This is a genomic window from Parapedobacter tibetensis, from assembly GCF_024704835.1.
Classification (GTDB): domain Bacteria; phylum Bacteroidota; class Bacteroidia; order Sphingobacteriales; family Sphingobacteriaceae; genus Parapedobacter; species Parapedobacter tibetensis.
Genome location: NZ_JAMXBE010000015.1, coordinates 115344 through 173014 on the forward strand (window position 1 = coordinate 115344; position 57671 = coordinate 173014).

The following is a 57671-nucleotide window of genomic DNA, read 5'->3' on the forward strand; positions in this document are numbered from 1 at the left end:
ACTTTATAGCCAACGTAGGCCAACGTTTTACCGCTCACTGTTATGGGAATTCGGTGCCCGCATGGTGGGTTGCGCTGAAATATACTTCACGGCCAAAGCCCTCAGCTTGGGAATGACAATGGGCGAGGCGCTCATTGTCAGTTCGGCATCATCCCTGTTTGCTAATTTGGTTTTTTTCTTTCCCATGCAATTGGGCACACGGGAAGGGGGACTGGCCCTGGCCTTGAAAAGCATCGGGATGCCCATGAGCGCTGGCATCTTCATCGGCATCATTACGCGCATCCGTGAAATGGTATGGATAGCTATTGGGTTGGCCATGATGGGTCCCTCAAAGAAAAAAGGAAATCCCAAGCCGCTTACCTTGGAATTGGAAAATGGAATATAACCGCAAACGATTATGATAAAAGGACTTATTTTTGACTATGGAGGCACCCTGGATACCAATGGATGCCATTGGGCATCCATTTTTTGGGATATATACCAAAAGCACCATATCCAAGTAAATAAACGTCTCTACGCAAAGGCCTATGCCTACGGTGAAAAAGCGTTGGCTACCGCACCCATCATCAAACCAAACCACACGTTCTTGGATTTGCTCGTCCTCAAATTGGAACAGCAATTCGATTTCCTTGCAACCAATGGTATCGCCGTGGAGCACAAAAAGCTGGAAGAAATTGCAATAACATGTGAAGACATAGCCCGTAATACCACCCACATAGCCGAAGGAGTTTTAAACAAGTTATCAGTACACTATCCATTGGCCCTCGTGTCAAACTTTTACGGAAATCTCAATACGGTTTTGACGGATTTCGGCATTCGCCCCTATTTCAAGGGCATCATCGAATCGGCTGTTGTAGGCGTACGTAAACCTGATCCTGAAATCTATCATATGGGCGTGGAGCTATTAGGGTTAGCTGCGCATCAATGTGTTGTCATCGGCGATTCCTATACTAAAGACATGCTGCCCGCCAAGCGTGCTGGCTGCAAAACCATTTGGCTCAATGTGGAGGGATGGCAAGAATCCGGGATTGATGAATTTGAAATCGTGGATAAGGAGATTGACAGCCTTGATAAACTACATCGTGTACTCCAAAACTGGACTGAATAATATGGAACCTCTGAAATACGATATCTGCTGCATCGGACATGTGACCAAGGACCGGGTTATCACGCCAAATGCATCTGCGCATATGCCCGGTGGTACCGCCCATTATTTTTCGAATGCATTGGCGCAATTGGATGTGACCTTTTCATTGATTACTTCACTGGCAACGCATGACCGCTTTCTGCTTGATGATACAAGCCAACGGGTACCCTCAATTACGATTATACCGACTAAGCGTACACACTATTTCGAAAACCGCTATTCGGACAATCCCGACCACCGAACACAGCGTGTACTCAGCCAGAGCGATCCGTTTTATTTGAGCGCCCTACCCGATCTGGAAGCGTCGATATACCATTTCGGTCCTTTGCTTGCCCAAGACATCCCCGTCGATATGATAAAGGCCGCATCTGAAAAAGGAATCGTATCTTTGGATATTCAAGGATATCTCCGGGAAGTAAGGGCGGGCAAAGTCTACTATACCGACTGGAAGGATAAATACGATGTGTTGCCCTATATAGACATCCTTAAAGCCAACTATGAAGAGGCACGAATACTTACCGGTAGGAAGAAACTCAAGGACAGCATGAAGGCCCTTGCAGACTGGGGGGTAAAAGAAGCAATTATCACGTTGGGGAGTAACGGATCCATTATTTATTCCAACGGAATATACCATTGCATACCCGCCTACTCGCCCCAGAACGCCTTGGATGCCACCGGGTGTGGAGATACCTATATGGCGGGTTACCTGTACCAGAAGATCAAAGGAGCAAGCATCCAGGAAGCCGGAGTATTCGGAGCGGCTATGGCTACCCTGAAAATTGACCGATATGGTCCTTTTATCGGAAATGAGAACGATGTAAAGGCCGTAATCGGCAAGGCACAAACAATAGCACACTCCAGTCATGTATTGCTATGATGCGATTGATTTTTATACAGATATTTTTCAGTTTGCTGATATCACTCATGTGTTTTTCGGCGCAAGCGAGCACGGCTTACTTTCCGCTATCCTGCCTAAGTGATACGTTGGAACGCAATGCATTTCCAACACCCAAAGACATAAAAAACCTGTTATTTTATATCCAACGCGACCCCAATACCAATACCGTTTGCTACACGCTCAATGTCGATGAAAAAGGATACGTAAATAGCCCCAGTCCGGTCAATGCCTTTTGGATACGTTACCCAGAAGGAGGCCAACATAAATCGCTTAATTTTATCCAACGTACCTTTGCGTACGGAATAGAGGTGAAAACAAAATCATCGGACCAATACGAACTGCGTTCGGTGGCATACGACAAGATGGCGCTTTACCTAAGAAAAGACAAACAGGGCGATTACCACATATATACCCAAATCAATCATAAAGAATGCATACTTCATCGCATTTTCATCCGTATTGATGGAGGCTCGATGTGGTCGCCCAATGTGCTGTATATTGAGCTGAGCGGTACGGATACAACCACCGGAAAAGACAGTATAGAACGGATAAAAATTTCGTGAACCATGGCAAAGAAAAATTATGTTTCAAATTCCACGGAATCATCCAGGATGTTTGAGAATGATTTCCTGGAATCGCTCACTAAAGTACATTTCAGTATACCATTGCTCATCTATATCCCAGTAATTATCTACTTCTCGTGGAAATCACTTGGCCCCGGGGAAATGGACATCATCATATTCATCGGCTACTTTCTCTTAGGGCTTTTCATTTGGACGCTCTCAAAATACATCCTGCACCGGTTTGTGTTCCATTTCAAGCCGAAGGGGAAGATCATGGAACGGATTCATTTTATTTTTCACGGTGTACACCATGATTATCCGAAAGACCGGCTTAGACTAGTAATGCCTCCATCAGCTAGTATACCCATGGCAATCATCATCTACTTTTTTTTCCGATTGTTTTTTGACCCCAGCTCCTTGGGCGCCTTCTTCCCGGGCTTTATCATGGGGTATCTTTTTTATGACATGAATCATTATGCTATCCATCATGCCAATTTCAAAAGCGGTATTTGGAAAAAGATAAAGCAACACCACATGTTGCACTATTACTCCGAACCCGAAAAAGGATTTGGAGTAAGTTCTGCTTTATGGGATAAAGTATTCGGATCCGATTTTAAACAGCAAAAGAAAAAAACGAAACCGAATGTTGACTAAATTAACTTAAGAAATACTGACATGGAATCAGGGTATTCACTTCATCAAATTGAGCAATTACTGACAGAAAGCCTTCGCGAACACGAAATAGCGGTGATTAAATTGAGCAACAACGAACATACCCACCAGCCATTTGATGAATCCATCTGTAGCATTCTTGAACATAAATCAGATCTCTTCTTTATCGCGTTGGTGCTTGAAGGTGAAGCCACGTTGAACGTCAACTTTCAGCAATATACGTTTAGCAAAAATGACATGATTATTGCGCTATCCGATGCTGCCAAACGCTTGCGGTCTATCAAAAGTACAGCGGTTATCCAGTTGGTGGTATTCAATTCGGGACTACCGCTCAAACTCAACACTCCCGAATATTTTCTGGACTATGCCCAATATTATTTTTCATCTGAATTCAAACCCATCTGGAATCTCTCCCATGAGGAGGCCGACAACCTAAAAATGGTGATTAATCAATTACAGCGGTATATCACTGTTGCAAACAAGAAACTCTTCGGGAAGAATCTTTTAAACGGCATGTTCAACGTATTTCTATATGAACTGGGTTCCCTAGCCGCAAGTTATGCCCCGCCCCTGCTCGTCCAATCCTCACGCAAAAAGCAGCTGTTTCTCAATTTCTACCGGATGGCTAAAAAAAATTTCAAACAGTATCGCAAAATATCGTTTTACGCTGGGCGATTATTTGTCACGCCAAAATACTTGTCTGAGATTGTCAAAGAATATAGTGGAAATACAGCAGGACAGTTGATTGATTCCTTCGTGATAAGGGAAGCAAGGTCTTTATTGGCAATGCCGGATTTAACCATCTCTCAGGTTGCTGATATACTGCATTTCAGCGATTCATCTTTTTTTGGAAAGTATTTCAAACGGCATACAGGAGTATCTCCAAAAGGTTACCGGGAACAAAAAGGACAGATTACTTTATTAATACCTAATGATGAGTTATTAAGCTCCAAAGCCTGATAACGATGACAAATTCAAATTAGCCGAAGACGTAAGATGATGTGTAGGAATAATTAGCACGAAAGAAGCTGAAATTCACTGCAATAAAAATTATTTATCAATGAATTGTAATTTATTGGTCATTATTCTCGTCTACTTAAAATAATGTTGGTTGGGTGGTGGAAATATTCCATATATTTGACTTATTAAATTAAAAAGTCAAAGAGTCTGTTAGTTAGATTTAACAATTTGGCAGCTATGCAAACAAGAGGAATTTTATTGAATTACGAAGGCACCATTGACACGAATGGGCAACATTGGGGGGCCATACTTTGGCATAAGTTCCAAAAACACATCATCGGCCTGGACAAATCATTGTTCAACAGGGCATACGCCTATTCAGAGAACGTTTTAGCATCGGATGAAGTCATTAAACCTACCCATGTTTTCTTAGACGTGCTCGTCCATAAGATTACTCAACAATTCGATTATTTATCGGAGCAGGGATATAGCTTGGATTATGCGAAGGTGCATACCATTGCAAGGGAATGCAATAATTTGGCACTCCGTACATTAAGAAAAACTAAGAACATTTTGGAAAGCTTATCCAGCACGTTTCCCATCGTATTGGTATCCAATTTTTATGGCAACCTCAACGCTGTTCTTTCTGAATTTGGCATTAAACAGTATTTCGCTGATGTAGTGGAATCAGGTACCTCTAACATGAATTTCAATACGGAGATTTACGAAAAAGGGGTCAGCCGTTTAGGATATCCACCGGAAGAATGTGTGGCTGTTGGCGATTCATATAACAGGGATATTTTACCGTCAAAGGCAGTAGGTTGCAAGACCATCTGGCTCAATGTGATGGGCTGGGAAGAATGGGGGATTGATGAGCTGGAAATATCTGATGCCGAAATCGGGGATTTTAGCCAATTGCCTGGATTGCTGGAAAACTGGCAAGCACAGCCAACTGTTGTCAGTCTGTAAAAGGACCAATTCTAATAGGTACTTAAACTCAAAAACTCATTGACATCTGAGCAAAAATATGCATATTGGCGCGTCGAAACACGCCTAATATATGCAAGTAAAAAAATATTCCGGTGAACTGGTTGAATTTGACATAAACCGTTTAAAGGGCTCCCTATCCAAATCCGGTGCCTCATCCGATGTGGTGGATGACGTATGGGAAACGATGAAACCATTCCTCTACGAGGGGATGACCACCCGCGACCTCTATAAACTAGCTTTCCGGTTGCTGAAAAGAGAATCCAATTCTTTCGCTGCCCGTTATAGTTTGAAACGAGCACTCCGCGATCTCGGGCCCGCTGGCTATTTTTTCGAAAAATGGGTAGCCAAGCTTTTTGAGCACGTACATTACAATACCGTCACCAGTCAAATGCTTACAGGCAACTCTGTAACCCATGAAGTGGATGTAGTGGCGCAAAAAGATGATGAGTTATTATTAGTAGAATGCAAATTCCGGAATACGGAAGATGCCAAAATCACAGTTACCACACCTATGTATTTCTTATCGCGGGTGAATGATTTTGAAGGTCTCGAATTTACCTTTTTCGACAAGCGAATACATTTCACAGCTGGCTGGTTGGTCACCAACGCCTATATGACCACGGATTCCATCCGCTTTTCCCAGTATTATGGTATCAACCTCCTTGCTTGGAACTATCCCAGTGAAAGCAGCATCAAACGCCGTGTGGATAATGCAGGCCTATATCCCATCACCTGTCTTACCACTATTGTGAAAGCTGAGAAGGATAAACTCTTGGCTCAGGGATGCATATTGGTAAAAGATATTCTCGATGACAATACGCAATTGGATTCACTGGGTTGTGCTCCAAGGAAGAAAAAAAGAATTATACAAGAAGCAACTGAATTGGTTAATGACACAAGTAATAGAACAGCATGAGTAACGCATTTTACAATGAGGAAAGGAAGTTCCTAAATGGAGCACGTGCCCGATGGAAAGAATTCAAATACGTAGGTGGGGTGGTGATGCAATTCCTCAAAGGATTCAGAAACCTGCATTTCATTGGCCCGTGCGTTACCGTGTTTGGTTCGGCACGTTTCAAGGAAGACCATCCATATTATGAATTGGCCCGTGAAGTATCGGCTGAAATCGCCAAACTCGGTTTCACGGTCATGACTGGAGGCGGCCCGGGCATTATGGAGGCTGCCAACCGCGGAGCCAAGGAGGCCGGCGGACTATCCGTGGGATGCAACATCCTGCTTCCTCATGAACAAAAACATAACCCCTACCTCGACCGGTATGTCACGATGGAATACTTCTTCGTCCGTAAGGAACTCCTTCGTAAATACTCGTTTGCGTTTGTGGTACTACCGGGTGGTTTCGGAACATTGGATGAGTTTTTTGAAACGCTCACACTCATTCAGACAGGAAAAATCGACCGGTTTCCCATCGTGGTGATGGGTGTGGGGTACCATCAGGAAATCATTGCTCATGTACAGCGTATGATGGACGAGGAAACCATTAGTCCTGACGACATGGACCTTTTACTCTTTACCGATTCCGTGGAAGAAGTGATGGCCCATATCCGTAAACATGCCGAAGGCTCGCCCAGCGTCAAGCTCGAACCACCACGCAAAGCCAGCTGGCTATTAGGCGAACGGAAACTGAAAAGAGCATGACGATGGCTATCGTATAATCTCTTGCTGCTTCGCGGGAGTCTTCATATTACGTTCTTTATTCCAGCCCAAGGTTAAATTCTTTCCTCAACATATCGAGCGCTGGATTCTTTGCTGCCATGGCCTGATATTTCTCCTGCGCCGTGTACGGTTTGCGCGCAACGTCTTTGGCTAGTTGTATAGGTATAATATCTATGGAAAAATTACGGAGTTTCCTCCGTAATTCATTGAGGATATCGATCTTGGAAGTGCTCAACAAATCTTGCTGAATAGGATTCTCTACCACTACCCCAATCTGAAAATCTGGCAACAATTGAGGAGCATTGGCTGTCATCAGGGTAAACAGGTTGATTTTGTTTCCCGCTTTCAATTGATTGGCAAATGCATGCCATTCCCTTAGTAAATCATCGTGGCTAAACGGTTCACGTTCTTCTCCATTCAATAATTTGGGTTCGTCCGGTTCCGTATCTTCCTGCTTTTCATCAAAAATCTTATTCAAATCGGGAATGACATTGCCCAGTTTCACCTCACCCCATGAGCGGGTTTTGGGTTTATCCGCAGTTGTGAGCACTGGCGATGACACCGCTTCAATGGGCGCCGTTTCCCGCTCTTCATGTTTTATCGGATTGTTGATTATATGTTCACTAGGGGTTGCGGCAATTGCTACAATTGCCGATTCATTAGGCTTTTTTTTTTCCACCTGCCCCTGTACGGGCTCAGCGATTCCGTGTTTTGCCAATTGTACGGCAGCAGCAATGTGGCACATTTTCAGCAGCGCCAATTCCACTTGTAGACGTTGGTTCTTACTTGTGCGGTAGTTGATTTCACATTGGTTGGCGATATTGAGTGCCGAGAGCAGCAGACCAGCCGAAACCTCTTGCGATTGCTGCAGGTAACGTTGACGGATGGTGTCGCTCGTATCTAGCAATTTCAGCGTGGCTGGTTCTTTCGCCACCAACAAATCGCGGAAGTGTGCCCCTAGCCCGCCAATGAAATGGTTGCCATCAAACCCATGAGCCAACAGTTCATCAAGGATAAGCAAGGCCGATGCTGAATCTTCATTGATAATGGCGTCTGTAAGCCGGAAATAATAATCATAGTCAAGAATATTGAGGTTGTCGATAACCGCTTGGTAGTTTACCGCCTTATTGGAAAAACTCACGATCTGGTCAAACATGGACAGCGCATCGCGCAACCCTCCATCGGCTTTCTGCGCAATGATATGTAACCCATCGGCATCATGGGCCACCCCTTCTTTCGTAGCGATGGCAGCCAAGTGGCTAGCCATATCCGCTACCTTGATGCGGTTGAAATCAAAAATCTGACACCGAGAAAGGATGGTGGGCAGGATTTTATGCTTTTCTGTGGTCGCCAAGATGAATATCGCATAGGAAGGAGGTTCCTCAAGCGTCTTCAGGAATGCGTTGAACGCTTGCTGTGACAGCATGTGCACCTCATCGATGATGTATATCTTATACTTGCCAGTCTGGGGCGGTATGCGCACTTGATCAATCAGGTTACGGATATCGTCCACTGAATTATTAGACGCCGCATCCAGCTCATGGATGCTGAAGGAATTGCCATTTTGGAACGATTTGCAGCTGTCGCATTGCCCGCAGGCCTCTATATGATCCGTAAGATGCTCGCAATTGATGGTCTTGGCCAAAATACGGGCACAAGTGGTTTTCCCCACGCCACGGGGACCGCAGAACAAGAACGCCTGGGCAAGCTGCTTGTTTTTAATGGCGTTTTTGAGGGTAACGGTGATATGCTGCTGGCCAACCACCGTATCAAACGTGGCTGGGCGGTATTTACGAGCCGAAACGATAAAATTGTCCATCGGTACGAAGATAGGGATTTCATTCGTAAATCAATCGTTGCGCAGCGCAAACGCATTTAAAAAGTTTCAAGCAAAGCGGAATATAAGTCCTGCCCTTGAACGGAATTAGTGATCAATAATTTTTAGGAAGGTACAGGTTGTATTCACTGATTGTAACTCGAGGTATCACATTACTACATCTATAAAAATGAGTAGTGTTAAGTACGGTATGTATTCCTCATCGATTTTGAGGCGCAGGTATTTTAACGAGTTATGGATCTGTTTCTTTACGGTTTGATCGGAAATATGGAGCCGTTCGGCAATTTCTTTATAGGAAAGGTGTTCCTTGCGGCTCAGCACAAATACTTCCCTCATCCGTTCAGGAAGCTTCTCGATTTCGGCATCCAACAGGTTGGATAAATCCTTGGCACCTATCACTTGTTCGGAACTGGCAATCGCTTCCCCATAGAACTGGGTAAGCCTGTCCTCCACTTGAGCGCGCTTGAGATTCGCTCGGAACCGCTTAAACGCGAGATTGCGGGCCATGATAAACAGGTAAGCTTTAATAGACCTCACCCCTTCCAAACGACCTTGCAATTCCCAAAAAACCACAAACGTTTCTTGAACGATATCAGCAGTATCATCCGCATCAGGAAGGATACGAATGATATACTTGAAAATCGACTCCCAATATTCATCATATATATCGGAAAATACCGATTCATCACCAACTTTAAGCCGGTTTAAACGGATGCGGTCTTTTTCCTTAGCCATAGGGGTATTGTGTGGATATTAATTGGTTTTCCTTATGCAATAATACAAATTTTTGACCATCAAACAAAGAAGGTATAGTTGCTGTAGTGACCAGTAAAACAATTTGTAACATCAGAAGCGACCCGCATAACAAAGCGGGAATTGAAATTGAGGTTTGCGTTAAGTAAATTTCTAGTTGTTTTTCGGGAATTCTGATATTTAATTTTAAGTTTGCTTGCATAAAAAAAGTTTTATGCATGTTTACGGAATCAAAAATTGCAATACGGTAAAAAAGGCCCTAACATGGTTGGAGGAGAATAACGTTCCCTATACCTTCCATGATTTTAAGAAAGAAGGGGTAACTGTAGAAAAACTGCGGGCATGGGAAGATGAAACCGGGTGGGAACCCTTGGTAAACAAACGGGGTACTACATGGCGACAGCTTTCTCCTACGGAACAAAACGCCGTTAGGGATGCGGAATCGGCAAACAAGCTGATGCAGGTCAAAACCAGTGTGATTAAACGCCCAGTGATTGAAAGCTCCAACGGCATTATTTTGGGGTTTGATGAAGCAGAATACGAAACGAAATTGAAGTAATCACATAAACAACCGCCACAACGGGGCAGTATAGCCATTGCTGGATTGCCTTCTTCATTGAAATATGTTACTTAGTCCAAAAAAAACAAACAGATGAACAAATCAGCTTTATTAAGCATCATCAGCACTATGCTGCTAGCATGGGTAGCTCCATCGGATGTATGGTCGCAGGCCGTGGAAAGCAAATATGACTATATGGAAGCTTTCAGCCCATTCTTTTATCGCAACAATGGCAATGAATACCGTTCGGCAAGCGGCATGCCAGGTCCCAACTATTGGCAGAATGCGGTGGATTACAAAATTTCAGCAAAACTAAATGACCAATCCAACGAAATAACGGCCAGTGTCACCCTCGAATACACCAATAACAGCCCAGATGAATTGGATTTCATCTGGTTGCAACTCGACCAAAACATGTTTTCCCAAAAAGGCAGGGGACAGTTGATCGTGCCGCTTACCAAAAGTCGTTATGGCGATGCTCAATCGGATTTCGATGGTGGATATGATATCAAATCCGTCAAGTTAGGTGGTGGAAAAGATGCCGAACACGTCATTACTGACACACGGATGCAGGTGTTTTTACCCGAGCCTCTGAAGCCAAACGGGGGCAAAACAACCATTAGTATCGACTACGCCTACATCGTGCCTAGCCATGGGGCAGACCGAACCGGTGTATTGGAAACCCAAAATGGAAAGATTTTCGCCATTGCACAGTGGTTTCCCCGTATAGCGGTATATGATGATATCCTGGGCTGGAACGTACAGCCCTATACAGGTCCAGGCGAATTTTATCTCGAATTTGGTAATTATGAAGTGGACATTACCGCTCCGGCAAACCACATGGTGGTGATGGGGGGCGAATTGCTCAACCCGAAAGAGGTGTATACCGCCGAGCAGGTGAGGCGCTTGGAACAGGCCAAGAAAAGCGACAAAACCGTACTTATCCGTTCTGCCGAGGAAGTGACCCAATCCGACTCCCGCCCACAGCATAAAAAGGAGCTCACTTGGAAATTCAAACTCGAAAAAGCCCATGATGTGGCCTGGGCATCATCGCCAGCATTTATTGTCGATGGAGCCAAAATTAATTTGGCGAGTGGCAAGCCTTCATTGGCTCTTTCCGCTTATCCCATTGAAAGTCAAGGTGATAATGGCTGGGAGCGCTCTACAGAATACACCAAAGCATCCATCGAGTTTTATTCCAATAAGTTGATGGAATATCCCTACCCCGTAGCTGTGAATGTAGCAGCTAATATTGGAGGGATGGAATATCCTGCTATCGTATTCTGTGGGTACAAGGCCAAGGGAGCGGGGCTATGGGGGGTTACCGACCATGAATTTGGCCATATTTGGCTCCCAATGATCGTGGGCAGCAACGAACGGTTGCATGCCTGGATGGACGAAGGATTCAACACCTTCATCAACACCTTATCTTCGGAGGCCTTCAATGGTGGTGAGTATTACCGCCCTATGGGTGATGTCAACCGTTTGGCACAGGCATTGACACGTCCAGACCTGGAACCTGTGATGAGTACCCCTCAAAATATGCAGGAACGCAATATCGGCCTATTGGCCTACCTCAAACCCGGTTACGGCCTTATGCTCCTCCGCGATGAAATCATTGGCCCTGAACGTTTCGACCGCGCTTTTAAAGCCTATATTGACCGATGGGCGTATAAACACCCTACACCCGAAGACTTTTTCCGAACCATTGAGAACGTGGCAGGCGAGAACCTCAATTGGTTTTGGCGAGGGTGGTTCCAATACAATTGGCGGTTCGATCAAGCTATAGGCGGAGTGGTTTATGAAAATAGTGATCCTAGCAAGGGTGTATTGATCACCGTCCACAACCTTGAGAAGCTACCTATGCCCGTAGTACTGGATATCACCACGAAAAGCGGCGAAACTCATCGGGTAAAACTCCCCGTGGAGATATGGGAACGCAATATTTCATGGACGTTTAGATATCCATCTACCGAAGAGGTGGTCTCCGTACAACTGGATCCGGACAAAGTATATCCGGATCATAACCCAGCTAATAATCGGTGGGAGGCGCAGTAGCATGATGTTTAGCCCCGATCCATGTCACCATGGATCGGGGCTAAACATAAACAAACAATTATGGATAGAAAACCGTTATCTCAATAACATGCAATACTCAACACAAAAGCTACTTGTTACCACTTGGATTGCTATATTGCATGCGAGCGTAACGGCATTGCTGCTATCCGTGCAGACAGCGACCGCACAGGACACCTTATTGCAGGGATTGGTGCTCGAATTGGGAAGCGGGGAACCTATGCCATATGTGGAAATCACAAATCTGAATACCGGCACAACGGCGGAAAGCCTTGAAGATGGCAAATTCAGTATACCGGTCAGGAAAAACGAGCGGTTGCGGTTTGAGTATCCCGGATATCGCACGGATACCCTGGTAGTAATCAATTTCGATATTAAAAGGGTATACCTGACACCCGATGGCAGTACAATACAAATTGATGAGGTACAAATACAGGCCATGACCGATAGCCGGCTAGCTACGGAGCTAGAACGCGCACGGAAAGAAGGCCAAGTTGCCGAAGTCTCCCAACATCGTGGTGGATTACGTATTTCACCTTCCCGGCTGTTTGGTCAACAAGGTAGGCAGGCGCGACAGCGCTATCAACTGCTACTTGCCGAACAGGAAAGGCGAAAAATTGATGCTCGCTTTACTCCAGAATCCATTATGGCCATCACTCCATTGGAAGGTGAGGAATTGGAACTATACATGACGAAATACCGGCCTACCGTCGAGTTTCTCTCCACTGCCGATGAGGCTGATTTGCGCCTTTACATCATGGATACCTATGCCAAATTCAAGGAACTAACCCCCAAACAACGGGCCGATATAAAGGTTCCAGTACGGAATTAATGATGGTTATGGTGCTGCTTGGTTATCCCTAATCAACGATCAACGCGGAAAGACACTTTGCAAATCGCACCATAGGAGGTAATCTCACCGCTTTCCACATGCACCTTGAAATCCTTCACATAGACCGAATCGATGTTATCAACTGTTTTTGACACTTCTTTCACAGCAGCACGAACGGCATCATCGAAGCTCGTATCAGATGAGGCAATAACCTCGATTACTTTTACAATAGACATAATATAAACTTTTTTAACTAAAAATAGACAGTAGATTATTTATTTACTACAAATAATAATTCAAATAGTTTTTGAAAATTGTGAGAATCCGCTGCTTGATCCACATTGGATTGATAGAGAAAGGAATGAATAGCCAAACCATCAGCCTGTTGGCTGATGGTGCTGTGCGGAAGAGCAGATTGGCCGCGTCCCTCAGCCCCGCACACGACGGCCGCAGCCATCTGTGGGTGGGGGTCTCAACGAAATGGAAGTCAGCCACTGCGTGGCGTAGCTTTTGTTGTTTTATCGCTCGCACGAGCAAGCTCGGCTCGCTTTAAAACAACAAAAGCCCTTGCTTTCGCAAAGGCTTCCATTTCGTTGGTACGGAAGAGCAGATTCGAACTGCCACGCCCTTAGGGCGCCACCCCCTCAAGATGGTGCGTCTACCAATTTCGCCACTTCCGCAGGAGTTATAAGCGGCAAAAGTAACGTAAATTTTTTATTTCTCCATCAGAATAATTTATTCGTTTGTGTTCGTTTTTAGCAGCACTCATGAGCGCTACGCTGAGTTGCCTTTTATAAGCGATGAAAACCATCACACTAATGCAACCGTTTATCGATTAACGTTTGTATAATGCCATCCACCAAACCCACACGGGGTACGATGATTTGCCGCAAGTGTCCGTATTTCATCAACGTGAGGAAAATTTCACAGGCGGGGATAATCACATCTGCTCGGTCATTATTCAATTCCAGTACATTTATGCGATCCTTGAGTGAGAAGGAATTAAGGTATTCGTATAGGGATTTCAGCTTGGCATACGAAATGGGCTTATCCGCTTTGTCACTGGCAAGTCTAGAAAGTTTGTTGATATTGCCACCGGTACCAATGCCAGATACATTTTTGAACACCCGTGTATGGGCCTTTACCCATGTTTTCATCTCCTCCCAGGTTTCATCCTTGTCTTGATTATCTAAAATGCGGATGGTGCCGATATTAAATGAGGCAGAGGCCACCAACTTGGTATCAGCAAATACCGACAACTCGGTGCTTCCACCTCCAACATCGATGTATAAATACGCTTTCTTATTGCCAAGGTGTTGTTCGATATGGCTGTTGTAGATTATCTTGGCTTCCTTGCTCCCGTCTATAATTTTTAGATTAATACCAACTGCCTTAATTTCATCAACAATCGAATCCCCATTTTCAGCCTCGCGCATCGCGGATGTAGCACATGCCATGTATTCACTTACTTTGTATACATCCATCAGGTTGCGGAATGCTGACATGGTTTTCACCAAATCCAAGGCCTTATGCTTGGATATCCGGCGATTGATGAACGCATCGTCGCCAAGGCGCAATGGTACCCGTACGAAGGTGTTCTTTTTGAATGATATGATATCATTGTTTTGGATAATATCGGCTATCAGGAGCCTTACCGCGTTTGATCCGATGTCTATTGCTGCGTACCTCACGTTTGATTATGATTTATATTTCAAATAATTGTAAATGTCTTCTTGTGCACGGTGCCGGATCTTGCTCTTGGTCCCTATGTACCGGTTATTGTTCATTTGGTTTATCTCACGGGTCTTGGTATTATCCCTCAACTGGATATTGATGATGTCGCGGATTTCCTTTCTAATATCCACGTCATAAATGGGAAAGGCTACTTCTATCCTACGGTCGATGTTGCGCGTCATCAGGTCGGCAGATGACAAGTAAATCTTTTCCTCGCCCCCATTACCAAAAATCCATACACGGGCATGCTCCAGGTAACGGTCTACGATACTCCTCACAGTAATGTGTTCGCTAAACCCTTCTTGTCCGGGCACTAGGCAACACATACCGCGGATCATAAGCTGTATCGTTACGCCAGCATTGTTCGCCTCGTAGAGTTTCGCAATCATTTCTTCGTCTGAAAGGCTATTCATCTTCAAGATCATGTACCCCTTCCTTCCAGATTTTGTCACTTCAATTTCATCATCTATCAGCTGGTATAACAACTGGCGTGTTTCCAGTGGTGAGGTGATGATGGCTTTGTAACTGCGATGGAACGTTTGTTTTTCCAGTCCCTTGAACAGGCGTTTGATGTCTTTGGTGATTAGGGGATTGACTGTAAAAAGGCTATGATCGCAATAAATTTTGGCTGTTTTCTCATTGAAATTGCCTGTGGCTAGGTTGGCATAGTACATCAATCCGTTCTTCTCACGGCGTGTGACAAGGCAAATCTTAGCATGCACTTTATATTGCACTACGCCTATATTCACATTTACCCCGCCTTCTACCAGCCTATTGCGCCAATAAATATTAGCTTCTTCGTCGAAACGGGCTTTTAATTCAAGTAGGCAATTGACCCGCTTACCGTTTTGGGCGGCATTGATTAGTGCATTGATGACACTTGAGTTTTCGGCCAGCCGGTATAGGCAGATGTCTATTTCCTTAACCTTGGGGTCTATTGCAGCCTCCCGTAGGAAGTGAACGATGTAATCAAATGATTGGTAGGGTAGACTCACTAAGTAATCACGCTGTGTCATTTGGCTGAATATACTACGACCTAGATCCAAATTGTTGACACGCAATTGGGGCATGGGAGGATACTCCAATGATGATCCACCTACATTGGGGAAATCAATGAAATCCTTGAAATTGTGATACCGCCCGCCGGGAATGAGCGCATCCGAATCTAACCGCATCCACGATACTAAGTGATTGAGCGTATCCAAGGGGATATCGCTATCATAGAGCAACCGCATGGGCCTACCCTTATCACGGCGTTGCAAGCTTTGCATCAGCGCATCCACAAATTTCTCGCTGATGTCAGCATCGATATCCAACTCGGCATCGCGTGTAAGTTGTATGCTATAGGCCTCTACTGTGTCATATTCGAAAATGAAAAACAGGTCATCCAAGCAATACCGGATGATGTCGTCAAGCAAGATGATGAATTTCAAGCCATTGTTTTCGGGCAGTATTAAAAAACGGGAAATAATTTTGGTGGGAATTTCCACTAAAGCGAACTTAACTTTCTTTCGGAAAGTCAGCTTTACGATAAAATAAATGCGACGGTCTTTGAGTTCAGGGAAAGGCTTAAGGGAATCCTCGCCCTCCAGCATAATAGGAACCAGCGTTGGCAATACTTGCTTCCTAAAATATTCGCGTACGTATGTGCCACGTACAACATTTAACTGTTGATCATTGATGATGAAGATCTTTTGCGCTTCCAGCTCCTTAATGATTTCTTGTTCATAGAGATAATCAAACCGCCGTTCGAGCCTCACTACGATATTCTTGATTTCATTCAGGATTTTCCTCGGGTTGAACCCGAGCATGGTTTTAGTTTTGCTGTTGATGTCCACTAATCGGTTGAGCGTAGCTACCCTCACCCGATAAAATTCATCTAGGTTTGATGAAAAAATTGCCAAAAACCGAAGCCGTTCCACAAGGGGCACCGTCTTATCTGCGGCTTCTTGTAGCACACGCTCGTTGAAATACAACCAGCTTATCTCACGGTTTATAAGTGGGATTTTTCGCTTCACATCTGTAAACATTTAGCCGCTTTCCGTTAATAGGCCAATATTAACAATGCAAAGTTCTATTAGTGTTAATTACTTGTTAATTCACTGTTACCAAACATCGTATTGATAATGGGCTTAACTGGATTGGCGGCGTCTAGGGTATGCGGTATTCACGTAAACGCAAGATAATCAACCATTCCAAGCCGGCTGTTCAAGGATTTCCATTTGCCAAAGAATCTCCTCCTCCTTCACAGGAAATGATTCGCCCCTTCGTATTTGAGCGTATACAGCGTTGAAAAGATCGTTGTAATCACCTTTAAGTGCTTCGCGATAACGCATTTCGCGGTCGCCATTGGCCTTGATTAAGGTAATCAGTCCTTCCTTCCCCGGAGGTTCTATACCATATTCTGGATCTTTAGGCAAAATTCCTGCTTGCAACTGGTCTTCCTGCACATCCGCCCTTACTTTTTGGAAAGAACCTTTGATGCCATGCAAGACATAAGCAGGAAGCGGATTGGCTACCAGCAAACTCGCATAGATAAATACCGTCAACCCACTTTCATAAGTGAGGATCAAGGTGGAGAAATCATCCACTTCTGACCCCGGCCGATGAGCAGTAGCAATCTTGAGGCTCTTCTGGGGTTTGCCAAACAAACTAATCACTTGGTCAAGCAGGTGTGGGCCAAGGTCATATAGCACACCACTACCTGGTATTTTGGTTTCCTTGAAGGTCTTGTGACTTCTTTCCATGCGATAGCGGTCAAACCGTACATGCATTTCGATCAATTCGCCCAGTACTTCCCGGTCAATCACACGCTTGAGCAATTTAAAATCACTATCCCATCTACGATTCTGGAAAACCATCACATGCTTACCCATTTTCTTGCCCAAATCAAACAGCTTCTTGGCGTCCTTGCTGTTGGGTGCGAATGGTTTTTCGACCAAAATATGCTTGCCGGCTTTTAGTGCTTTTGTCGCATAGTCTACATGAGTATCGTTTGGTGTATTGACAATGACTAACTCAATCTTCTCGTCGTTTAACAGTTCATCTACCGAATCATAGCTGATGATGCCGGGATATCGCTTGTGCGCTCGCTTTTCGTGCCGTTCTACAATGGCATGCAACTCAAAGCGACTTTTTTGCTGGATGAAGGGGGCATGAAATACCCTTCCGGACATTCCGTATGATAAGATCCCTGTGGTTATATTTTTCTTGGGCATGGCCGTATCAATTTGTCAATGGTGTGCGCCGTGGTCTTCTTTCCCGCCAGTCAGGGCATATAATTCGTTGACCAAGGGTAATTTTTCTTTGGCGTATCTATTCAGTGATTTTACGGTATTGTGGTCAACACGGCTCAACTGTTCTAATATGATTTGTTGCTCATGTTGAACATGTGCGATGTAGCCTTCGCTATCAAAGCTTCCCAAGCTATCCGCGGCAAAATGATGGGGTACGGTAAATACTGGCATGCCAGGGTCGGGTAAAATCACGAGGGATTCTACTGCGAGATTTTCCAGTTCGGGAATAACCTCTTCATAGGTCTCGATGACCTTGGCAGCCACTTCCTTGGCTGCAGGAGAAGCTGGTGCAGATTGTACGTGTTTGGCTAAATGCGTCTCAAAGACTGCTTTTTCGTGTACCGTTTTGAAAAAGGTGAAGCCTTCGAAATCTATATTAGTGGCATTATTATAGAGTTTATCCCGTCCGTAGGGTTCTCCAAGATTCCTACAGGAACCGAACAAGGTGATAGCTGCAATGGCTGCAATAATAGAAGTCCTATTGGGTATCATATCGCATATTATTTTCATGCAACAAACTTAGACAAACTTGCTTTGATATGCAAGTTTGTTGGAAGCGAAGGAGCAAGACAACTTCAAGCCAAATTCCTGCCTGCATTGACCACCCCATAAACCGTACGGGTGACCAATTTAGAAAACACCTCGCGGTCTTTATCGTCTATTCCTTCCTTTTGTAATTGTTTGATCGCGTAGTGTTGAATAATCAGCAGAGGCAATACGATTTTCTCCCGGATGGCAATGGACTCACGTTCTACGGGATAGCTTTCCATGAGAACCTTGCTCCGGCTTAGTTTCAGTACGTATTCCTTCGTGCGTTCATACTCTTCACGCATCTGTTTCCAGAAACCACTGAAGTCCTCATCATTTTGGATATAGGATGTAAGGTCGAAATTCGATTTGGACATGGACATCATACAATTGTCTATGATTGTCTTAAACATACCCGATGTTTCATACAGTTGCTGTACCTGCTCCCACTTGCCTGTTTCTTCTGCTTGTTTGAGCGCGGAACCTACACCGTAGAAGCCAGGGATATTCTGCTTAAGCTGACTCCAAGCGGTAACAAAGCTGATGGCTCGCAAGTCTTCCAAACGCAGTTCCTTATCTGCATTCCGTTTTACTGGGCGGCTACTGATGTTAATCTGCGACAGGAATTTAAGAGGGCTGAACCGTTCGAGGTATTTGAGGAACAGCGGATCATGCCGCAATGCCAAAAATTTCTCATGACTGATATTGGCCATATATTCAATCAATTGCTTTTTTTCTGCCGATAACGTGTCACCATCTTTTTGCCCAAGATGCGAGGTGAGGCCTGCATGCAGCAATTGCTCGATATTGTAATGTGCCGTATCCAATGAACCATACTGGCTACTGATGGTCTGCCCTTGTATGGTCAGTTGGATATGGTCATTGGCAATTTCCGTACCCATGGAAGCATAGAAACGTTGTGTTTTGCCCCCGCCACGGGCAGGGGGGCCACCCCTACCGTCGAAAAATACCAAATCAACGTCATACCGGCGTGCAATGGCCGTAAGTTCAACCTTAGCTTTATAAATGGACCAATTGGCCATCAGGTATCCGCCATCTTTCGTGCTGTCAGAAAAACCAAGCATGATGGTTTGTTTGTTGCCCCGGCGCTTGAGATGTGCTGCATACTGGGAATGGGTATACAAGCTCTCCATGACATCCGCCGCTCGTGTGAGGTCGTCGACCGTTTCGAAGAGGGGTACAAAATCGATATGCAATGCTTGGGTTTGCCACCCACTCCATAAAAACAGTTCCATCAGCTCCAATATATCCGAAGCTTGCTGGCAATTACTGATGATAAACCGTTGGGCGGCACGCTCGCCACCTGATTGCTGAATTTCTTTAATTAGCCGGATTACGCCAAGTGTATCGGCAACCAACGCATGCGCATCCTCACCATATTGCAAATCGTCCTCCTTGAATTGCAATGCCTTTTGTTTGGCGGCCTCATCCAATTCTGCAAAATTTGCTGGAATACCGGTAGCTGGTGCTTGGCTTTCGCGAAGGTATGTATGCGTTTGCCGGATGACGCTACTATCCTGCCGGATATCCAACGTAGTGAAAAAGCAACCAAATGTTTTTACCTTGCGCAACAAATCGTCCACCAATTCCACGAATAGCCCATCGTGATACTCAATTAATACTCTTTTGATTTCCAATAAATTATGGATGATATCAGGCTTTTCATTTATCGGATTTTCAGCAGGATTAAAGCTATTATCATAAAACAGGTCTTGCAGAATATCCATGTATTTTTCTACTCCTCTGAACGTGATTCTCCTTTTGAGTATCCTGAAATCGCGATAATAGCAACGAAACAGGATCGTCCGTAGTAATAGCGCTACCCGCTTGGTGCTTTCCACGGTCACATTGGGGTTGCCATCGCGGTCGCCACCGGGCCAGAAGCCAAGCTCCACCAGTTGGTTGTTTTCATTGGCCGGGATATCAAACTCATCATCAATCTTGGATTGAATAGCCGAGGCTACAGAGTAAAACACGTTTTCGAGAAACCATGCCAAACTAATCGCTTCGTCTACCGGGGTAGGCTTGTTTTTATTCATGAAGGGTGTCTTACCCAACTGTTGCAACAACAGGTGTACGTTGTTGATATCATTTTTTTTCAGGGCCTCGGTCAAGTCCGTGATAATAGCTAGCACGGGTCCGGGATAAAACTGCGTAGGATGCGCCGTCAATACCAACCGTAAGGAAAAGTCATTTAGTTTTGCAACCAGCTTATCCCTTAACTCCTTATTGTTTTCCGTTTGTTTAAATACTGAATCCAATAATCCGGCATCGTCCGAGCGACCTGTCTTCCTGAATGCTGCATCTTCCACCGCATCGAATAAGACCACTTGCCGCTCAATGTATTGGATGATTCTGAAAAGTAGGTCGATATGGTCCGATTCACGCACATATTGTTTATATTGGCTGAAAAAGCTCTCAATGACTGCCTCCGGATCCATTTTTTCAGACACGCCATGTTCACAGTGTGTGGTAAAAAACGGCAAAAGTATGCCGGTGTGTTTCACCTGATAGAACGGTAATGTCATAAATAGACTATTGAACAGCTCAAAGCGCATGAGCACTTCGTTTTCAAAGACCGCTTGTTTTTTACTTAACTTCATGTAATGATGTAATGGAAAATAAGAACCAATATAGGGCTTGTTGGCCTAAATACATTCGGCTTTTCCCGCCGAGAATGCACATTTAAACAACCAAACCGCCAAATATATAAATAATTTACCAAAAAAAACGGTGTATTGTTAAAAAAATAACAACAATATAGTCAATATATTAAAAAAACATTAATAAAAACAATTCAAAAGCGTTCAATTTTATCAACAAAATACCTTTCGATTTGTTGAAACACTTGTAAAACAAATGGCGGTAAAATAAAAAAGCTAAGGCAAAAAAATTATATACTGCAGAAGTAACTGCAACAGGTGGCCGAGACGGGGAGATCAAATCGACCGATGGCGTCCTCATCCATAAATACACTTGCATAAAAACGATAGGACTTTGTTCCGTCATCATTATATTCAAGGTATCGTCCTGTTATCTCCCGATCAAAGTTCTTCTCTACACCATTCATCTTAGAGCCTGTTTAAATTTGACGTAATACTTCCCCGCCGGTGCATCCTTATTCTTTTCACAACCCGCCAAAAACGTGACAAGTAACGAAGCGGCTAGGCCGATCGCTATAACTGCGATGGTTAATCGTAAATTTTTCATGTTCATGATTGTTGTTTTTAATTAATTTTGAAATATGTTTAAGTCATATAAACCTTCAGATGGTTAATCATCTGTTGATAGGGGCAAACCTAACCAAGTAAAATGCGGCATCAAATACTCAACAGTGAGTATTTGATGCCTAACATCATCCATTTTTATCACAATCCTTTTGCGTATCTTTGCGATTGCCATCCGTCTATGCATCAAACCGGCCGCCAGATTGCGGATAGTTGCCTACGGTAGGCTAGGCTTCATCGCCATTAACGGCATGATATTCTGATGAAAAAGGCACAAGAAATCCAAAACTTCTTTTATAGCCAGTATTTTGCCGATGGCCTACGTATTACTTTTGGCACGGTAATCCCAGCCATTATCTTCTCATGGATGGGCAATCTTCAGATCGGCATAACGATATCCTTAGGTGCTTTAGTCGTCGGCTTGGCTGATACGCCTGGCCCGCTAAATCACCGAAGAAACGGCATGTTGATTTGCACCTTGGTGGTATTGGTGTCAGCCTTAATTACCAACATGGTCAGTGGCGTACCTATGCTTCTTACATTGGTCATCATGGTGCTAGGCTTTCTGTTTTCCATGTTTGCTGTATATGGTGCACGGGCGTCATCTGTGGGTACCATGGGCATCCTCGTCATGGTGCTCAATATTGATGGAGGTGATAACACATTCATGGATGTGATCGCAAATATATCCTACATCTTGGCAGGCTGCACCTGGTACATGTTATTGAGTTTGTCGCTTCATCAAGTGCAACCATATCGGCAGGCACAGCAAGAATTGGCAGAATCGATCCATAATGTAGCCGATTATATCCGCATCAAAGCCAGTTTCTATGATGTTAAACTAGACAACGAAAAAAACTACCGCGCGCTCATCGAGCAGCAGATTATCGTAAGTGAACATCAGGATAATGTGCGCGATCAATTATTTAGGAGCAAGAAAATCATTAAAGACACGACCAAAATCGGTCGGTTACTCATCTTGATATTCACAGACATCATAGACTTGTTTGAACAAAGCATGGCTACGCATTATGACTATGATTCCATTAAAGAACAGTTTGGGAGAACAGGTGTGTTGCAGCATTTCAACCTCACCATCCTACGGATTGCTAATGAACTGGATCACTTCGCTTATCAAATAAACACTAATAAAAAGCCCAAAGCGCTATATAACTTCAAAAATGACGTGGACAGGATCCGCGCGGCCATTGACAAGGTTGAAACGACACACAACATCAATACGTTAGCCTTGAAGAAAATCCTTATCAACATTCGGAACCTTGTACAACGGATGAACAATATCTATGGTTATTTCAATATGGAATCCAAAAATACGTTTCGGCGGGAAGAGACGGACCATAGTAAATTCATTGAACATAAGGAAATAGATTTCAAACAATTCCGTGAGAACCTAACACTGAAATCAACGCTTTTCAGACACGCCATCCGGATGGCTTTGGTAATGGGGATTGGCTATCTCCTATCATTGATTTTCAATGTAGGGACTCATAGCTATTGGATCTTGTTGACCATCATGGTCATCTTAAAACCGGGTTTTAGCCTCACTAAGCAGCGAAATTTTCAACGATTGGCAGGCACGCTCATCGGTGGCATAGGTGGAGCACTCATCCTCATATTGATCAAGGACGAGACTTCGCTCTTCATCCTATTATTACTGCTCATGGTAGCGACCTATAGCCTTATCCGTGTCAATTATATCATAAGTGTCATGTTTATGACACCATACATCCTCATCATGTTTAGCTTCTTAGAGATGAACACCCTATCTATCCTCAGAGAGCGAATTATAGATACGCTGATTGGATCTGGCTTGGCCTTTTTCTCCAGCTACATCATATTACCTAGTTGGGAGAGCTCCCAAGTTCAAGGAACGATGCGTAAATTACTCATTGCCAACTATCATTATATTGCTCAAGCATTACGAATCATTGCGGGGCAGCCATTGAGCATTACGGATTATAAATTGGCACGCAAAGAAGTATACATCGCCACGGCCAATATGGGCTCGGCATTCCAGCGCATGATTACCGAACCCAAAAGCAAACAGAAAAACGCGAGGGAGATGAATAAGTTTGTCGTGTTTAACCACATCCTATCATCATATTCGGTAACATTAATGAACCATGTCAAGGAGGCAGACAATACCATGCTTAAAGGAGAACATGTAAAGATCGTACGCAAAACATTGTTCCTGTTGGCTCAGACCATCCGGCTTTTTGTGTTGGAAGATGGGGTGGATGAATTTAGGGAAATAGAGGTGGACACCCCGGCCGGCCTCAATAACAACAATATAGACTCGGAGGAATCGCAGTTAATCACTGATCAGCTCAACTTTCTGAACCGAATCGCTATCGATTTAAATAAATCATGCGATCGGCTGGTTAAACAACAGTACTTGGAGGAAACCTCTTAGATTTTGGACGCATGAGATAGTTTTCATGCAAAGACTGCAACGTATTTCTTAGCGTGCTTGGCGAAGGAGCGAAAGTGTCTCTGCGCACGCTGCATAGTACTTTTTCAAATCGCAAACCTGCCTGATGGTAGGCTGGGGCCCACGAAGCGAGCAAACCTGCGTTTTGTCATGCGCCCTAGGTTTTGCTTTGGCGCGTTTATGGCGTATCTTTGCGTTACATGGAAATACCTACCCGGCACTACGACTTGCTTATCATTGGTGGCGGCCCTATTGGGTTGGCCGCTGGAATTGAGGCCCAAGCGGCAGGATTGTCTTACCTCATTGTTGAAAAAGGATGCTTGGTCAATTCCCTATTCCGCTATCCGCAAAACATGACGTTCTTTTCGACATCGGAACGCTTGGAAATAGGCGGCATACCATTTGTATCGACAAACCCGAAACCCAAACGCACTGAGGCACTTGAATATTACAGACGTATACAACAGAAATTTGCATTGAATATCCACTTATTCGAAGCGGTAACCATGGTATACAAACGTGAAGTAGAGTTTGAAATCATCACCTCCAAATCCACATATACGGCTAACCATGTAATGGTTGCAACTGGGTTCTATGATATCCCTTGTATGCTTGATATCGAAGGAGAAAATCTGCATAAGGTAAATCACTATTATAACGACCCGCATTATTACGCAGGGCAAAAAGTGGTGGTAGTAGGCGCCAGCAACTCTTCCATAGATGCAGCCTTGGAAACTTTCCGGAAAGGGGCAGATGTAACCTTGGTGGTCAGAGGAGAAGGTATAAGCCCACGGGTAAAGTACTGGGTGCGTCCGGATATCGAAAATCGTATTACTCACGGAGAGATTAAGGCATTTTTCAACAGCAAGCTTACAGCAATCCGGCCCACGGAAGTGGATATTCTTACCGAAGACGGGCCTATTACCATTGCAAATGACTTTGTTTTGGCACTTACGGGCTATCAACCCGATTTTGCCTTTCTGGAGAAAATAGGCGTCAACTTGGCGGAAGGTCCGTCAAAGGAGCCTTTTCATGACCCTAAAACCATGGAGACCAATATTCCGGGTCTATTCCTCGCAGGCGTAGTATGTGGTGGCATGAATACCCACTTGTGGTTTATCGAAAACTCTCGCGTGCATGCCAAACAGGTAGTTGAATATATTAAGACAAGAATCGGAAGATAGAGGAGGGAGCTTTAGGCTTTCAGCCCTCTCAAAAATACGGTGGCCATTTTCTTTTGTAGGTTTAGTATGCGGTCGAACTCTTCTTTGGTTGGAAACAACATCCCTTTTATATCTTTCAGGATGCTAAAACGCATCCCCACTAGTGCAAACAGAATGATTTCTGCAGTCTCCTTCACATCGTCCACATGCAATTGGCCCATATCATTGCCCTTTTGAAGTATGGTGCCGATAATTTGCAGTTCTTTGTCTTTGGATTCTCGCAGCACACACGCCATTTCATCGGGAATCTGCTGTACTGCCGAGACAGAATGCTCCAATAAATTATAGAATTTGGTAATAAATTCAATCCGTTTATCCAATATAAACATCATAGCTTCCTGGCAGTCGGTTATAGCGGGTAATCCGGCCTCCATTTCCTCAAATGATTTATTGATTACGTGATCCAATACCGCAGCATATAGGCTGTTTTTATCTGGGAAATAATAGTAGAGCAGCGCCTTAGAGAACGAGAGGTCTTGGGCAATCTCGGACATGGTGGTTTTGGCCATGCCGAAATGGGCAAACCTAAGAGTAGCAGCTTCCAATATCTGTGTGCGCTTTTTATCGGCATTTATCATACAATTCAATCAAATTAACCATGCTGTCCGGTCAATACCTTATCTTTGAAAATCATAAACTAAATTAGTTAAAGGTAAACATTTTTTTGAATATTTGAAAATATCGGTCAATTCATGCAACTTTTGTTTAAGAAAAATTTCTCATTAAAAAATCATAATACATTTGGCGTTGAGGCTTTTGCGCGACAATTCATCGAAATAAACAACGAGGAAGAGCTCATCCAGTTGTTTACCCAGCAACGGGATGTTGTGCAACAACCCATCCTGGTTTTGGGAGGGGGAAGCAATGTATTGTTCACTAAGGATTTTGACGGTTTGGTCATCCGAATCAACATACAGGGCATTAGCCATACCATTTCTGGAACCGATGTAATGGTTGTGGCCGGAGCGGGTGTAATATGGAATGATTTGGTATGGTATTGTGTAGACCGCCGTTTTGCAGGAATAGAAAACATGGCACTCATACCAGGTACTGTGGGGGCCGCCCCTATTCAAAATATTGGTGCTTATGGTGCCGAGCTTCAAGATGTTTTTGTCCGATGCCGTGCATTTGATACACAAACTGGGGAAATATGTACATTCGATAAGGAAGATTGCAGGTTTTCCTATCGGGAAAGCATATTCAAAAGTGAAGCAAAAGGCCGGTATATTATCACGCAGGTAACACTCAAGTTATCGCTAAACCCTACTATAAATACTTCCTATGGAGCTATTGGAGTGGCGTTATCCAAGCGAAATATACAAGAGCCTAGTATAAAAGACATTGCGGAAACCGTTTCATCCATCCGTACCGATAAGCTCCCCGACCCATCAACCATAGGTAATTCGGGGAGTTTCTTTAAGAATCCTATCATTACCGTACAGTATTTGAGGCACTTGCAATCTACCTTTCCAGATATGGATTTCGTTTATTATCCAGTAGCTGGTGAACAGGTAAAAATTGCCGCCGGTTGGCTCATTGAACAGTGTGGTTGGAAGGGTAAAAAAGTGGGAGACGCCGGCACCTGGAAAAACCAGGCATTGGTATTGGTAAACCACAAAAATGCTTCAGGAATGGATATATACAATCTTTCCGAGCAGATTATCCATGATGTAGAAAGTAAATTTGGAATTACATTGGAGCGGGAAGTAAATATTATATGAAATATTCAAAATCTTATCGTAAATTAGCCTCTCATTTATAAACTCACCCTTCTTTTAGCACGATACTTGTGGTAATCAAAGCGACACTAATAGCAGATAAACCGAAGCAAAACGTCACGTTTTCTCCAGATAAGCAATAAGGCTGCTTATTTGTATCATAAAATTGTTTAATATGGAGATCCAGGCCCTAACCTGGAGCCCCTTAAACCGTAAAAAGATGACGAAATTTGAGTTTAACACCTTAGTGATTCAGCATACGGATTCTCTCAAAATGTATGCTTTGCATTTCACTCGCGATGACGAGGACGCAAATGATCTCGTACAGGATACGCTACTCAAAGCGGTAACCTATTACACGAGGTTCAAGGAGGGCACCAATCTGAAAGGATGGTTATATACCATCATGAAAAACACGTTCATCAATAATTACAGACGGTTTGTTAAAACAAATTCCTTGGTTTCCAAATCTGATGAGATATCAAGTGCGAACCTTGTGCATAGTGCTGCGGTGAATGCAGGTGAAAACAAGTTTGTGATGGAGGATATCCAAGAAGCGATGACTGCGTTATCAGACGAATATTATGTTCCTTTCAGCATGTATTTTGAGGGATATAAATACCATGAGATTTCCGGCCATCTACAGATTCCCATCGGCACCGTGAAAACACGAATACACGTGGCCAGAAGAGCGATGAAGAAAGCGCTAAATACGTATAAACATGATCGAGTTTGAGGTTGATTAATTATCCGGATTCATAACATTCATGCTCCAGGACGCTGATCTTCCAACGTATTCGAAATCCCAATTAGCACTGAGAAACGGCCAAGATAAGCCGGAAATCTGGATTGCATATAACGGTTACATCTATGATGTTTCGGGAAGCCGTCTTTGGTTTAAGGGCATGCATTACGAACATTGGGCTGGGCAGGATCTCACGGAAGAATTGGTAGATGCCCCACATACCGATGATGTATTTTCCCGGTTTAAGATCATCGGCACGCTCCTTTAACCTGTACTCCAGCCTAATCTATGATTTCGAATTTACTAAGTTCTGCAAAACGTGCTATCCGTTGCTGTATACCTACTTCATCCAACTCCCTCAGGCGTTCAACGCCAAATTTCTCAACGCAGAATGAAGCCAATGCGGATCCAAAAATCACCGCATTTTTCATGTTATTGAAATTGATGGTTCCTACCTTGGCCAGATAGCCGATAAATCCTCCGGCAAAAGCATCACCTGCGCCGGTAGGGTCATATACGTCTGCCAAGGGCAATGCAGGTGCTACGAAAACCTCGCCGTCTCCAAACAATAAGGCACCATGTTCACCCTTTTTAATTACCAAGTATTTTGGGCCAAGTTCCATGATTTTATCTGCGGCTTTTACTAGCGAATATTCGCCAGACAGTTGCCGGGCTTCTGCATCGTTGATGGTCAATACATCCACCCGACGCAGCACCTTCATGAGATCATCCCATGCGGTGTCCATCCAAAAATTCATCGTGTCGAGCACGACCAATTTAGGTTTACGTTGTAACCGGTCAAGCGTAGTGATTTGCACCTGAGGCGTGAGGTTGCCCAATAACAGATACTGGCAATCTTGGTAACTGTCAGGAATGATGGGATCAAAGTCGGCTAATACATTGAGCTCGGTAATCAATGTATCCCGACTGTTCATGTCATTGTGGTACTTGCCCGACCAAAAGAAAGATTTCTCTCCCTTTTTAATCTGTACCCCATCCAAACTTATGCCTTTCGATTTTAGGATGGCTAAGTTATCATCGCCAAAATCCTCTCCTACTACACCTATCAATTTCACTTGCCCGTACAGATAGGCTGCCGCCAAACCTGCAAAAGTAGCCGCCCCTCCCACGATTTTATCCGTTTTACCGAAAGGTGTTTCGATGGCGTCGTAAGCGATGGTGCCGATGATTACTAAACTCATATGGGTATAAATAATGTAAAATAATAAAACCGGCATAATAGCCGGTTTTATAGCTCCTGAAGCTGGGCTCGAACCAACGACCCTCTGATTAACAGTCAGGTGCTATAAGCTTCTGAACTACTGAGGAGCTTGTTTTATTAATTTGAAAATGAGTTAGTTATCATTCAGATTTCTCATTCCCATTTTTACTCTTTTTAATCCTGTAAAGTATTTGTAAAGTACTTTGCAAAAATTAGAACGAGTTCCTACTATCATTATGCATTCTTGCAGAAACTGCCGCGAAAATACAGCTAAGAATTAAATTCTGCAAATTTTTGCTAAAAGCAGATTAGATTTTTTGTTACCGATTAAGAAAGGTACCCTCATTCTTAAACACCGGTGATGAAAGGTTATCATGCCGAGGTAAAAAGTCATCCATATAAAATGGTTGCGGTTGCTTTTTGGGGTATGGGAATCTGGTTGCACATTCCGTTGCTTGCGTTAACGGGTGCAATTATGTTTGGACATTCGGCCATGGACAGGATCTTTGGCTACGGACTAAAATTTTGGGACAATTTTAAAAACACTCATTTGGGGTGGATTGGCAAAATAGATTAACTTGACTCGTGGAGCAGATCGTTTACAGCAATTCGGTGGCGCGTGGGTATTTTTTTTACGTTACAGATAACCATCGAATTGCTGCACTTCGAAATGACGATGTTTGTGCCGCCATATTTTAGCAACGCTTTCGCGCCTCACTCCACCGCATATACCGCCACATCGATTTCTGAAAGCCTGAAATACCCGAACGCGTAGTTCTCCGCAGTGGTTTGGTTAACGATGTTTCCACGGATATTGGCCGGCGGCGTGCTGAACGGATTGTCGCCCGCACTCGATAGAATCAGTGCCATGAAGTTGTAGAACTGCCGGGAGATACCCAATAAACGCATCCGTATTTCGTCTCCACTGCTGAGCTCCTCGTGTATAAATGATTGGAACAGTTCGTTGCCTTCTGCATACTGATTGTCCAGTAGCGCGTATTGCGGGAAACGCTCAAGGTCAGTCATGAGTTCTGTAAAATAAAAATGCTCCGCTTCACCGTCGTCGTTGAAGTAAAACCGCACCTCGATGTTGTCGCCAAAAATATCCAGCACCCGTTGCTCCGCACGGCTAATCTCGGGTACAGGCACCAGCGTCTCGGTGGCGGTATATGTCTGGTCGCCAACGACCACTTCCAGTTCATACACCCCGTTGAGCTCGGGCACAAAATCCGCGCATACATACTCGCCCGTACCGGGGTTTTCCACAAAATCAAACCGCTGGCCGGCCGCGTTGCTGACCGACACCGTAGCCCCGGACACCGGTGGCACTTCCGCCGCGTAATAGTCGGTAGTGGTGCTCAGTTTAATTTTTTGGGTTGCGCCGTCGGTACCCTTTTCCCAAGTGAGGGTCGCATCGATCACCAGCCGGGATTCGGTCTCATCCAGATCCACATCAATCACTTCCTCACAGCCGACAAACGATGCCGTGATAAGAAGGGAAAAAAAGATTTGCAAAAATGATTTTACATGCATAACTATCCGTTTAAAACTTAAAATTGTAAGAAACACTGGGAATGATGCCAAAGATGGAAAGCCGGGTCGCCTCGTTGATGCCCGTCTCCTCATTGGTCGCAAACTGGATGGAAGCTGCATTCATCCGGTTGTAAACATTATAAATACTGAACACCCACTCACCTTGCCAGCGTTTTTTCCGGTTAGGTTTGGGAACGAATGTGGCAGCCACATCCAAGTGGTGATAGATAGGCAGTCGGTTATTGTTCCGTGCGCCGTAATTGGGAATGGTGATCTCCCCGAGCTGGTACTGTCCGTCGGGAAAGGTAACCGGCTGTCCGGATTGCAAGGTGAAATTGGCCGCAAACGACCACTTGTCACTCAGTTCGTAAACACTGGTAATGACCAGGTCGTGCAGCTTGTCATACGGCGACAAGTACCATTCGCCGTTGGCAATCCCCGATTCCTCAGGCGTGTGGCCGGGTGTCCGCTGCTCAGCGCGCGATAACGTGTAGGCAACCCATCCGGTGAGTCGCCCGGTATTTTTGCGAAGCAGGAACTCCCACCCCATCGAGCGGGCCTCCCCGTTGAGGATCACCTGTTCGATATTGTTGTTGGCAATCAGTTTGGCGCCGTCCACGTAGTCGATGCGGTTTTGGACGCTTTTGTAGAACGCTTCGGTCTCAATGGTATAGGCATTGTCTGCGAAGTTTTTGAAATAGCCCAGCGCCACCTGATCCAGCAATTGTGGTTGGACAAACGGCCCGCTGGGCGTCCAGACGTTGATCGGTGTGGGCGACTGGGTGTTGGCCAGCAGGTGCAGGTACTGCGTCATTCGATTGTAGCTGGCCTTCAGTGAGGTGTTGTCATCCAGCGCATACGACAACCCGACCCTCGGCTCCAGGTTGTTGAACGAAGCAATTTGCTCCCCGTGGCCATAGTGCGTGGCCCCGGTGGGTACCCCGCTTTCGTAAATCCCGAACACCGGGTTGAAGACCACAGCCTGATTGTTTTCATACTGGTTGACGATCTCCCGACCGTACCGGTAAAACAGGCTGTAGCGCAGGCCATACCGGACGGAAAGCTTTTCCGAAAGCGTGTGTTCCACATCGATGTACGCCGAAGGTTCCAGGGCATACTTTTTATCCAATTGCGTGAAATTGATGATCGATGCGGGGCCGCTGGGCTCCAGCGTGCCGGGGTTGAAATCGTAATACACGGCATTAGCCCCGTACTGCAGACTGAGATCACTAGAAAAGCGGTGCGAAAAATCGTATTTCACCCCATAGCTTTCAATGGCATTGTCCCAGATAAAATCAGCGAAATCCAGTTCTAGGCCGAAGCGGTAATCACTATAAAACGTGGAGAGGTCGGCCGTCAGGTTATCGGAAAACCGATGCCGCCAGCGCAGGTTGACCATTGCGTTTCCGAAGGAGCTGAAAAACAGATCATTGATATCAAACACATCGCGCCCGTAGTAGCCCGACAAATACAGGGAATTGTTCGCGTTGAGCCGGTAGTTGAGCCTGGTGTTGAGGTCGTAGAAATAGCCGGAACTCTGCTCGCCGGCCAGTTTCAGGAACAGGTGCGCATAGGAGCTCCGCCCCGCGAGCAAGAACGACCCCCTGTCTTTTTCGATCGGTCCTTCGACCGTCAGCCTACTGGATATCAATCCGACGCCACCACTTATGCGATAATCGCGGTAATCGCCGGTCTTTTGATGCGCATCCAGGATGGAGGAAACCCGGCCGCCGAACTTGGAAGGGATGCCGCCTTTGTAGAGCTCCAAACCGCTAAGGGCATCGGCATTGAACACCGAAAAGAAACCAAACAGATGAGAATCACCATAAATAGGAGCTCCGTCGAGCAACAGCAGGTTCTGGTCTACCGCCCCACCCCGCACATTGAACCCCGAGGATCCCTCGCCCGCGTTGGTGACACCCGGCAACTGCATGAGCGATTTGAGCGGGTCGGCCTCACCTAGTACCACCGGTGTGCGTTTTATCTGCTCAATCGAAAGGCGGTTCATGCTCATCTGCGGCTTTTTGATCTCGGCGATCTGCTTCCGCTTTTCGGTAACCACCACTTCGTCCAGTGTCTCACTATCCGCTGAAAGCGTGTAGTTTTTCACCACATTGTCATGGAGCCAAACCTGCTCTCCCGTATCCAGATAGCCCATATGGCTGATTTGTAGTGTATAGTGTCCATCAGGCAGACGGACGGAAAATCGTCCGTTTTCATCGGCAGAGACGGAAGAACGCCTTTCTTTAATGGAAACATTGGCACCCGGCAGCGGACGGCCCTGCTCGTTGGAAACGACGCCGGACAACGTATAGGTTTCCTGCCTATTGCTGGGAATAGGTTTTACGGTAATGTTCTGGCCCCGGCGGCCGAACGTATAACCCGACTTTCTTTCCAGTTCGGTAAGCGTCGCTTCGATGTTGTTTGGAGCGATGGTGATGCTGAATCCCATCTTTCCCGAGATGTCCAGCTTGTTGTCGTAGGCAAATTTATAGTCGCTGTGGGCTTCAATCGTCTTGAAGAGCTGTTGAAGACTGGGGTTATTCAGGGTGATGCTGTTTTTCTGTGCTCGGCTGGGGCTTAAAAACATGAGAGAAAACAGGCAGATAAAACTAAATTTCATTTTTTACGTACTTGGACTATGATGGATAATTTTTCGGCAATTCTATTTATTGTTTGTGCGTGAGTCCGATTTCCTTTCGTAGGGTGTCGGTGTGGGAGCCCATATCGTAAATCGTGGTGATGGTCTTGATGATATTGTCCAACGGTTCATTTTTGCGTACACGCATGGTTACCCTTTCCTCGAGCATCCCGGAGTCGCCGGTTACTGTATAACCATAGACCTTTTGTATATAGGATGCGATTTCCGCAAGGCTTGCCTTTTCAAAATCGACGTATAGCGGTGCGGCACGTCGTTGGGTACGGAAGCGGAGCACCTCGACTTTTGCACCGCGGCACACAAAGAGTTCGCCCGGTGACAGCACCCAATCCTGCTCCATGCCTTCCACTTCCATTTTTACGCTTCCTTCATACAGTGCCACTTCGATGCTCCCATCGACGAGGCTTTTCACATTGAACGAGGTACCCAGCACTATGGTCGTGGTGCGATTACTGACCACACTGAACGGAGCGTGTTCGTTTTTTGCGACTTCAAAGTAAGCCTCGCCTTCCAGTTTCAGGGTTCTATTCTGATGGAAGTTTTCCGCATATTGTAGCTTCGAGCCGGGTAACAGGTTGACGACAGATTGATCGGGCAGGGTAAACGGATGGATGGTGCTTTCCGTGTTTTCCACTGACCGGAAATCGCACTCGGATCCGGCATTGATCACCAGTTGCATGGAAGCAACCAGCAATATCACTGCGACTGCGGCGGCAGCGAAATGTCTCCAATGGGTTTTCAGCGAGAAGACCTTTGCAGGCTTTTTGTCAAAGGCTTTGGCGGCGAAGCGTTCCCAGGAGGTTTCTGCCTCCTCCTGCCGCTGCGCGGGGTAATCGGCGCGCCAAAGTCTATTGAGGTATTCTTTCAATTTCATAGCTCAAGGTTGCTCTACTGTACAATAACTTACATGAATATCCATTTGCATCCAAAAACCGGATTACCTGTTCAGCAATCCCGCCTTCGGATTCGATGCGCAGAATTTTGTCAACGTCTTCCAGATCGAATGTGACCCTGCCGTCCGCGACCATGGGCTTCAGCGATTTCGAAAGGGCTTCAGCCTGCCCGGAATCGGACACGTCGGTCTTGAAAATTTCAACTACCATATCAATTTTGATTATTCTTACGAACACCTGACAACCGGGATTTGAAAAGTTCCCAATCGCTTGTTGAAATTTAATGATTTATTAACATAGGTTCCTCCTGGAGCTATAGGTTGAACCCGTTATCGCTCCCAAGACGAAGCTTCGTTTCGGGCGTTCTCTTTTAAAAACTTGGTGGCCAGGTAAAGGTGATTGGCAATGGTTTTGGGTGAAAGTCCGGTAAGCGCCTCGATTTCCTTGTAGGAGTGACCATTTATCTTGTGCAAGATAAAAATCTGCTCCTGTTTTTCCGGAAGCTTTTTTATAAGCCTTTCGAGGGTGGCGCGGCGCGCTGTTTCCAACGCCTCACCAGAGGTGTTTTCATCGGCTTCCAAAAAGAAATCGAACGTGTCTGTGGCCATATTTCGCTTTTCCTTTTTGATATGGTTCAGGATAATGTTCTTGCATATCACGAAGAGCTGTTTATCCAGCAAGACACCCTCTTTGAGCAGTTCCCGATTTTTATACAGCTTCAGGAATGTTTCGTGCACAAAATCTTCGGGGGATAGCAAGCTGAAGTTGAACTTTCTTCCGATCCCGATAAGCTTGGGATAATACCGTAAATACAGTTCTTTGTACACGGTCTGATCGCCCGTTTTTAGTTTTTTTATAAATGCCGTATTGTTGTTGGGGTTCTGTTGCATGCCTGATGGATATTACCCATTTCATTGACACAAATAGGCTGCGAAAGTTACGGACTTTTTTTCTGTATACCTTCCTTCGCCGCTTGTCGGGTGCACGACCAAGAGACGTTTTCGAATCCCGTGTTTGGCAGACACGCTTTAACATTACCTAAAGACTTTTGGCGATAAACCGAATTTTGCCTTGAATAGCCGGGGGAAATAGTACGGCGAATCGAATCCGGTTTGGTAGCCTATTTCCTTGATGGTCATGTTGGTGCATTACCGTCCGTGTTATCCAAGTCCGCGTGCTGAGGTAAGGATCATCAATAGCTTTTTCATATCCAAGTGAGCATCAAAAAAGGTGCAATGTTTGACCCGATCGAGAAAGGTTACCATAATTTAACAAATCTGCAACCGATAACGATAATTTCAGGCTTTTCGCTGGCCAGGGCACTGCCATTGTTTCCGTTTTCAGCTTCCTTGAGGCTCGTTCCACCGCAGCGTCACCAAAAAGCTGGCACACCATACGCGGCTTCCTTTGTTACCGCTCAGGGGCATTTAATTAGTTCTTGCACCGTCATCGTGTTGACCAAAGGACACAAATATCGAAGCAGTATTAAGCAGCCACTTTTATTTTACTTAACCTTAACGATACATTCCATTAATCTCAAATTGGGATTATTGTACTATGGTATCTTTCTTGTTGCTGGCGTGCTTCCAACTGTTGATTTTCGTTTTCATCCTGCTTAAATTCCCGTTGAAGGAAGGAAGCGACCGGTTCCTGCTGTTGATCGCCATCGGCGGCACGCTGGCCTTGCTGTCCAAACTGGTTTTCTACCAGCTGGACGTCAATGCGGACAATAACCTGCTGTATACCATCTCTTCCACACTGTGTTTCGCGGCAATGTCCCACCTTTTCAGCGTGGAGGTTTTCACCGGCAAGCGGTCCAAGGTGATCACCATCGTCCTGCACCTTGTCCCCTATGGCTTTTCGCTGTGTTATTTCGGCTACGAGGTCATCCGGATCTCCGGCGGCCCCCTTATGGACTTGCAGGAAATCAGGCTGGTGGCTGCCGTTGAGAATTACATGCGCACGGTATCGCTCCTGATCTATTTGGCACTCGACCTCCGCCTATTCATCCTCCACCGACAAGCCGTGCAGGCCAGGTACCGGACCGTGAACGGCAGCCTGTCCCTCTACTTCACCGTCCACAAGCTATTGCTCCTGCTGTTGATTGGGGTATCCATGCTCAATTCCGTGCAGGTTAATGGGACCATCCTGTTCCTCGGCCTGATTTCCATGCCGGTGGTGGTCTTTGCCATCATGCATTACAAGATCTTCGTGGGCATGAAAGCGGCCCTCGAGGAGAAAGACGGGCGGCAATTGGATTTCCTGTCCAGAAGCAATGCTTCCAAATACGCAAAATCCAACCCCGATGACGAGCGGTACGAGGAATACAAGGCCCGGATCCTTAGTTACCTAGAACGCGAAAAACCTTTTCTCGACCTCGATTTCTCGCTCCAGCACCTGGCCGAAGCGTTGGACCTTTCCAATCATGATGTTTCCATCACCCTCAATAGCAGAATGGACACGACATTTTACCAATTGGTCAATACGGCCCGGGTGGAGCACTTTCTCCAGCATAGTGAAGCCGTGCTCCATGGCGAGAAGACCATCCTCGCCGCGGCCTACGAAAGCGGCTTCAATTCCAAGTCCACGTTCAACAAATATTTCAAGATGGTGACCGGTGAATCACCGCGCGAATTCCTTAAACGTCGTAGCATGGATGATTTAAGGATTTCATAACAATTACTTAATCAACCACAATATATTGCATGTCAATCAATTACAACTAAACTAATCGCCCGGATGTCTCTCCCGATTGGCTCGGATGTTTGCTTGCGGGGGTCTTGCCTCCTTTGTACCACAAATCATTCAGTTGTAACATGAAAACACCGTTATCCTTTTTATTGCTGTTGCTTGCTACCGTGTTCACGGCGCAAGCGCAGCGCCCCTCGGGCAAAATCATCGGTTCAGTGGCCGATGGAAATGGTAAACTTCCGGGTGCATCCGTCAAGCTGCTTGGCGTCAATCTTGGCAGAAGCACCGATCTCAATGGCCTGTTTTCCATCGCCAATATCCCCGTGGGCGATTATTCGCTTGCGGTTTCTTACATCGGCTATGAACATCACACGCAACAGGTTTCCATCGCCGCGGGTGAAACAGTCGATCTTGGAACGGTCATGCTCAATAACACATCTGGCACCGCGCTGGAGGAGGTGACCATTACCGGCACACTGGCCACCAGCCAAGCCAAGGCTTATAACATCCAGAAAGCTTCTTCCGCCATCGTGAACGTTATCGCTTCGGACGTCATCGGCAAGCTGCCCGACCGGAACGCCGCGGAGGCCGTGCAGCGCATCCAGGGAGTAGCCATCGAACGGGACCATGGCGAGGGCCGTTATGTCACCGTACGCGGCACGCCGCTCCAATGGAATTCGACATTGATTAATGGGGATCGCATGCCCACCTCGGAAGGTACTTCCGACAATTCGCAGGGAACACGCACTTCCCCGCTGGACATCTTTCCCTCGGAGATGATCGAGTATGTGCAGCTGGCCAAGGCCATCACCCCGGATATGGAGGGCGATGCTATCGGCGGATCTGTCAACTTCATCACGCGTACCGCCCCCGCACAGCGTATTTTGAAAGTGACCGGTGCCGGGGGATACAACAATCAGGCGGAAAAGGGTATATACAGCGGCTCGTTGCTTTACGGAGACCATTTCTTCGACCGCAAGTTGGGGCTGATGGTGTCGGGTTCCTACTGGCAACGCAATTGGGGGACAGACAACTTCGAAATGGTATACGACCAGCAGGACCAAGCCGTGAACGAGCTCCAGCTCCGGGATTACATTGGCCAACGACGGACGTACGGAATCAACACAGGCTTGGAGTATAAGGTCAACGCCGACCACAAGCTCTTCCTGCGGGGCATATATACCGATTTCCAGGATGACGAAACGGCGTATGAACACCTCTTCAATTTCCCGGAAAGCCAGTTCGACCTGCGCCGTAGAAGGGGGATCATAGGTATCAATCTATCCGGCGGGGAGCTTGGCGGCAATCACCATAGCACCGGTGGCCGCCTGCAGGTGGACTGGAAGGTATCCACCTATACCACCGACATGGAGACCCGCAAACCCAAGGGATCCGAGGCCGCCAGCGGTGTCTACCAGATGGCGTATTTCTCCGCGCCTGTATCGTTCGGCAACCTCACTGTAGATGGAAAGAAATACCTGGATATCGATGCACCCGATGGTTATCAGGGGGATCACTATACTCGGGTATTGCCCCATCTGTCCAGTCCGGTCCCGGCCGAGCAGATGTACCTGTCACAATTGCTGGCTTTGGAGACTGCCAGCTTCGAGCGTGACCGCTCCGCCCAGCTGGACCTGACCCTGCATCCCAGCAGCAGCCTGCAACTGAAAGTAGGGGGCAAGTACAAAAAAAAATACCTCGAACGGGGGAGCCCGATGGACATCTATGTTCACCTTGGGGCGGCCATGGGCAATCCCAGCTACACTTCCAATTACCAAACGGAGTCTTTCCCCAGCCATGGGGGCTTCCTCAGTGAGCTCGATCGGCCTTACGATGGGGTGTTGGTAGACGCCATCACCTTGGATCAATTGGACAAGTTGTTTGCGCCGGATGCGTTGGCCGATCCACTCTACTACCACCTGACCATGGACGAAAAGAACCCCGACACCGCGCCATCCTACTACTCCGGCAATGAAAATGTCGCCGCGGCGTATATCATGGGTGATTATAAGCTGACGGATCAGCTTGCTCTTATTGGCGGGGTGCGCTATGAGTACACAAAGTTGAAGTATGATGGCAATGAAGTGGTCCGCGGCGGCACTGCAGCGGACCCGACCACTGAAATCAACCCGGTAAGCAACGAAAGCGACTTCAGTGCCTTCCTGCCCATGCTGCACCTCAAGTATAGCCCGCTTGCTAACCTGAACCTGCGCGCCGCTTACACCCGTACTTTTGCACGGGCAAATTTCGCCGACCTCAACCCTACGGAAAGCGTCAACCTGATATTCTCGCCACCCATGATCTCACGGGGAAACATCAGCCTGAAACCCACATTTGCCAACAACTTCGACCTGATGGGAGAGTATTTCTTCCATGATATCGGCGTGGTCAGCGTGGGGGCTTTCTACAAGCAACTGGAAAATGTCATCTACAGTGCCCAGACCTTCCAGACGATCGACGGTGTGCTGTACCGTGTAACGCAACCGGAAAATTCGGAAAGCGGATGGCTGGCGGGCTTCGAGACCGGCATATCCAAGCGATTGTCTTTCCTCCCCGGATTCTGGGGTGGTTTTGGTGTGGAAGCCAACTACACCTACACCACATCCGAGATGAATGTGCCTCGCTTTGCGGAAGATGGAAACGGCGAAATCGTCCAGACCATCGCCACCGAAGTGCTGCCCAACCAATCCAAGCACATCTTCAATGCCGCGCTGTTTTATGAGCGCGATGCGCTGATGATCCGTCTGGCGGGCAACTACAAGGGCGAAGCGCTGGCTTTGGTACAGGGCAATCCGGAAAATTACCGTTGGTATGACCGCAATTTCACCGTGGACGTGTCCGCCTCCTATCGGTTTAACCGGAAACTAACCCTCTTCCTGGAGGTCAACAACCTGACCAACGAACAGCTGCGCTATTACCAGGGCAACCGCAACCGGCCTGAGCAACTGGAATTTTATTCCGTTCGGGGGTTGGTGGGACTAAATTACCAATTGTTTTAAACAAGCATATATATCAAATCAATGAAGAGCAACAAAATATGGCTAGCTACCGGGATGGTCCTTGTGGTTATCGGCTGCGGCCGTCGTGGAGAATTACCCCCAAAGGAAATCACATTGCAGGAAGCCTACAGGGCAGAGCGCACAGGCAATTCCTACCGGCTTCAGCTTCCGGCAAATGGTTTCCATAAAATCTTTCAAAGTGACTCTACGTTAGTTTTTGATTGGGGCCACCCCCGTATTGAAACGGCAGATACATTGGTAGAGCTCCCGGTACAGGGGGAGCGGACATTCTTCGCCATCGTTTCGATAGCGGGGGACACCACGATCGTTTCCGAGCGGAAGATCGCTGTGGCTGGCCCTGCGAACCTACGGGATATCGGTGGACTGAAAACTGACGACGGAAGAACCGTGAGATGGGGTCGGTTTTACCGGTCGGATAAGCTATCGGAATTGACAGATGCCCAATTCGGCTATTTCAACGCATTGGGCATCCGCAAGGTGATCGATCTGCGTATGGTCGATGAGATCGAGGCGGAGCCCGACCACCTCCCCGCCGGATTGGAGCCATTGCATTTATCCATATTCGACGACCAACACGCCGCGGCTTTTGCCGGTGTACAGGAAAAAATCACCAACGGGCAATTGACGGTGGCGGATGCAAAGCGCCTGCTGGTGGAAGCCAACGCTGCCTTTGCCACAATTTATGCCCCTAAATTCAAACAGGTCGTCCGGGAAACTATGGACGCCGACGGCCCTGTATTGTACCATTGCACAGCGGGGAAAGACCGTACAGGCTTCACCACGGCACTGATCCTCTCCATCCTGGGAGTGGACCGGCAAACCATCATGGACGAATACCTGATGACCAACTACTATACACACGAATCCATGACGGGGTCTTTGGACAAAGCCAACTGGGGCAGTATGCTTAAAGCGGATCTCGACCCCGAGGTCGTCATCCCCTTGCTGATAGTGGATGAAACGTATCTGCAGGCCGCATTTGATGCCATCGACCGTGAATATGGAGGAATGGACGAATACCTACGGAACCAGATCGGGATTACCGACTCGCTGAAACAGGTTTACCGCCAACGGTTCACCTACGGCCCAAACCCGCAGCTGTCCCCGGTATTTTGATAACATTAAGTTAATACGAATGTGGATATTTTTATACGGTATAAATAATCAGGGTAAAAACCATGTCAGGAAAAGCCATATGAACAACATATAGCAAACTGGCTTATGGCAATGACANAAGTTAATACGAATGTGGATATTTTTATACGGTATAAATAATCAGGGTAAAAACCATGTCAGGAAAAGCCATATGAACAACATATAGCAAACTGGCTTATGGCAATGACAGTGTTTGCAAAAGCATCTTTGACTACCATATCTTGGACCACACCGAGTTACGCTGCAGATTGTCATTTACATAAAACTCCAATAAATCCAATACCATGACAAGAGCATCCAAAATGATTCAAACTCAAATATACTTTCAGAAAGGTTTAAGATTGAAATCTGGAAGCTGCTTCATTCAGGTGGGCGACACAGATATACTGAGGATGAATCCTTATGCTTGTCAACCTGGGAATTCGACTTGGAATCGGGCTCCATAGGAATAATGGCTGATGCGTAGGCGTTCATCAGGGCCGATCTCGGGCAGGAAATCGCCCACTACATCTTCGGGAATTTCATAGTCGCCGGTTTCTTCCCGGCCGATATAGCGGAAGGCGCGCTGTTTTCAGACGCGAAAGAGTATGCTGGGGGTCAGGTTGTCGCCTATATATGCGAACACTTCCGTGGAAAGGGACAATTTGGCTGGGTCATTGCCCTGTCGTGCTGTCCACCGTTCGACGAATTCGCAAAAGGGGATCAGCAGTTGTTCATCCAGTTCTTTCACAACGTAATCGCATAGCGTATCCTGTATGGTCCCGACATCCATAGAACGGAAGAGCTGGTCTGCGGCCAAAAGAAGAAGGCTATGGAATCGTGGCTTGGATGGGGGTTGTCCTGGTCGCTGCGCATCGGCGAGGTTTACCTGGTTGGGCCCGCCCGATAGTGACATGACCAAGGGAAAGTCCCTGTGCTCCAACAGCCGGCTGTCCGCGGCGGCGACTTTTTGGTCGGACCGGTCTTTTCTCTTATTAAAGGCGATGACCTGCATTTTGAAGATTTCAATCGGTTTGGAGCGGAAGCTGTTGATATGAATAAATACTGCACCATCGGAAGGTGTTTCCAGCATCCCGAATCCTTTGTCGCGGCTGTACCATTTGACGGTTCCCAGTATCATTGCCCAATCTATCTGCCATAAAACACGGTTAATCGGTGTATAACTCGGCCTGTTCACATTATTTAAATTTAGCTTCACATTATCCTCATGTTGGCTTTGTCAATTTGGCCGCCGTTTAGCCCGTCCAGTCAGCCCGCTTCATTTGTTATGGTATAGGCGCCTTCTCCCATATTAAATTATTGTTAACAAAATCCTTGGACTTATTCCCGTTCTATTGTGCTTCGGCATTCCAACCGAGCCAGCGTAATGACGAAAACCATGTTTAGATCGATGTATGCAATGGTTTGGCAATACGTGGTTCTTAATGTTAAATAATTGTTAATATTATGTTAATTTAAAATATTAAGACTGCGTTTAACTACCACAATAAAACAGCGCTCTTGCTTCAATAATTTAATTAGATTTGCTTAAACTTAATAGCAAATTAACATGTCAAAAATTAAAATCAATAACGACCAAATCATTGGTTACTTAAACAAACGCCAGCAGGAATTGACCCATGAACTCGGTCAAGTTGGACAAGCCTTGGCTGCCCTGTCAACCCTTGGTGAGCGACACGGACCAAAGGCATTGAAGCACCTCGCTAAAGCGGAAAAGTCTATCCGGAAATCTAACAAAGTGAATGCGGCCAAGGAAAAGGAGAAAGCCAAAAAGTTGGCGGCCACAGCGAGAAGAAAGACGGGAAAAAGCATTAAAAAGGCTGTTTCCGCAACGAAACGGGATGAAACCGAGACAAACAAACCTGCCTTGGCCAATGCATTATCAAGCTCGGAGGTTAGCCCGACACCCGTAAAAGCCTCCAGGGGCGGCAGTCGACCCTCCACACCAAAACAAGCTGCCAACGAAAAAACAGCGCTTACAAAAACCAATCCCGAGGCGGATACCGTTATCGCCCCAAAGGGATAGTGTCCATATTCTTCTGGAATTATAAAGCCGGCCGCGGAGAAGGGATGGGTGCCATCCATACCCCTCATAGATGGCCCTGAATGCACCGGTGCCCCCATCCTTTTGTTTCCCATGAACCAGCATGTCTGACAAATCGATTACACCGACGGCCTGCGTCGCAAATTAAGTTTTGGAAAAAAAACGTTTCTCCATGGCCTCGTTTAATTCCTGCCTGTCAAACACCAGAAATCCATCCAGGCAATGGTTGAATTTAGGGTCCACGTTGAATGCGATGATCTTTGCCTGGAGACGCAGGTAGTGCCGTAAAAGTACAGGAAAGCGGCGGTTGGGTTTTTCGATATCCATAACCAGCCGTTCCAACGCCGAAAAGTCGGTGGGATTGCTCAACAGCGCCTCCAGGTTCATCTTCATCAGGGTGGGCTTAAACCTTTTCCGCGGCCGTATCAAATCGGCAAAGCGATGGTCATAACAGTTGCGCCGGATAAACTCCACGATCACCGAACGGGAAAACCGCGAGAAATCGCCACTGATGCTTACCGGCCCGATGAGGTAGCGGCACTGCGGATACATCTCCAAACAGCGTGCGACGCCTTTCCACAACAGGTACAGTGGCATGGCCGTTTGCTGGTATCCTTCACGTATCCAACTGCGCCCCAGCTCCATGCTTTCCTTCAGCATGGGCGTGAATGCTTTATCCATTTTGAACAACTGTGCAAGGTAAAAACCACGCTTTCCATGGCCAATGAGATAATCCTTGACATCCTGGGCATTGAACAATTTGATCTTTTCACCGAGGTCGCTGATTTTGGTCCGGTAATCCTCAAGCGTTTTATTCAGAATTTTCTTTAGGAAGGTATCCTTGATTTCCAACCCCTTGTCAGCTGGTTCTGGCTGACGAAATGTACGGTATCAATGTATTTGGTAATACTCTTCTGGCATACACTGATTTTAACATTCCACGTACCATCCAATTTCTTTTGGTGCGCTAATACTTTTGCATTTACTGTTGACATAACACGTCCTTTTCGGTTTTGAAACCTCTGGAAGCGTTCAGAATTTTTGTAAAGTATTTGTAAAGCTTTTTCCGTGGAGTTATGCAGAAAAGCATGCGGAATTCACCGTCATCACCTTAATTTTACAAGAAGCTTTCAGGGAACAAAAAGGGCGAATTATGCGTCAGCGCATAAAAAAAGCCCTTTTTTTTGATAAAAAGGGCTTTATAAAATCGGCTCCTGAAGCTGGGCTCGAACCAGCGACCCTCTGATTAACAGTCAGATGCTCTAACCAGCTGAGCTATTCAGGAGTGTTGTTTGAGCTGGTACTGGTTTTGACCGGCGCACCCCATTTTCGGGACTGCAATATTCGGAACTTTCTGTCTAAAAAGCAAAAAATATTTTAAATATTTTAAACAGCCTCCAAGAAGCAATATTAGCCTTAAATTATTACCTCATTTGCTATGAGATCCCCCTTTTTTCAAAAGTATAATTGTATGAATAAATGGGAGTCGCCTCGCCCTTCACAAGCGTATATATCATTTATTGATAACAAAACGACCTAAGCCGCGTAACAAAGTTGACCAAGAGTATACACCTTTTGGCCGCAGAGGGGTTACAGCAGGAACCCGGTCAGGATAAGGGTAGCCACTGTAAAATAGATAATCAATCCCGTTACGTCTACCAAGGTAGATACAAATGGCGCCGAGGATGAAGCCGGATCTGCACCCAACCTACGCAGGATAAAAGGAAGCATAGAGCCCACTAACGATCCCCATAGCACTACCCCTAAGAGCGACAAGCTTACTACTATTCCCACCAATAACCAATACTCTCCATAGGCTTGTGAGAATGCTTGCCAAGTATAGATGCGAATAAAACCTAATGTACCCAATATCAATCCCAGTAGCAATCCCGAAAGTATCTCCCTTCGCATCACCCGCCACCAATCAGCCAAGGTCACCTCACCCAATGCCATGGCTTGAATAATCAATGTGGATGCTTGTGAGCCGCTATTACCACCACTGGAAAGAATCAAAGGCATAAACAAAATCAATATGGCACTCGCCAACTGGCTTTCGTAATGTTCAAGCACAGTTGCTGTAATGAGTTGCCCCAAGAATAGCACGATCAACCAGCCCGCCCTTTTTTTGACTAGGTGTGCGACCGATACATCCAAGTAGGGTTCATCCAATGCCTCGGTACCGCCTATCCGTTGCATGTCTTCGGTATATTCCTCATTGGCTACCCAAAGGATGTCATCAACTGTGACGATACCCAGCATAATGCCTTGCGCATCTACTACGGGCAACGCCACCCGGTTGTTCATCCGGAAAACATTGATTGCCTCTTCCTGCGGGTCATTGGCATTCAAAGCAATCAGCCTGCTGTCAATTAAATCCTTGACTCTTGTTTCAGGGTCGGCCAATAGGATATCTCTTATACGGATGTCATCCAGAAGTTCGCCATTCTTGTCAATGACATAAAGGACGTCAATTGTTTCAGATGCCTTTCCATATTTGCGCACATGTTCCAGCACACGAGCAATTGTCCAATGTTGTTTCACCGTAATGTAGTCCGGGGTCATCAGCCGCCCTACACTATCCTCGGGGTACCCCAGCAACGCAAGCGCTTCCTTGCGGTCGGTCTGGGGCAGAAGGATGATGAGTTGCTTCACCACGTCTCCTTTCAGTTCGCTGAAAAAAGCCGTCCGGTCATCTGGAGGCATTTCGTTGATAATCTCCGATATCTTAGGGCCGGGCAGCTTCTTGAGGATACGTTCCTGGGTGGGGAAATCAAGAATGCGGAACACATTGACAGCACGATTGATGCTGAGTGTTTCGATGAATGTGGAACCATATTCCGGCAGTTCATCAATCAGCGCTTCCACGTCAGAAATATTCAACTCATCAAGGTATTCCTTGAGTTGTTGTTCATCGCCTTCGGCCAAAAGCAATTCGGTTTGTTCTACCAGCGTATCCAATTCGTCCATGGGCACTCCTCTTAATTAAAAAGTGATATTCTACATCGGTTAAATGTTTTGCTGCAAAAGTCGGCTTTTTAAATTAAAAGAACGAACGTGAAGCGACAAAAACGGGACAAAATTTGCCGATCGTTGAGTTCGCCAGTTAACCATATCGTTGCCTTGGAATTTTAAAATATCAAGTCCTTAAGAGGCGTGGTGGTAAAGGCTGGTAAAGCGTGCAAATGAGCAAAAAAATAAACAGAAATTATCGCTGTAATGGAGGCCTTCATCAAGCCGCCAAGAGGAGGTGAAGATCATGTTTCCATCCCCCTTCGATGCGCTGTCGATAGACAGCTTGTGATTCATTAGGGATCCATAATTTCGGTGTCATTCCTTAGGTGTTGAACCGATAGCTTAAGGCGCATTTTGTCAACTCCAATTTGACTGTTTATTTGCCTATCATTGGTCCGTTTTCCGGATGGCGGGAGGACGTACATATCTACATGCTCACTCGCATTATGGCACCGACTAAGTAGGCTTTTTCCAGCTTTCACTCTGACAAGAAATTCTCATAACTATTAAGGTGGCACCAAGGATAAACACGTCAATGGTAATAGCGGTCGACGATGATAAGACATAAGAATCAGGACAACATGTCAGCCAATCATTTTACTAAACTGCAGATAATCTACCTTTGGATTTGAAAGAATAGGCACGCCAATCCTCCTGATTTCTTCAAGCGTTAGACATCAGCCAAGCACATCACTTAACTAGAGAACTCAATGATCAATGTACGCTTTCATCAAAATAGGGGACGGTCAATTCCCTTTACCGTAATCAAAATAGTGTTGTACTATACCTTTGTTAAAATGAACGTCCTGTGATGAAAACAGTGGAGGGAACTCAAAAAGATAGTGTACATTAGCATGTGTTTTTAAGTATCGACACCAACTTTAAAAATTTCGAATTCTACTGTATATTTTTCGAAGAATAAACATGATGAAAAAGCATAATAATGAAAATACAAGTTATTATTAAATATTAATAATCAATATATAATATAATTTATATAAATTAATAAGTAACAATAAGGAATCGTTTTATAGTTAAGATTTACTAAAAATACTGGCAAACCAATATGAGAACTAAAATTTATACAAACTATACATTAATAATCAAATACTTAACTATATTTATATTATGTATGTATTCATATACCGTTTTTTCGCAAATTTTTAACGATGATCAGTACCCAACAAGTGTAAAATGGCGACAAATTCATACAGCGAATTTCCAAGTAATATATCCATCGACATTTGAAGATGGGGCTCAGAAATTAGCAGGGCAGCTTGAACGCATGGTGGAGCAAGTACATAAAACGCTTGGGAAAAAGCCTCGGAAAATTTCCATCATTCTACAAAATCAAACCGTCGAATCCAATGGGAATGTACAGCTTGCACCTCGCCGTTCGGAGTTTTATACCACCCCTCCGCAACAAAGCGATTTCCAGGACTGGATGAACAACCTTGCCATCCATGAACTTCGCCATGTAGTACAATTTGACAAATTGACAGGTTATCTGCGCGCTCCCTTCTTTGAGCAATTGGGGCTCGCCATTTACGGAATCACATTACCTTCCTGGTTTTTTGAAGGAGATGCCGTAATCACGGAAACCCTCCTTACCCCCAGTGGAAGAGGCCGGCTTCCCTCGTGGGAAATGCCCTTCCGAACCAATCTAATTAGTGGCAAACAATTCAGTTATCAAAAGGACTATTTAGGGTCATTAGCATCCGTCACACCAGGCTTCTATGAGTTGGGGTATTTCATGACTGCAAAGTTGCAAAGAGAGCATGGCGCAGGCATCCTCGACAGCCTGATGACACGCATGGCGAAGTTGCCCATCCGCCCTTATAATTTCAGCAATTCCTTAAAAAAATTCACAGGCCTTAACACCCGTCAGTGGCATGAAAAAACCCGTATGGAATTAACCGAAAAATGGCAGGGACAATTGGCAAAAAACAAACCGGTGGACTACCCTATTTTCCCTCATAGAAAGACTGGCAAACCGGAGAGTTGGCTATTTCCAAAAACCCTTGGCGAGGGCCGTATTATCGCTTTGCACCAAAGCGCCCAGAAGGTACCCGCGATTGTCATACTAGATTCCCTTGGCCGGCAAAAACAGGTAATAAAAACGGGGCGTCAGACCGAACCAAATTTCGCTTATGCTGCTGGAAAAATTACTTGGGATGAAATCCGCAGGCATAGTCGCTATGGCAAACGCACATACAACATCATCAATATTTACGACCTGAATACCGCGTCATACCGACAACTTACACACAGAAGCAGGTATTTTTCCCCTACACTCAGCCCTGATGGCCTACACATAATGGCCGTACAAATAGATGAAGGTAATCGTATCAGTCTCGTGCTGCTTCATGCTGAAAATGGTGAAGTAATCGCCAGATTCCCCTCGCCCGAGAATGGTCTATTACAAACACCCGCATTTAATGAAACTGGCAAAAAAGTAGTGTCCACAGGTATATACCAACAAGGGGCTACACTGATGGAATTGGACATCCGAACTGGGGTATATACGCGCCTGCTGGACTGGCAATCCCAGCAAATCGAGCGTCCTGTCTATGCAGGAGACCATATCGTTTTCAAGGCACACTACAACGGTATAGACAATATTTATGCCTTTGACCAGACAACGAGGTCCACTAGGCAACTTACCAATGCTCCGTTTGGTGCATTTAACCCATCATTCGACGGCGAAAACAAACAAATATGGTTTAACAACTATCAAATAGACGGGTATCAAATCAGCCGTGTTGGGTGGGATAATCAACGCGGTGAAAAAATTGAAAAAATTACTAATTCGCATATCAGCTATTTTAAACCCCTTTTAAGCGAAGAACATATTTTTGGGTCTATCGATACCTTTAAAACCAAGATCTTCACGTCAAAGCCTTATAAAGGCATAAAAAATCTTATCAACTTCCACAGCTTATCGGTAGATAACAGTGATTTGAGCAGCTTGGATAATATCAATCCAGGTATCTACTGGCTGTCTGACGACTTATTAAATACCTCCCAAATCCGTTTGGGGTATACCTATAATGGAGATATCAGGAGTAGCGAATACATGGCTTCGGCAGCTTACCGTCGTTTCTTTCCCAAGTTTTCCCTGGAATACCGAAACCGCGGGCAGGTGGGTGTCGCACGGATTTCAAATGACAGTGATTCGTTATTGGGTCTGCGCTGGCGTGAAAACGTGGCTACTTTCCGTATGGAAATTCCCTTGGCCTTCTACCGTCTCAACAGTGTTTATACTATGGGGTTCAACACCGCCACTTCATACACCAGCCGTTATGGCTTAAGCCAGCCTCAATTACAGAATCGGTTTATTGCACGCATTCATTTCCCTTTACATTATCAGGTTTATTTTAATCGCAATGCAAGGCGCAGCGCATTGGACCTTGCACCACGATGGGGCCAAAATTTCAGTATGACGTATCGGCATTTCCCGTTCGAGGATAGGATGTCTGGTGAGCTATTGTCATTCCGCACAGCATTCTATTTCCCTGGTCTACGGCACAATCATTCCACATTGGTACGGTTCAACTACCAACAGGGCAACGGCGCATACAACATGGCTAACGACATCCCGCTGGTAAGCGGCTACGATCAGTTGAGACCCATGCTAGTCGATAATACCCTGCTGTTCAATTACCGGTTCCCAATCGCTTACCCCGATTGGGCCATCGGCCCACTGGCCTATATCAAACGTTTCAAGGGTGGCTTTTTCGCGGATTTCCAGAATGTGCGGGCCGGAAACGCATTCCAGCCCCGCACATTCGGTATTGAATTTCGATCGGACATGAATTTACTGCGCTATTACCTACCCAATTTTGATATCGGTGCAAAACTCATTTACGCCAACGAAGCAGGCGCACAGCGGAGGGTATTTACCACCTATAGCATTAATTACAGCTATTGAGGAGGTAGTCTTGAGCTTATATCAATATGTTTACCCATAAAAAAACCGGCAGGTGCCGGTTCATCAATCAGGTAAAGTCCATTTATTCATTTATCGCTTTCACTCCCGGCAGCTCCTTGCCCTCCATGTATTCGAGCAAAGCGCCACCTCCCGTGCTAACATAACTGACGTGTTCGGTCATGCCGAATTTGCTAACCGCCGCTGCGGAATCTCCGCCACCTATCAATGAGAAGGCGCCGCGTTCTGTTGCAGCCACTACTGCATCGGCCACCGCCTTGGTACCTTTAGCAAATTTATCCATCTCAAACACACCCATTGGGCCATTCCACAAAATGGTATTGGAGGCCAAGATTACTTGGGCAAAATGCTCACCTGATTCCCTGCCAATATCAAGTCCCATCTTGTCTGCGGGAATCTCGTCATTCGGCCCGTTATAAGCCGGCGAATCCGGAGCGAACTCATCGGCAATCTGCGAATCGGTGGGCAGCACAAGATTAACCCCTTTTTCTTCCGCTTTCTTTACAAGGTCATTGGCTAAGTCCAATTTATCCAATTCAACCAAGGACTTGCCGATTTCGCCCCCACGGGCCTTGACAAACGTATACGCCATGCCTCCTCCGATAATGAGATTATCCACTTTATCCAGCAACGCCGCTATCAGTTCGAGCTTATCGGATACCTTAGCTCCACCCATGATGGCCGTGAATGGGCGTTCGGGGTTGTTTAATACCCGCTCAGCATTGCCAACCTCGGCGGCCATCAGGTATCCGAAATATTTGGCCTTTGGGAAAAATTGGACAATCACCGCCGTGGAGGCATGTGCCCGATGTGCAGTGCCGAATGCGTCGTTGACATACACATCACCAAGCGTCGCTAATTTTTCTGCAAAATCCCTGTCGCCCTTTTCCTCTTCCTTATAAAAGCGGAGGTTTTCCAAGAGAAGTACTTCGCCCGATTTCAGGGCCGCGGCCTTAGCCTTGGTTTCTTCGCCGATGCAGTCATCCGCAAATTGCACAGGTACGCCTAATACGTCCGAAAGGTGCTTGACAATATGCTTTAAAGAAAATTTTTCCGTTGGTCCCTCCTTGGGTCTACCCAAGTGTGACATGAGGATTACGCCCCCACCATCGTTCAAGATTTTCTTGATAGTGGGTGCTGCGCCCTGGATGCGATTGTCGTCTGTAATATGATAATGCTCATCAAGTGGCACATTGAAATCCACCCGTATCAATGCTTTTTTTCCTGAAAAATCTAAATTGTCTATGGTTTTCATTTTATCTATCGTGTTTATTTCATTTGGGACACAAATCTAAAACAAGAATTGGCAAAATCTAAGAAATATTGCTCATTTTATATCTTTCTTGTATCGGATTTGGAATCTATGGGTCAGCGCCTAAATACTAAGTATGCTGCTTCAAGACTCCACGACTACGGACTTCCGACTTATCCAAACACTTCATCACTATACTGCATAGCTTCTGCCCATGCGACCCTATCCAAGTTGGTTTCGATATTTAGCTCGTACAGAACCTGCAGCAAGGTTTCGGTGGCAATGTTGCCCGTCAGTTTATCCTCAGCCATGGGGCACCCGCCAAAACCCCGCAACGCTGTATCAAAGTGGTTGCATCCGGCATCAAGGGCAGCAATCAGTTTATTTCGGCTTGCCTCTGGTGTACTATGCAGGTGTAAGCCCAGCTCGATGGCCGGAAACGCTGCCTTTATATAGGTATATACTTCCGCGATGTTGTCGGGCTTGGAGCTACCAACGGTATCTGCCAACGCAAAATGCGTTATACCGGCATCAACCAACTTTGATGTCTGATCCGCCACGATAGCAGGACTCCATGCATCTCCATAAGGATTTCCGAAACCCATCGAAAGGTAAACCAGCGGAGTTTTATGGTTTTCGCGACATATCGCGACCAATTGTTGTACAGTTTCCAATGCTTGCGAGATCGTACTGTTGGCATTGCGCAATTGGAAGGTCTCCGATACCGAAAAAGGAAATCCCAGTAGGTCTACCTGCGCCTGCCTTGAGGCTTCTTTTGCCCCTCGAACATTGGCAATGATGGTCAGTAGACTAGTTGAACTTGTAGCTGTATTCAGCATGTCCAGCACTTCGGCTGTATCCTGCATCTGAGGGATAGCCTTGGGGGAGACGAAACTCCCAAAATCCAAACGGCTAAAACCTACAGCTAAAAGCAATTGGAGGTACTTGGCTTTAATCGCCGTGGGGATAAAGCCAGGTATTCCCTGCATGGCGTCGCGTGGACATTCCGTGATGAACACCTTTTTGCCGTCATTGCGCAACATCTTAATTAATTTCTATGGTATAAGGAAGCCGTGCTTGGATACCACGTTGCTGCAAGGTCATTTTTAACTGCTCATAGTAGCGGTAATGCTCGCCCAGTTCACGTCTGCCAAACCATGCACTGATTTTGTCGGTCGAAGACCCCAAGAGCGACTCAAAAGGGCTCTTAATGGCGGGATAGGTTACCAATCGATAATCCTCCAATCCGGCCTTATGGGCTGCGGCTGCAATAGCATCTTCAATACTACCTAAACGATCTACCAAGCCGTTGGCCATTGCTTGCCGCCCACTCCATACACGGCCTTGCCCAATGCTATCCACCTGCTCTTTGGTAAGTCCACGCCCATCAGCTACCCGTTTCAGAAAAGTATCATAAATCCGGTTGACCTCCATTTGGAGAATATTACGTTCTTCTGCGGTGAGCGGACGGTCAACATTAGCTAAATAATCGGCATATTTGCCTGTCTTCACTTTGTCGTATGTAATACCCAGCTTATCATTCATCAAGGTTTTCATGTTGGGTATCAACCCAAAGACACCTATTGAGCCCGTTATGGTATTGGGTTGGGCAAAAATGGAATCAGCTGCGGCTGCGATGTAATAGCCCCCTGAAGCAGCTACATCACCCATAGAAACCATCACTGGTTTTTCCTGCTGGAGAAGATCCACTTCACGCCAAATCACATCAGAGGCGAGAGCGCTACCTCCTGGCGAATTAATGCGGAACACAACGGCCTTCACTTTGTCATCCTTACGCATTTTACGCAATTCACGCGAAATGCGTTCTGATCCGATGAGTTCATCCCCCCCCTCTCCCGATACGATTTCACCAACGGCATACACCACGGCTATGCGGTCCCGTATGGCGGCTTTCCCTTTTTGCACGGCAGGTTTGTATTTTGTAAGGATTACGGCATTAATATCTTTGTCGGTATCGATATCGAGCAACGTTTTCAGCTCGCTAAGCAATTCGTCCTTGTACTTCTTGTCATCTGCCAATCGATAAGTGATTGCATCATCGGCATTACGCACCAAATAGCCGTCAGCGATTGCAAACAATGAATCACGTGTAATTTTGCGACTCTCGGAAACCTGTGTGATGAAGTGTTCATATATGCTACCCAGAAATGAATTTACCTGTTCGCGATTCGCATCGCTCATTCTATCCAATATAAAAGGTTCTACTGCACTTTTATAGGTGCCCACCTTGATGACTTGGGCTTCGATACCTAATTTGTCAAGCGCTCCTTTCATGAACATGGTCTGGGATGCCAACCCCCTAAAGTCAATCGTTCCTTCGGGATTGATGTAGATTTTATCAGCAGTGGATGCCAAATAATATGCCCGTTGGGTATAACCTTCGCTGTAGGCAATGATGAATTTGCCCGACTCCTTGAAATCCAACAACGCATCCCTAATTTCCTGCAGGGTGGCAAAACTGGCCGACACAGCTGAAAGGTCGAGGTAGACGCCTTTTATGCGGTCGTCTTCCTTGGCGCCCGCTATCCGCTCCAAAATATCGTTCAATCCAAAACTTTTAGTGGTAACGAACCCTGGCAATTCGAGCTCATCAAATGGGTCGGGGATTGTACGCTCTGTAATTATGTGGTTGAGCTCCATGTGCAAAACCGAATTGTCTTCCACTATGGCCTCCTTTTCTGTTTTCATTGAACCAACCAAGGCACCAATAATGATAAACCCCACAATGACCAAAACGAAAAACGAAATAATTATGCCCGTTACCGTGGCAAGCACGTATTTGAAAAATGATCTCATGTCCTGTTTTTTCTTTTGTTCAAAGATAATAAAAATGCAGTTATTGTTTCTTTTTGTATATATGACTGCTTTTTTGACCTAAAAACTTGAAGATAGTTACAGTTTGGCATGGAAGATAAAAGGAAATTTCATTCTGCTTTTAGGAACCGTGGTAATCTTTTCATTACATTTGTCACTCGGAGACCTAACAACATGAGTTTTTAAAATGTCAACATCTGTTATAGCGGAAACTTATCTTTTATTGGGCACAAACCAAGGCAATAGGATGGAACTATTGGATCGTGCTTTGATGGGCATAACCCAAAAAATAGGAGATATTTCCAAATCTTCTTCTGTATACGAAACTGCCGCCTGGGGAAATGAAAACCAACCGAACTATCTCAACCAAGCGGTGCTGGTATTCACGCGGCTCCTTCCTTTCCAATTGTTAAAAACGATTAACGCGATTGAAAAAGGACTGGGCAGGGAAAGGTCTATAAAATGGGGGTCAAGACCGATAGATATTGACATCCTGTGGTACGCCGACCAGATCATCGACAAGCCCAACCTCCAGATACCGCACCCACATTTGCCCAACCGCAAATTTGCTTTGATACCTTTGCAGGAAATTGCCCCCACTTTGGTTCATCCTGTATTCAAAAAAACAATTACCGAACTATTGCAACATACACCTGACTGTTTACCCGTACACCTTTATAAAACTGACACCTATGAGCAAGACTAGATTTGAGCTAGCCAATATGGATTATTTGGAAGATTTATCGGGTGGCAACACCCAGCTTATCAGGGAAATCATTGAACTTTTTATCAAGCAAACACCTCATGATATAGAACTTCTATCATCCTATATCCAACAACAAGAATGGGAAAAAGCATATAAACAAGCTCATCACATCAAGCCGACACTTGCTTATGTAGGTGCAAATCAAATGCGTGAGGAATTGCAAGAAATAGAAAGGCTTGCTAGGGAAAGGCAGGACCTACATTTGCTATCGCATAAGTTTGCCGAATTGGCTCCAAGACTTGACATCCTCTATAAGGAGTTGAAGGCGTACTTAGAGACAATTTGAAACGTTATACTGCCCTAATTTCAAACTCATAATTTTCCATGATTAGGTTGGCCAGCAGTTTTTTACAGGCGTCGTCGACTTTTTGGCGGGCGATATCTTCATTATCGGCGTCTATTTCCAATGTGATGTGTTTACCTATCCTTACATTGCTTATTTCGATAAACCCAAGGTTTTTCATACTTCCTGTCACTGCTTTTCCTTGAGGGTCCAAAATTTCCTTCAGGGGCATCACATTGATTTCTGCCAAAAATTTCATATATATTTTTTATTATTTGATTGTGTTTGCTTTCTCAATAATTGCCATGCTGACTTATTTTCAACATTGTCTGTGCATGGCTATTCATACTGTCTTTTTAAAATGGATATACGAAAACAAAAAATATAATGCCAAAATAACCGGCATTGCCGCAAATTTAAGCAAACCGATCAACAGTATGCTTAAAATTATGAAAATGAATTTCCACTTGTTTTCCTGCCATGACAGCGACCCTAATTTCAAGGAAAAGAGCCGCATATGGCTTACCAACAACAGACTGGTAACGATGATGCCACTTATCAAAAAAACCGGATGGTATATGAAGCGGCCATACGTTTCGCCAACAAAAGGCAATGAAGCCACATAAAACGCGTTCATGGGGGTATTCAGGCCGATGAAATCGGTAGACTGGCGTTCATCTATATTGAACTTGGCTAGGCGAAGCGCTGAAAAAACCGTGACCACAAACCCCATATAAGGCAAATATTCGTTTTCTGGAAGTGCTATCCCAAGCATTTCATAAAGGATGGCTCCCGGCAGCAGACCAAAACTAATTATATCTGCCAATGAATCCAATTCCATCCCTATTGGCGATTTGACATGCAGTGCCCTGGCAACCAATCCATCGAAGAAATCAAAGATACCTGATACAACCATGCAGTATGTGGCGATTTCAAACCGGCCTTGCAATGCAAACACCACGCCTATACATCCGCTGAATAGGTTTAAACAGGTAATGAAATTAGGGAAATGCTTCTTCATAGGATAGGCTGTCAGCCTTCGGTAACCTGTCCTTAAGGCCAACAACCATTGGAACAATTAACTGTTCATACTAACAAGGAACTCTTCATTCGATTTTGTGCCCCGCATTTGAGACAATAAAAACTCCATCGCTTCGGTCGAATTCATATCCGCCAAGTGGTTACGCAACACCCATATACGCTGAAGCGTTTCGCGGTCGTTGAGCAAATCGTCTCTACGCGTGCTGGATGCAATCAGATCTATGGCTGGGAATATCCGCTTGTTGGAAAGTTTACGATCAAGCTGCAACTCCATATTGCCTGTTCCTTTGAATTCTTCGAAGATGACTTCATCCATCTTGGAGCCTGTATCGATCAATGCCGTTGCTAATATCGTCAATGAACCCCCATGTTCGATATTACGTGCCGCACCGAAGAAACGTTTTGGCTTGTGAAGAGCATTGGCATCCACACCACCTGACAAGATTTTACCAGAAGCGGGTGCCACGGTATTGTATGCCCTAGCCAAACGTGTGATAGAATCCAATAAGATAACCACATCATGTCCGCACTCTACCATTCGTTTAGCTTTTTCCAACACAATGTTGGCAATCTTAACGTGCCTTTCTGCTGGTTCGTCAAAAGTGGATGAAACTACTTCTGCCCGTACGCTTCTTGCCATATCGGTAACTTCTTCTGGCCGCTCATCAATCAAAAGAATAATTAGGTAAACTTCCGGATGATTCTTGGCAATGGCATTCGCTACATCTTTGAGCAACATGGTCTTACCTGTTTTTGGTTGCGCTACGATTAATCCACGTTGCCCTTTACCGATGGGGGTGAATAAATCCATAATGCGCGTGGAGTAATTCCCTGTACCCATAAACAGTTTCAACCGCTCGGTAGGGAATAGAGGCGTAAGGAAATCAAACGGGACACGATCACGTATATCTGCTGGGTTTTGCCCGTTGATGGCCTCTACTCTCACCAATGGAAAATACTTTTCCCCTTCTTTTGGGGGGCGGATACTTCCGCGCACGGTATCACCTGTTTTGAGTCCAAATAGCTTTATTTGTGATTGGGATACGTAGATATCATCAGGGGAGGTAAGGTAATTGTAATCGGATGAACGAAGAAATCCATAACCATCGGGCATAATTTCTAGTACACCTTCGTTTACAATGACATTATCAAAGTCAAGGCTGGAGGTAGGGCCTTCTATTTTGCTTCCATTTGAAGGCCTCTGTGCAACAGTTTGTTCCGCAGGCATCTCATCGCTTCGCTGTTCCATTGGTGGGCGACTACTACTAGTATCCCGGTTTTCGCTGAGCGACTCTTCCCTAGGTGCTCTAAAGCTTATTGGCTCGGCACCCTTTATGGTACGAGTCCGTTTCCGAGGTCGTTCATCCGCAGTCGCTACATCATTTGTAAGGCTCGGCTCTTCTTGCGCCGC

The 57671-nt window shown here is 45.7% G+C and carries 54 protein-coding genes and 3 tRNA genes (2 of these 57 cut by a window edge); 26 read left to right on the forward strand and 31 right to left on the reverse strand.

Annotated features, from left to right (window positions below):
* The 9 genes from NF543_RS20455 to NF543_RS20495 form a co-directional block, all read left to right on the forward strand.
* A protein-coding gene (locus tag NF543_RS20455) for a lysylphosphatidylglycerol synthase transmembrane domain-containing protein (protein ID WP_257670058.1) crosses the window boundary here: on the forward strand, positions 1-385 show its 3' portion. Its footprint begins 647 nt before the window's first position; only the last 385 of its 1032 coding nucleotides appear in the window; its start codon lies off the left edge, out of view; it ends in the stop codon at positions 383-385.
* Between the two features lie 12 nt (positions 386-397).
* On the forward strand, positions 398-1108 hold the full coding sequence (locus NF543_RS20460) for an HAD family hydrolase (RefSeq protein ID WP_257670059.1): 711 nt from the start codon (positions 398-400) through the stop codon (positions 1106-1108).
* A gap of 1 nt (position 1109) precedes the next feature.
* Positions 1110-2024, forward strand: coding sequence for a PfkB family carbohydrate kinase (locus NF543_RS20465; RefSeq protein ID WP_257670060.1), 915 nt, complete (start codon positions 1110-1112; stop codon positions 2022-2024).
* On the forward strand, positions 2021-2608 hold the full coding sequence (locus NF543_RS20470; protein ID WP_257670061.1) for a DUF4833 domain-containing protein: 588 nt from the start codon (positions 2021-2023) through the stop codon (positions 2606-2608). Before NF543_RS20465 ends, NF543_RS20470 begins: the two co-directional genes overlap by 4 nt.
* A 3-nt stretch (positions 2609-2611) precedes the next feature.
* Entirely contained in the window at positions 2612-3262 is a 651-nt protein-coding gene (locus NF543_RS20475; protein WP_257670062.1) for a sterol desaturase family protein, read from the forward strand.
* A gap of 21 nt (positions 3263-3283) precedes the next feature.
* Positions 3284-4240 carry a helix-turn-helix domain-containing protein gene (locus NF543_RS20480; RefSeq protein ID WP_257670063.1) on the forward strand — a complete coding sequence of 319 codons (957 nt, stop codon included), beginning with the start codon at positions 3284-3286 and terminating at the stop codon, positions 4238-4240.
* A 237-nt stretch (positions 4241-4477) separates the two neighbouring features.
* Positions 4478-5209, forward strand: coding sequence for an HAD family hydrolase (locus NF543_RS20485; protein WP_257670064.1), 732 nt, complete (start codon positions 4478-4480; stop codon positions 5207-5209).
* A 91-nt stretch (positions 5210-5300) separates the two neighbouring features.
* On the forward strand, positions 5301-6146 hold the full coding sequence (locus NF543_RS20490; protein WP_257670065.1) for a restriction endonuclease: 846 nt from the start codon (positions 5301-5303) through the stop codon (positions 6144-6146).
* Positions 6143-6886, forward strand: a complete 744-nt coding sequence (locus tag NF543_RS20495; RefSeq protein ID WP_257670066.1) for an LOG family protein — start codon at positions 6143-6145, stop codon at positions 6884-6886. Before NF543_RS20490 ends, NF543_RS20495 begins: the two co-directional genes overlap by 4 nt.
* Before the next feature lie 55 nt (positions 6887-6941).
* On the opposite strand, the gene NF543_RS20500 is transcribed toward NF543_RS20495, so the two are convergent.
* Positions 6942-8723, reverse strand: a complete 1782-nt coding sequence (locus NF543_RS20500; RefSeq protein WP_257670067.1) for a DNA polymerase III subunit gamma/tau — start codon at positions 8721-8723, stop codon at positions 6942-6944.
* A 165-nt stretch (positions 8724-8888) separates the two neighbouring features.
* The gene (locus NF543_RS20505) at positions 8889-9476 is read right to left on the reverse strand and encodes an RNA polymerase sigma factor (protein ID WP_257670068.1); all 588 of its coding nucleotides are present in this window, start codon (positions 9474-9476) and stop codon (positions 8889-8891) included.
* 232 nt (positions 9477-9708) lie between these two features.
* Here NF543_RS20505 and NF543_RS20510 point away from each other — a divergent pair, with 232 nt between their 5' ends.
* The 3 genes from NF543_RS20510 to NF543_RS20520 all read left to right on the forward strand — a co-directional run bounded on the left by NF543_RS20510 (position 9709) and on the right by NF543_RS20520 (position 12961).
* Positions 9709-10053, forward strand: coding sequence for an ArsC family reductase (locus NF543_RS20510; protein WP_257670069.1), 345 nt, complete (start codon positions 9709-9711; stop codon positions 10051-10053).
* Positions 10054-10146: 93 nt separating this feature from the next.
* Positions 10147-12111: a M1 family metallopeptidase gene (locus tag NF543_RS20515; RefSeq protein WP_257670070.1), complete on the forward strand. Its 1965-nt coding sequence runs from the start codon at positions 10147-10149 to the stop codon at positions 12109-12111.
* Between the two features lie 88 nt (positions 12112-12199).
* Positions 12200-12961: a carboxypeptidase-like regulatory domain-containing protein gene (locus NF543_RS20520; RefSeq protein WP_257670071.1), complete on the forward strand. Its 762-nt coding sequence runs from the start codon at positions 12200-12202 to the stop codon at positions 12959-12961.
* Between the two features lie 32 nt (positions 12962-12993).
* Here NF543_RS20520 and NF543_RS20525 read toward each other — a convergent pair whose 3' ends face one another.
* The 9 genes from NF543_RS20525 to NF543_RS20565 form a co-directional block, all read right to left on the reverse strand.
* Positions 12994-13197: a dodecin family protein gene (locus tag NF543_RS20525; RefSeq protein WP_257670072.1), complete on the reverse strand. Its 204-nt coding sequence runs from the start codon at positions 13195-13197 to the stop codon at positions 12994-12996.
* A 358-nt stretch (positions 13198-13555) separates the two neighbouring features.
* Positions 13556-13641, reverse strand: a tRNA-Leu gene (locus tag NF543_RS20530).
* Between the two features lie 135 nt (positions 13642-13776).
* Positions 13777-14652 carry a Ppx/GppA phosphatase family protein gene (locus tag NF543_RS20535; RefSeq protein WP_257670073.1) on the reverse strand — a complete coding sequence of 292 codons (876 nt, stop codon included), beginning with the start codon at positions 14650-14652 and terminating at the stop codon, positions 13777-13779.
* Positions 14653-14658: 6 nt separating this feature from the next.
* Positions 14659-16725 carry a polyphosphate kinase 1 gene (gene ppk1 / locus NF543_RS20540; RefSeq protein ID WP_257957538.1) on the reverse strand — a complete coding sequence of 689 codons (2067 nt, stop codon included), beginning with the start codon at positions 16723-16725 and terminating at the stop codon, positions 14659-14661.
* Positions 16726-16881: 156 nt separating this feature from the next.
* Positions 16882-17913 carry a Gfo/Idh/MocA family oxidoreductase gene (locus tag NF543_RS20545; protein WP_257670075.1) on the reverse strand — a complete coding sequence of 344 codons (1032 nt, stop codon included), beginning with the start codon at positions 17911-17913 and terminating at the stop codon, positions 16882-16884.
* A gap of 15 nt (positions 17914-17928) precedes the next feature.
* On the reverse strand, positions 17929-18483 hold the full coding sequence (locus tag NF543_RS20550; RefSeq protein WP_257670076.1) for a hypothetical protein: 555 nt from the start codon (positions 18481-18483) through the stop codon (positions 17929-17931).
* Positions 18484-18566: 83 nt separating this feature from the next.
* Positions 18567-21143, reverse strand: coding sequence for a phosphoenolpyruvate carboxylase (locus NF543_RS20555; protein WP_257670077.1), 2577 nt, complete (start codon positions 21141-21143; stop codon positions 18567-18569).
* A gap of 290 nt (positions 21144-21433) precedes the next feature.
* Positions 21434-21610, reverse strand: coding sequence for a hypothetical protein (locus tag NF543_RS20560; RefSeq protein ID WP_257957539.1), 177 nt, complete (start codon positions 21608-21610; stop codon positions 21434-21436).
* On the reverse strand, positions 21607-21756 hold the full coding sequence (locus NF543_RS20565; protein WP_257670078.1) for a hypothetical protein: 150 nt from the start codon (positions 21754-21756) through the stop codon (positions 21607-21609). The genes NF543_RS20560 and NF543_RS20565 overlap by 4 nt, the downstream gene beginning before the upstream one ends.
* A 273-nt stretch (positions 21757-22029) precedes the next feature.
* Between NF543_RS20565 and NF543_RS20570 the strand changes: the two genes are divergently transcribed.
* The gene (locus tag NF543_RS20570) at positions 22030-24201 is read left to right on the forward strand and encodes an FUSC family protein (RefSeq protein ID WP_257670079.1); all 2172 of its coding nucleotides are present in this window, start codon (positions 22030-22032) and stop codon (positions 24199-24201) included.
* A 218-nt stretch (positions 24202-24419) separates the two neighbouring features.
* Complete coding sequence (locus tag NF543_RS20575; RefSeq protein WP_257670080.1) at positions 24420-25403, forward strand: YpdA family putative bacillithiol disulfide reductase; 984 nt, start codon at positions 24420-24422, stop codon at positions 25401-25403.
* A gap of 11 nt (positions 25404-25414) precedes the next feature.
* On the opposite strand, the gene NF543_RS20580 is transcribed toward NF543_RS20575, so the two are convergent.
* A complete protein-coding gene (locus NF543_RS20580) occupies positions 25415-26020 on the reverse strand; it encodes a TetR/AcrR family transcriptional regulator (protein ID WP_257670081.1) in 606 nt (201 codons plus the stop codon).
* Positions 26021-26134: 114 nt separating this feature from the next.
* Between NF543_RS20580 and murB the strand changes: the two genes are divergently transcribed.
* The 3 genes from murB (at position 26135) to NF543_RS20595 (ending at position 28173) form a co-directional block, all read left to right on the forward strand.
* Entirely contained in the window at positions 26135-27163 is a 1029-nt protein-coding gene (murB, locus tag NF543_RS20585; RefSeq protein ID WP_257670082.1) for a UDP-N-acetylmuramate dehydrogenase, read from the forward strand.
* Between the two features lie 217 nt (positions 27164-27380).
* Positions 27381-27896, forward strand: a complete 516-nt coding sequence (locus NF543_RS20590; RefSeq protein WP_257670083.1) for an RNA polymerase sigma factor — start codon at positions 27381-27383, stop codon at positions 27894-27896.
* 31 nt (positions 27897-27927) lie between these two features.
* Positions 27928-28173, forward strand: a complete 246-nt coding sequence (locus tag NF543_RS20595; RefSeq protein WP_257670084.1) for a cytochrome b5 domain-containing protein — start codon at positions 27928-27930, stop codon at positions 28171-28173.
* Positions 28174-28186: 13 nt separating this feature from the next.
* Here the strand turns inward: NF543_RS20595 and NF543_RS20600 are convergent, their stop codons facing one another.
* Together NF543_RS20600 and NF543_RS20605 are read right to left on the reverse strand one after the other, a co-directional pair.
* Positions 28187-29107: a PfkB family carbohydrate kinase gene (locus tag NF543_RS20600; protein ID WP_257670085.1), complete on the reverse strand. Its 921-nt coding sequence runs from the start codon at positions 29105-29107 to the stop codon at positions 28187-28189.
* A gap of 50 nt (positions 29108-29157) precedes the next feature.
* Positions 29158-29237 (reverse strand) — tRNA-Asn (locus tag NF543_RS20605).
* A gap of 251 nt (positions 29238-29488) precedes the next feature.
* Here NF543_RS20605 and NF543_RS20610 point away from each other — a divergent pair.
* Positions 29489-29704: a DUF4260 family protein gene (locus tag NF543_RS20610; RefSeq protein WP_257670086.1), complete on the forward strand. Its 216-nt coding sequence runs from the start codon at positions 29489-29491 to the stop codon at positions 29702-29704.
* Between the two features lie 137 nt (positions 29705-29841).
* On the opposite strand, the gene NF543_RS20615 is transcribed toward NF543_RS20610, so the two are convergent.
* The 6 genes from NF543_RS20615 to NF543_RS25590 form a co-directional block, all read right to left on the reverse strand.
* Complete coding sequence (locus NF543_RS20615) at positions 29842-30660, reverse strand: DUF4249 domain-containing protein (protein ID WP_257670087.1); 819 nt, start codon at positions 30658-30660, stop codon at positions 29842-29844.
* A gap of 10 nt (positions 30661-30670) precedes the next feature.
* Entirely contained in the window at positions 30671-33283 is a 2613-nt protein-coding gene (locus NF543_RS20620; RefSeq protein WP_257670088.1) for a TonB-dependent receptor, read from the reverse strand.
* A gap of 46 nt (positions 33284-33329) precedes the next feature.
* Positions 33330-34193 (reverse strand): FecR family protein, encoded by an 864-nt coding sequence (locus NF543_RS20625; protein ID WP_257670089.1) that lies wholly within the window; start codon positions 34191-34193, stop codon positions 33330-33332.
* Complete coding sequence (locus tag NF543_RS20630; RefSeq protein WP_257670090.1) at positions 34168-34422, reverse strand: hypothetical protein; 255 nt, start codon at positions 34420-34422, stop codon at positions 34168-34170. The genes NF543_RS20625 and NF543_RS20630 overlap by 26 nt, the downstream gene beginning before the upstream one ends.
* A 119-nt stretch (positions 34423-34541) precedes the next feature.
* Positions 34542-35102, reverse strand: a complete 561-nt coding sequence (locus NF543_RS20635; RefSeq protein ID WP_257670091.1) for an RNA polymerase sigma factor — start codon at positions 35100-35102, stop codon at positions 34542-34544.
* A gap of 144 nt (positions 35103-35246) precedes the next feature.
* Positions 35247-35351, reverse strand: a complete 105-nt coding sequence (locus NF543_RS25590) for an AraC family transcriptional regulator (RefSeq protein WP_373275021.1) — start codon at positions 35349-35351, stop codon at positions 35247-35249.
* 75 nt (positions 35352-35426) lie between these two features.
* On the opposite strand from NF543_RS25590, the gene NF543_RS20640 reads away from it, so the two are divergent.
* From NF543_RS20640 to NF543_RS20655, 4 genes are all read left to right on the forward strand, one after another.
* Positions 35427-35831, forward strand: a complete 405-nt coding sequence (locus tag NF543_RS20640) for a hypothetical protein (protein WP_257670092.1) — start codon at positions 35427-35429, stop codon at positions 35829-35831.
* Entirely contained in the window at positions 35770-36888 is a 1119-nt protein-coding gene (locus tag NF543_RS20645) for an AraC family transcriptional regulator (RefSeq protein WP_257670093.1), read from the forward strand. The genes NF543_RS20640 and NF543_RS20645 overlap by 62 nt, the downstream gene beginning before the upstream one ends.
* 140 nt (positions 36889-37028) lie before the next feature.
* Complete coding sequence (locus tag NF543_RS20650) at positions 37029-39902, forward strand: TonB-dependent receptor (RefSeq protein ID WP_257670094.1); 2874 nt, start codon at positions 37029-37031, stop codon at positions 39900-39902.
* 21 nt (positions 39903-39923) lie between these two features.
* Positions 39924-41039 (forward strand): tyrosine-protein phosphatase, encoded by a 1116-nt coding sequence (locus tag NF543_RS20655; protein WP_257670095.1) that lies wholly within the window; start codon positions 39924-39926, stop codon positions 41037-41039.
* Positions 41040-41649: 610 nt separating this feature from the next.
* On the opposite strand, the gene NF543_RS20660 is transcribed toward NF543_RS20655, so the two are convergent.
* Positions 41650-42276, reverse strand: a complete 627-nt coding sequence (locus NF543_RS20660) for a cold-shock protein (RefSeq protein ID WP_257957540.1) — start codon at positions 42274-42276, stop codon at positions 41650-41652.
* A gap of 351 nt (positions 42277-42627) precedes the next feature.
* Here NF543_RS20660 and NF543_RS20665 point away from each other — a divergent pair, with 351 nt between their 5' ends.
* Positions 42628-43104 carry a hypothetical protein gene (locus tag NF543_RS20665; protein WP_257670097.1) on the forward strand — a complete coding sequence of 159 codons (477 nt, stop codon included), beginning with the start codon at positions 42628-42630 and terminating at the stop codon, positions 43102-43104.
* 162 nt (positions 43105-43266) lie between these two features.
* Here NF543_RS20665 and NF543_RS20670 read toward each other — a convergent pair whose 3' ends face one another.
* The 4 genes from NF543_RS20670 to mgtE form a co-directional block, all read right to left on the reverse strand.
* Complete coding sequence (locus NF543_RS20670; RefSeq protein ID WP_257670098.1) at positions 43267-43974, reverse strand: GNAT family N-acyltransferase; 708 nt, start codon at positions 43972-43974, stop codon at positions 43267-43269.
* Positions 43950-44117 carry a hypothetical protein gene (locus NF543_RS20675; RefSeq protein ID WP_257670099.1) on the reverse strand — a complete coding sequence of 56 codons (168 nt, stop codon included), beginning with the start codon at positions 44115-44117 and terminating at the stop codon, positions 43950-43952. The genes NF543_RS20670 and NF543_RS20675 overlap by 25 nt, the downstream gene beginning before the upstream one ends.
* Before the next feature lie 216 nt (positions 44118-44333).
* A tRNA-Asn gene (locus NF543_RS20680) sits at positions 44334-44407 on the reverse strand.
* 305 nt (positions 44408-44712) lie between these two features.
* Entirely contained in the window at positions 44713-46089 is a 1377-nt protein-coding gene (gene mgtE, locus NF543_RS20685; protein ID WP_257670100.1) for a magnesium transporter, read from the reverse strand.
* A 1177-nt stretch (positions 46090-47266) separates the two neighbouring features.
* On the opposite strand from mgtE, the gene NF543_RS20690 reads away from it, so the two are divergent.
* Positions 47267-50065, forward strand: coding sequence for a hypothetical protein (locus NF543_RS20690; RefSeq protein ID WP_257670101.1), 2799 nt, complete (start codon positions 47267-47269; stop codon positions 50063-50065).
* 82 nt (positions 50066-50147) lie between these two features.
* Here the strand turns inward: NF543_RS20690 and NF543_RS20695 are convergent, their stop codons facing one another.
* The 3 genes from NF543_RS20695 to sppA form a co-directional block, all read right to left on the reverse strand.
* Positions 50148-51338: a phosphoglycerate kinase gene (locus NF543_RS20695; RefSeq protein WP_257670102.1), complete on the reverse strand. Its 1191-nt coding sequence runs from the start codon at positions 51336-51338 to the stop codon at positions 50148-50150.
* A gap of 170 nt (positions 51339-51508) precedes the next feature.
* A complete protein-coding gene (locus tag NF543_RS20700) occupies positions 51509-52378 on the reverse strand; it encodes a hydroxymethylglutaryl-CoA lyase (RefSeq protein ID WP_257670103.1) in 870 nt (289 codons plus the stop codon).
* A 1-nt stretch (position 52379) separates the two neighbouring features.
* Positions 52380-54152: a signal peptide peptidase SppA gene (gene sppA / locus NF543_RS20705; protein ID WP_257670104.1), complete on the reverse strand. Its 1773-nt coding sequence runs from the start codon at positions 54150-54152 to the stop codon at positions 52380-52382.
* Between the two features lie 205 nt (positions 54153-54357).
* Between sppA and folK the strand changes: the two genes are divergently transcribed.
* Positions 54358-54876: a 2-amino-4-hydroxy-6-hydroxymethyldihydropteridine diphosphokinase gene (folK, locus tag NF543_RS20710; protein WP_257670105.1), complete on the forward strand. Its 519-nt coding sequence runs from the start codon at positions 54358-54360 to the stop codon at positions 54874-54876.
* Positions 54863-55222, forward strand: a complete 360-nt coding sequence (locus NF543_RS20715) for an Hpt domain-containing protein (RefSeq protein ID WP_257670106.1) — start codon at positions 54863-54865, stop codon at positions 55220-55222. Before folK ends, NF543_RS20715 begins: the two co-directional genes overlap by 14 nt.
* 4 nt (positions 55223-55226) lie before the next feature.
* Here the strand turns inward: NF543_RS20715 and purS are convergent, their stop codons facing one another.
* The 3 genes from purS to rho all read right to left on the reverse strand — a co-directional run.
* On the reverse strand, positions 55227-55478 hold the full coding sequence (gene purS / locus NF543_RS20720; protein WP_257670107.1) for a phosphoribosylformylglycinamidine synthase subunit PurS: 252 nt from the start codon (positions 55476-55478) through the stop codon (positions 55227-55229).
* Positions 55479-55562: 84 nt separating this feature from the next.
* Complete coding sequence (pssA, locus tag NF543_RS20725) at positions 55563-56240, reverse strand: CDP-diacylglycerol--serine O-phosphatidyltransferase (protein WP_257670108.1); 678 nt, start codon at positions 56238-56240, stop codon at positions 55563-55565.
* A 57-nt stretch (positions 56241-56297) separates the two neighbouring features.
* A protein-coding gene (gene rho / locus NF543_RS20730; RefSeq protein ID WP_257670109.1) for a transcription termination factor Rho crosses the window boundary here: on the reverse strand, positions 56298-57671 show its 3' portion. The gene runs 144 nt beyond the window's last position; only the last 1374 of its 1518 coding nucleotides appear in the window; its start codon lies beyond the right edge, outside the window; the stop codon is at positions 56298-56300.

Coding starts and splice junctions, on each gene's coding strand:
- sppA (WP_257670104.1), bottom strand. CDS start 54,152: ATGAGATCATTTTTCAAATACGTGCTTGCCACGGTAACGGGCATAATT.
- NF543_RS20590 (WP_257670083.1), top strand. CDS start 27,381: ATGACGAAATTTGAGTTTAACACCTTAGTGATTCAGCATACGGATTCT.
- NF543_RS20635 (WP_257670091.1), bottom strand. CDS start 35,102: ATGCAACAGAACCCCAACAACAATACGGCATTTATAAAAAAACTAAAA.
- NF543_RS20565 (WP_257670078.1), bottom strand. CDS start 21,756: ATGAACATGAAAAATTTACGATTAACCATCGCAGTTATAGCGATCGGC.
- NF543_RS20645 (WP_257670093.1), top strand. CDS start 35,770: ATGGTATCTTTCTTGTTGCTGGCGTGCTTCCAACTGTTGATTTTCGTT.
- ppk1 (WP_257957538.1), bottom strand. CDS start 16,725: ATGTTTACAGATGTGAAGCGAAAAATCCCACTTATAAACCGTGAGATA.
- NF543_RS20675 (WP_257670099.1), bottom strand. CDS start 44,117: ATGTCAACAGTAAATGCAAAAGTATTAGCGCACCAAAAGAAATTGGAT.
- NF543_RS20495 (WP_257670066.1), top strand. CDS start 6,143: ATGAGTAACGCATTTTACAATGAGGAAAGGAAGTTCCTAAATGGAGCA.
- NF543_RS20575 (WP_257670080.1), top strand. CDS start 24,420: ATGGAAATACCTACCCGGCACTACGACTTGCTTATCATTGGTGGCGGC.
- NF543_RS20550 (WP_257670076.1), bottom strand. CDS start 18,483: ATGATACCCAATAGGACTTCTATTATTGCAGCCATTGCAGCTATCACC.
- NF543_RS20570 (WP_257670079.1), top strand. CDS start 22,030: ATGAAAAAGGCACAAGAAATCCAAAACTTCTTTTATAGCCAGTATTTT.
- mgtE (WP_257670100.1), bottom strand. CDS start 46,089: ATGGACGAATTGGATACGCTGGTAGAACAAACCGAATTGCTTTTGGCC.
- NF543_RS20560 (WP_257957539.1), bottom strand. CDS start 21,610: ATGAATGGTGTAGAGAAGAACTTTGATCGGGAGATAACAGGACGATAC.
- murB (WP_257670082.1), top strand. CDS start 26,135: ATGCAACTTTTGTTTAAGAAAAATTTCTCATTAAAAAATCATAATACA.
- folK (WP_257670105.1), top strand. CDS start 54,358: ATGTCAACATCTGTTATAGCGGAAACTTATCTTTTATTGGGCACAAAC.
- NF543_RS20690 (WP_257670101.1), top strand. CDS start 47,267: ATGTATTCATATACCGTTTTTTCGCAAATTTTTAACGATGATCAGTAC.
- NF543_RS20615 (WP_257670087.1), bottom strand. CDS start 30,660: ATGCATGTAAAATCATTTTTGCAAATCTTTTTTTCCCTTCTTATCACG.
- NF543_RS20600 (WP_257670085.1), bottom strand. CDS start 29,107: ATGAGTTTAGTAATCATCGGCACCATCGCTTACGACGCCATCGAAACA.
- NF543_RS20505 (WP_257670068.1), bottom strand. CDS start 9,476: ATGGCTAAGGAAAAAGACCGCATCCGTTTAAACCGGCTTAAAGTTGGT.
- NF543_RS20715 (WP_257670106.1), top strand. CDS start 54,863: ATGAGCAAGACTAGATTTGAGCTAGCCAATATGGATTATTTGGAAGAT.
- NF543_RS20555 (WP_257670077.1), bottom strand. CDS start 21,143: ATGAAGTTAAGTAAAAAACAAGCGGTCTTTGAAAACGAAGTGCTCATG.
- purS (WP_257670107.1), bottom strand. CDS start 55,478: ATGAAATTTTTGGCAGAAATCAATGTGATGCCCCTGAAGGAAATTTTG.
- NF543_RS20475 (WP_257670062.1), top strand. CDS start 2,612: ATGGCAAAGAAAAATTATGTTTCAAATTCCACGGAATCATCCAGGATG.
- NF543_RS20545 (WP_257670075.1), bottom strand. CDS start 17,913: ATGCCCAAGAAAAATATAACCACAGGGATCTTATCATACGGAATGTCC.
- NF543_RS20490 (WP_257670065.1), top strand. CDS start 5,301: ATGCAAGTAAAAAAATATTCCGGTGAACTGGTTGAATTTGACATAAAC.
- NF543_RS20460 (WP_257670059.1), top strand. CDS start 398: ATGATAAAAGGACTTATTTTTGACTATGGAGGCACCCTGGATACCAAT.
- NF543_RS20470 (WP_257670061.1), top strand. CDS start 2,021: ATGATGCGATTGATTTTTATACAGATATTTTTCAGTTTGCTGATATCA.
- NF543_RS20595 (WP_257670084.1), top strand. CDS start 27,928: ATGCTCCAGGACGCTGATCTTCCAACGTATTCGAAATCCCAATTAGCA.
- pssA (WP_257670108.1), bottom strand. CDS start 56,240: ATGAAGAAGCATTTCCCTAATTTCATTACCTGTTTAAACCTATTCAGC.
- NF543_RS20665 (WP_257670097.1), top strand. CDS start 42,628: ATGTCAAAAATTAAAATCAATAACGACCAAATCATTGGTTACTTAAAC.
- NF543_RS20655 (WP_257670095.1), top strand. CDS start 39,924: ATGAAGAGCAACAAAATATGGCTAGCTACCGGGATGGTCCTTGTGGTT.
- NF543_RS20610 (WP_257670086.1), top strand. CDS start 29,489: ATGAAAGGTTATCATGCCGAGGTAAAAAGTCATCCATATAAAATGGTT.
- NF543_RS20625 (WP_257670089.1), bottom strand. CDS start 34,193: ATGAAATTGAAAGAATACCTCAATAGACTTTGGCGCGCCGATTACCCC.
- NF543_RS20525 (WP_257670072.1), bottom strand. CDS start 13,197: ATGTCTATTGTAAAAGTAATCGAGGTTATTGCCTCATCTGATACGAGC.
- NF543_RS20650 (WP_257670094.1), top strand. CDS start 37,029: ATGAAAACACCGTTATCCTTTTTATTGCTGTTGCTTGCTACCGTGTTC.
- NF543_RS20510 (WP_257670069.1), top strand. CDS start 9,709: ATGCATGTTTACGGAATCAAAAATTGCAATACGGTAAAAAAGGCCCTA.
- NF543_RS20515 (WP_257670070.1), top strand. CDS start 10,147: ATGAACAAATCAGCTTTATTAAGCATCATCAGCACTATGCTGCTAGCA.
- NF543_RS20485 (WP_257670064.1), top strand. CDS start 4,478: ATGCAAACAAGAGGAATTTTATTGAATTACGAAGGCACCATTGACACG.
- NF543_RS20700 (WP_257670103.1), bottom strand. CDS start 52,378: ATGTTGCGCAATGACGGCAAAAAGGTGTTCATCACGGAATGTCCACGC.
- NF543_RS20620 (WP_257670088.1), bottom strand. CDS start 33,283: ATGAAATTTAGTTTTATCTGCCTGTTTTCTCTCATGTTTTTAAGCCCC.
- NF543_RS20580 (WP_257670081.1), bottom strand. CDS start 26,020: ATGATAAATGCCGATAAAAAGCGCACACAGATATTGGAAGCTGCTACT.
- NF543_RS20465 (WP_257670060.1), top strand. CDS start 1,110: ATGGAACCTCTGAAATACGATATCTGCTGCATCGGACATGTGACCAAG.
- NF543_RS20480 (WP_257670063.1), top strand. CDS start 3,284: ATGGAATCAGGGTATTCACTTCATCAAATTGAGCAATTACTGACAGAA.
- NF543_RS20630 (WP_257670090.1), bottom strand. CDS start 34,422: ATGGTAGTTGAAATTTTCAAGACCGACGTGTCCGATTCCGGGCAGGCT.
- NF543_RS20500 (WP_257670067.1), bottom strand. CDS start 8,723: ATGGACAATTTTATCGTTTCGGCTCGTAAATACCGCCCAGCCACGTTT.
- NF543_RS25590 (WP_373275021.1), bottom strand. CDS start 35,351: ATGACCATCAAGGAAATAGGCTACCAAACCGGATTCGATTCGCCGTAC.
- NF543_RS20520 (WP_257670071.1), top strand. CDS start 12,200: ATGCAATACTCAACACAAAAGCTACTTGTTACCACTTGGATTGCTATA.
- NF543_RS20695 (WP_257670102.1), bottom strand. CDS start 51,338: ATGAAAACCATAGACAATTTAGATTTTTCAGGAAAAAAAGCATTGATA.